55 protein-coding genes and 2 riboswitches (1 of these 57 cut by a window edge) are annotated in these 55,909 nt (G+C 71.7%); of the genes, 35 read left to right on the top strand and 20 right to left on the bottom strand.

All coding sequences use genetic code 11. The annotated features are described in order from the left end of the window. Window positions 1-422, bottom strand: the beginning of a protein-coding gene (gene nadA, locus ABZY44_RS15990; protein WP_356654042.1) for a quinolinate synthase NadA. It extends 763 nt beyond the left edge of the window; 422 of the gene's 1,185 nt are visible here — the first part of the coding sequence; it begins with the start codon at window positions 420-422; its stop codon lies beyond the left edge, outside the window. A gap of 294 nt (window positions 423-716) precedes the next feature. Between nadA and erpA the strand changes: the two genes are divergently transcribed. Continuing rightward, window positions 717-1,073 carry an iron-sulfur cluster insertion protein ErpA gene (gene erpA / locus ABZY44_RS15985; protein WP_214949940.1) on the top strand — a complete coding sequence of 119 codons (357 nt, stop codon included), beginning with the start codon at window positions 717-719 and terminating at the stop codon, window positions 1,071-1,073. Window positions 1,074-1,189: 116 nt separating this feature from the next. Here the strand turns inward: erpA and ABZY44_RS15980 are convergent, their stop codons facing one another. Both ABZY44_RS15980 and ABZY44_RS15975 read right to left on the bottom strand, forming a co-directional pair. Continuing rightward, entirely contained in the window at window positions 1,190-2,656 is a 1,467-nt protein-coding gene (locus tag ABZY44_RS15980; protein ID WP_356654040.1) for a hypothetical protein, read from the bottom strand. 78 nt (window positions 2,657-2,734) lie between these two features. Continuing rightward, entirely contained in the window at window positions 2,735-2,950 is a 216-nt protein-coding gene (locus ABZY44_RS15975) for a hypothetical protein (protein ID WP_356654038.1), read from the bottom strand. A 133-nt stretch (window positions 2,951-3,083) separates the two neighbouring features. On the opposite strand from ABZY44_RS15975, the gene ABZY44_RS15970 reads away from it, so the two are divergent. Beyond that, entirely contained in the window at window positions 3,084-4,061 is a 978-nt protein-coding gene (locus ABZY44_RS15970) for a carbohydrate kinase family protein (RefSeq protein WP_356654036.1), read from the top strand. Window positions 4,062-4,190: 129 nt separating this feature from the next. On the opposite strand, the gene ABZY44_RS15965 is transcribed toward ABZY44_RS15970, so the two are convergent. Then, window positions 4,191-5,570, bottom strand: coding sequence for an aminotransferase class V-fold PLP-dependent enzyme (locus tag ABZY44_RS15965; RefSeq protein WP_356654034.1), 1,380 nt, complete (start codon window positions 5,568-5,570; stop codon window positions 4,191-4,193). Between the two features lie 294 nt (window positions 5,571-5,864). Here ABZY44_RS15965 and coxB point away from each other — a divergent pair, with 294 nt between their 5' ends. From coxB to ABZY44_RS15945, 4 genes are all read left to right on the top strand, one after another. After that, window positions 5,865-6,839, top strand: a complete 975-nt coding sequence (gene coxB / locus ABZY44_RS15960; RefSeq protein WP_356654032.1) for a cytochrome c oxidase subunit II — start codon at window positions 5,865-5,867, stop codon at window positions 6,837-6,839. Then, the gene (ctaD, locus tag ABZY44_RS15955) at window positions 6,836-8,566 is read left to right on the top strand and encodes a cytochrome c oxidase subunit I (RefSeq protein WP_356654030.1); all 1,731 of its coding nucleotides are present in this window, start codon (window positions 6,836-6,838) and stop codon (window positions 8,564-8,566) included. The genes coxB and ctaD overlap by 4 nt, the downstream gene beginning before the upstream one ends. After that, window positions 8,563-8,961: a cytochrome c oxidase subunit 4 gene (locus ABZY44_RS15950; protein ID WP_030863499.1), complete on the top strand. Its 399-nt coding sequence runs from the start codon at window positions 8,563-8,565 to the stop codon at window positions 8,959-8,961. The genes ctaD and ABZY44_RS15950 overlap by 4 nt, the downstream gene beginning before the upstream one ends. A gap of 144 nt (window positions 8,962-9,105) precedes the next feature. Next, the gene (locus tag ABZY44_RS15945; protein ID WP_356654028.1) at window positions 9,106-10,353 is read left to right on the top strand and encodes an Ig-like domain-containing protein; all 1,248 of its coding nucleotides are present in this window, start codon (window positions 9,106-9,108) and stop codon (window positions 10,351-10,353) included. A 91-nt stretch (window positions 10,354-10,444) separates the two neighbouring features. Here ABZY44_RS15945 and ABZY44_RS15940 read toward each other — a convergent pair whose 3' ends face one another. Continuing rightward, a complete protein-coding gene (locus ABZY44_RS15940) occupies window positions 10,445-10,846 on the bottom strand; it encodes a hypothetical protein (RefSeq protein ID WP_356654026.1) in 402 nt (133 codons plus the stop codon). 211 nt (window positions 10,847-11,057) lie between these two features. On the opposite strand from ABZY44_RS15940, the gene ABZY44_RS15935 reads away from it, so the two are divergent. The 6 genes from ABZY44_RS15935 (at window position 11,058) to ABZY44_RS15910 (ending at window position 18,391) form a co-directional block, all read left to right on the top strand. After that, window positions 11,058-11,678: a heme-copper oxidase subunit III gene (locus ABZY44_RS15935; RefSeq protein ID WP_215027809.1), complete on the top strand. Its 621-nt coding sequence runs from the start codon at window positions 11,058-11,060 to the stop codon at window positions 11,676-11,678. Window positions 11,679-11,754: 76 nt separating this feature from the next. After that, the gene (locus ABZY44_RS15930) at window positions 11,755-12,564 is read left to right on the top strand and encodes a c-type cytochrome (RefSeq protein WP_356654024.1); all 810 of its coding nucleotides are present in this window, start codon (window positions 11,755-11,757) and stop codon (window positions 12,562-12,564) included. Then, window positions 12,561-13,619: a Rieske 2Fe-2S domain-containing protein gene (locus ABZY44_RS15925; RefSeq protein ID WP_356654022.1), complete on the top strand. Its 1,059-nt coding sequence runs from the start codon at window positions 12,561-12,563 to the stop codon at window positions 13,617-13,619. Before ABZY44_RS15930 ends, ABZY44_RS15925 begins: the two co-directional genes overlap by 4 nt. Further along, window positions 13,616-15,241 (top strand): cytochrome bc complex cytochrome b subunit, encoded by a 1,626-nt coding sequence (locus ABZY44_RS15920; protein WP_356654021.1) that lies wholly within the window; start codon window positions 13,616-13,618, stop codon window positions 15,239-15,241. Before ABZY44_RS15925 ends, ABZY44_RS15920 begins: the two co-directional genes overlap by 4 nt. A gap of 193 nt (window positions 15,242-15,434) precedes the next feature. After that, window positions 15,435-16,499 carry an anthranilate phosphoribosyltransferase gene (gene trpD, locus ABZY44_RS15915; protein WP_356654019.1) on the top strand — a complete coding sequence of 355 codons (1,065 nt, stop codon included), beginning with the start codon at window positions 15,435-15,437 and terminating at the stop codon, window positions 16,497-16,499. A gap of 127 nt (window positions 16,500-16,626) precedes the next feature. Beyond that, a riboswitch (SAM riboswitch) is annotated at window positions 16,627-16,743 on the top strand. A gap of 223 nt (window positions 16,744-16,966) precedes the next feature. After that, window positions 16,967-18,391: an aminotransferase class V-fold PLP-dependent enzyme gene (locus ABZY44_RS15910; RefSeq protein ID WP_356654017.1), complete on the top strand. Its 1,425-nt coding sequence runs from the start codon at window positions 16,967-16,969 to the stop codon at window positions 18,389-18,391. A 247-nt stretch (window positions 18,392-18,638) separates the two neighbouring features. On the opposite strand, the gene ABZY44_RS15905 is transcribed toward ABZY44_RS15910, so the two are convergent. Further along, window positions 18,639-18,920 carry an Lrp/AsnC ligand binding domain-containing protein gene (locus ABZY44_RS15905; protein ID WP_356654015.1) on the bottom strand — a complete coding sequence of 94 codons (282 nt, stop codon included), beginning with the start codon at window positions 18,918-18,920 and terminating at the stop codon, window positions 18,639-18,641. Continuing rightward, a complete protein-coding gene (locus tag ABZY44_RS15900) occupies window positions 18,917-19,639 on the bottom strand; it encodes a rhomboid family intramembrane serine protease (RefSeq protein ID WP_356654013.1) in 723 nt (240 codons plus the stop codon). Before ABZY44_RS15900 ends, ABZY44_RS15905 begins: the two co-directional genes overlap by 4 nt. Window positions 19,640-19,779: 140 nt before the next feature. Between ABZY44_RS15900 and ABZY44_RS15895 the strand changes: the two genes are divergently transcribed. The 7 genes from ABZY44_RS15895 (at window position 19,780) to ABZY44_RS15865 (ending at window position 28,302) form a co-directional block, all read left to right on the top strand. Further along, complete coding sequence (locus ABZY44_RS15895) at window positions 19,780-20,019, top strand: hypothetical protein (RefSeq protein ID WP_215027827.1); 240 nt, start codon at window positions 19,780-19,782, stop codon at window positions 20,017-20,019. A 40-nt stretch (window positions 20,020-20,059) separates the two neighbouring features. Further along, window positions 20,060-21,424: an NYN domain-containing protein gene (locus tag ABZY44_RS15890; RefSeq protein WP_356654094.1), complete on the top strand. Its 1,365-nt coding sequence runs from the start codon at window positions 20,060-20,062 to the stop codon at window positions 21,422-21,424. 252 nt (window positions 21,425-21,676) lie between these two features. Further along, window positions 21,677-22,699, top strand: a complete 1,023-nt coding sequence (locus ABZY44_RS15885) for an NlpC/P60 family protein (RefSeq protein ID WP_356654011.1) — start codon at window positions 21,677-21,679, stop codon at window positions 22,697-22,699. A 242-nt stretch (window positions 22,700-22,941) separates the two neighbouring features. Next, the gene (locus tag ABZY44_RS15880) at window positions 22,942-23,994 is read left to right on the top strand and encodes an NlpC/P60 family protein (protein WP_356654009.1); all 1,053 of its coding nucleotides are present in this window, start codon (window positions 22,942-22,944) and stop codon (window positions 23,992-23,994) included. Between the two features lie 25 nt (window positions 23,995-24,019). Continuing rightward, window positions 24,020-25,273, top strand: coding sequence for a hypothetical protein (locus ABZY44_RS15875; RefSeq protein ID WP_356654007.1), 1,254 nt, complete (start codon window positions 24,020-24,022; stop codon window positions 25,271-25,273). Window positions 25,274-25,294: 21 nt separating this feature from the next. Continuing rightward, window positions 25,295-26,437: a glycosyltransferase family 4 protein gene (locus ABZY44_RS15870; RefSeq protein ID WP_356654005.1), complete on the top strand. Its 1,143-nt coding sequence runs from the start codon at window positions 25,295-25,297 to the stop codon at window positions 26,435-26,437. A 239-nt stretch (window positions 26,438-26,676) separates the two neighbouring features. After that, window positions 26,677-28,302 (top strand): GMC oxidoreductase, encoded by a 1,626-nt coding sequence (locus tag ABZY44_RS15865; RefSeq protein ID WP_356654003.1) that lies wholly within the window; start codon window positions 26,677-26,679, stop codon window positions 28,300-28,302. On the opposite strand, the gene ABZY44_RS15860 is transcribed toward ABZY44_RS15865, so the two are convergent. Then, on the bottom strand, window positions 28,299-30,095 hold the full coding sequence (locus ABZY44_RS15860; protein ID WP_356654001.1) for an AMP-dependent synthetase/ligase: 1,797 nt from the start codon (window positions 30,093-30,095) through the stop codon (window positions 28,299-28,301). The genes ABZY44_RS15865 and ABZY44_RS15860 overlap by 4 nt on opposite strands. A gap of 228 nt (window positions 30,096-30,323) precedes the next feature. Between ABZY44_RS15860 and ABZY44_RS15855 the strand changes: the two genes are divergently transcribed. The 6 genes from ABZY44_RS15855 to ABZY44_RS15830 all read left to right on the top strand — a co-directional run bounded on the left by ABZY44_RS15855 (window position 30,324) and on the right by ABZY44_RS15830 (window position 35,332). Then, complete coding sequence (locus ABZY44_RS15855) at window positions 30,324-31,106, top strand: metallophosphoesterase (protein ID WP_356653999.1); 783 nt, start codon at window positions 30,324-30,326, stop codon at window positions 31,104-31,106. A gap of 109 nt (window positions 31,107-31,215) precedes the next feature. Then, complete coding sequence (locus ABZY44_RS15850) at window positions 31,216-31,659, top strand: SRPBCC family protein (RefSeq protein ID WP_356653997.1); 444 nt, start codon at window positions 31,216-31,218, stop codon at window positions 31,657-31,659. Window positions 31,660-31,737: 78 nt separating this feature from the next. Then, window positions 31,738-32,877 (top strand): ArsA-related P-loop ATPase, encoded by a 1,140-nt coding sequence (locus tag ABZY44_RS15845; protein ID WP_356653995.1) that lies wholly within the window; start codon window positions 31,738-31,740, stop codon window positions 32,875-32,877. 76 nt (window positions 32,878-32,953) lie between these two features. Beyond that, on the top strand, window positions 32,954-33,463 hold the full coding sequence (locus tag ABZY44_RS15840) for a DUF5304 domain-containing protein (protein WP_356653993.1): 510 nt from the start codon (window positions 32,954-32,956) through the stop codon (window positions 33,461-33,463). Window positions 33,464-33,524: 61 nt separating this feature from the next. After that, window positions 33,525-34,466: an ROK family glucokinase gene (locus ABZY44_RS15835; RefSeq protein WP_356653991.1), complete on the top strand. Its 942-nt coding sequence runs from the start codon at window positions 33,525-33,527 to the stop codon at window positions 34,464-34,466. Window positions 34,467-34,576: 110 nt separating this feature from the next. Continuing rightward, a complete protein-coding gene (locus ABZY44_RS15830; protein ID WP_356653989.1) occupies window positions 34,577-35,332 on the top strand; it encodes an endonuclease/exonuclease/phosphatase family protein in 756 nt (251 codons plus the stop codon). 54 nt (window positions 35,333-35,386) lie between these two features. Here the strand turns inward: ABZY44_RS15830 and ABZY44_RS15825 are convergent, their stop codons facing one another. From ABZY44_RS15825 to ABZY44_RS15815, 3 genes are all read right to left on the bottom strand, one after another. Continuing rightward, window positions 35,387-35,737: a hypothetical protein gene (locus ABZY44_RS15825; RefSeq protein WP_356654092.1), complete on the bottom strand. Its 351-nt coding sequence runs from the start codon at window positions 35,735-35,737 to the stop codon at window positions 35,387-35,389. A 319-nt stretch (window positions 35,738-36,056) separates the two neighbouring features. After that, window positions 36,057-36,644 (bottom strand): hypothetical protein, encoded by a 588-nt coding sequence (locus ABZY44_RS15820; protein ID WP_356653987.1) that lies wholly within the window; start codon window positions 36,642-36,644, stop codon window positions 36,057-36,059. After that, window positions 36,637-37,416 (bottom strand): alpha/beta fold hydrolase, encoded by a 780-nt coding sequence (locus ABZY44_RS15815; RefSeq protein ID WP_356653985.1) that lies wholly within the window; start codon window positions 37,414-37,416, stop codon window positions 36,637-36,639. Before ABZY44_RS15815 ends, ABZY44_RS15820 begins: the two co-directional genes overlap by 8 nt. A gap of 164 nt (window positions 37,417-37,580) precedes the next feature. Here ABZY44_RS15815 and ABZY44_RS15810 point away from each other — a divergent pair, with 164 nt between their 5' ends. The 5 genes from ABZY44_RS15810 (at window position 37,581) to ABZY44_RS15790 (ending at window position 42,551) form a co-directional block, all read left to right on the top strand. Then, window positions 37,581-38,330, top strand: a complete 750-nt coding sequence (locus ABZY44_RS15810) for a lysophospholipid acyltransferase family protein (RefSeq protein ID WP_356654090.1) — start codon at window positions 37,581-37,583, stop codon at window positions 38,328-38,330. Window positions 38,331-38,368: 38 nt separating this feature from the next. Further along, window positions 38,369-39,577 (top strand): DUF5931 domain-containing protein, encoded by a 1,209-nt coding sequence (locus ABZY44_RS15805; RefSeq protein ID WP_356653983.1) that lies wholly within the window; start codon window positions 38,369-38,371, stop codon window positions 39,575-39,577. Between the two features lie 53 nt (window positions 39,578-39,630). Beyond that, the gene (locus tag ABZY44_RS15800) at window positions 39,631-40,275 is read left to right on the top strand and encodes a response regulator transcription factor (protein WP_356654088.1); all 645 of its coding nucleotides are present in this window, start codon (window positions 39,631-39,633) and stop codon (window positions 40,273-40,275) included. 172 nt (window positions 40,276-40,447) lie between these two features. Next, window positions 40,448-41,476, top strand: coding sequence for a 6-phosphofructokinase (locus ABZY44_RS15795; RefSeq protein ID WP_356653981.1), 1,029 nt, complete (start codon window positions 40,448-40,450; stop codon window positions 41,474-41,476). A gap of 82 nt (window positions 41,477-41,558) precedes the next feature. Further along, window positions 41,559-42,551: a 2-hydroxyacid dehydrogenase gene (locus ABZY44_RS15790; protein WP_356654086.1), complete on the top strand. Its 993-nt coding sequence runs from the start codon at window positions 41,559-41,561 to the stop codon at window positions 42,549-42,551. 119 nt (window positions 42,552-42,670) lie between these two features. Here ABZY44_RS15790 and ABZY44_RS15785 read toward each other — a convergent pair whose 3' ends face one another. Next, the gene (locus ABZY44_RS15785; protein ID WP_356654084.1) at window positions 42,671-44,569 is read right to left on the bottom strand and encodes an anthranilate synthase family protein; all 1,899 of its coding nucleotides are present in this window, start codon (window positions 44,567-44,569) and stop codon (window positions 42,671-42,673) included. Between the two features lie 108 nt (window positions 44,570-44,677). Continuing rightward, window positions 44,678-44,746 carry a trp operon leader peptide gene (locus ABZY44_RS15780; protein WP_356654082.1) on the bottom strand — a complete coding sequence of 23 codons (69 nt, stop codon included), beginning with the start codon at window positions 44,744-44,746 and terminating at the stop codon, window positions 44,678-44,680. A gap of 117 nt (window positions 44,747-44,863) precedes the next feature. Between ABZY44_RS15780 and ABZY44_RS15775 the strand changes: the two genes are divergently transcribed. Next, window positions 44,864-46,219 carry a class II 3-deoxy-7-phosphoheptulonate synthase gene (locus ABZY44_RS15775; protein ID WP_356653979.1) on the top strand — a complete coding sequence of 452 codons (1,356 nt, stop codon included), beginning with the start codon at window positions 44,864-44,866 and terminating at the stop codon, window positions 46,217-46,219. A gap of 172 nt (window positions 46,220-46,391) precedes the next feature. Beyond that, the gene (locus ABZY44_RS15770; RefSeq protein WP_356653977.1) at window positions 46,392-46,649 is read left to right on the top strand and encodes a (2Fe-2S)-binding protein; all 258 of its coding nucleotides are present in this window, start codon (window positions 46,392-46,394) and stop codon (window positions 46,647-46,649) included. A 64-nt stretch (window positions 46,650-46,713) separates the two neighbouring features. Here ABZY44_RS15770 and bfr read toward each other — a convergent pair whose 3' ends face one another. After that, the gene (bfr, locus tag ABZY44_RS15765) at window positions 46,714-47,190 is read right to left on the bottom strand and encodes a bacterioferritin (protein WP_112446344.1); all 477 of its coding nucleotides are present in this window, start codon (window positions 47,188-47,190) and stop codon (window positions 46,714-46,716) included. A gap of 173 nt (window positions 47,191-47,363) precedes the next feature. Between bfr and ABZY44_RS15760 the strand changes: the two genes are divergently transcribed. Further along, entirely contained in the window at window positions 47,364-47,996 is a 633-nt protein-coding gene (locus ABZY44_RS15760) for a sulfite oxidase-like oxidoreductase (RefSeq protein WP_356653975.1), read from the top strand. Between the two features lie 23 nt (window positions 47,997-48,019). Here ABZY44_RS15760 and ABZY44_RS15755 read toward each other — a convergent pair whose 3' ends face one another. The 6 genes from ABZY44_RS15755 to thiO form a co-directional block, all read right to left on the bottom strand. Beyond that, on the bottom strand, window positions 48,020-48,565 hold the full coding sequence (locus ABZY44_RS15755) for a DUF4396 domain-containing protein (protein WP_356653973.1): 546 nt from the start codon (window positions 48,563-48,565) through the stop codon (window positions 48,020-48,022). A gap of 93 nt (window positions 48,566-48,658) precedes the next feature. Beyond that, window positions 48,659-49,531, bottom strand: a complete 873-nt coding sequence (locus tag ABZY44_RS15750) for a deoxyribonuclease IV (RefSeq protein WP_356653971.1) — start codon at window positions 49,529-49,531, stop codon at window positions 48,659-48,661. A gap of 7 nt (window positions 49,532-49,538) precedes the next feature. Then, the gene (pknB, locus tag ABZY44_RS15745) at window positions 49,539-51,434 is read right to left on the bottom strand and encodes a Stk1 family PASTA domain-containing Ser/Thr kinase (protein ID WP_356653969.1); all 1,896 of its coding nucleotides are present in this window, start codon (window positions 51,432-51,434) and stop codon (window positions 49,539-49,541) included. A gap of 108 nt (window positions 51,435-51,542) precedes the next feature. Next, the gene (locus ABZY44_RS15740; RefSeq protein ID WP_356653967.1) at window positions 51,543-52,337 is read right to left on the bottom strand and encodes a thiazole synthase; all 795 of its coding nucleotides are present in this window, start codon (window positions 52,335-52,337) and stop codon (window positions 51,543-51,545) included. A 14-nt stretch (window positions 52,338-52,351) separates the two neighbouring features. Next, window positions 52,352-52,552, bottom strand: coding sequence for a sulfur carrier protein ThiS (thiS, locus tag ABZY44_RS15735; protein ID WP_356653965.1), 201 nt, complete (start codon window positions 52,550-52,552; stop codon window positions 52,352-52,354). Further along, a complete protein-coding gene (thiO, locus tag ABZY44_RS15730) occupies window positions 52,549-53,772 on the bottom strand; it encodes a glycine oxidase ThiO (RefSeq protein ID WP_356653963.1) in 1,224 nt (407 codons plus the stop codon). Before thiO ends, thiS begins: the two co-directional genes overlap by 4 nt. Further along, window positions 53,770-53,882: riboswitch (TPP riboswitch) on the bottom strand. (Overlaps the previous gene by 3 nt.) Window positions 53,883-53,990: 108 nt before the next feature. Between thiO and ABZY44_RS15725 the strand changes: the two genes are divergently transcribed. Together ABZY44_RS15725 and ABZY44_RS15720 are read left to right on the top strand one after the other, a co-directional pair. Further along, window positions 53,991-55,301: an FAD-dependent oxidoreductase gene (locus ABZY44_RS15725; protein ID WP_356653961.1), complete on the top strand. Its 1,311-nt coding sequence runs from the start codon at window positions 53,991-53,993 to the stop codon at window positions 55,299-55,301. 21 nt (window positions 55,302-55,322) lie between these two features. Then, a complete protein-coding gene (locus ABZY44_RS15720) occupies window positions 55,323-55,688 on the top strand; it encodes an Rv2175c family DNA-binding protein (protein WP_356653959.1) in 366 nt (121 codons plus the stop codon). Window positions 55,689-55,909 lie beyond the last annotated feature (221 nt).

Below are 55,909 nucleotides of genomic sequence, written 5' to 3'. Positions count from 1 at the left end.
TCGGCGGTGGCCATGTCGGCCATCGAGCAGCCGGCGGCCAGGTCCGGCAGGACGACCTTCTGGTCGTCCGAGGTCAGGATGTCCGCGGACTCGGCCATGAAGTGGACGCCGCAGAAGACGATGTACTCGGCCTCCGGCCTGGCGGCCGCGTCCTTGGCGAGCTTGAAGGAGTCGCCGGTGACGTCGGCGAACTCGATGACCTCGTCGCGCTGGTAGTGGTGGCCCAGGATGAAGACCTTGTCCCCGAGCTTCTCCTTGGCCGCGCGGGCCCGCGCCACCAGGTTCGGGTCCGAGGGCGACGGCAGGTCGCCGGGACACTCCACGCCGCGCTCGCTCTTGGGATCGGCTTCGCGGCCGAGCAGCAGCAGGGCAAGAGGCGTCGGCTGGACGTCCAAAGGCTGGGCGGTGGTCACGACACGCACCCTTTCTGTTCTGCGACTAGGGACTTCGGAAGCCATCGCTTCGACTTCTCGTCTATTTGACGTTATATATGATAGCCGCTTCATGTCAGTTTGACGATGCCCATAGTGTCGATGTGACGAATTCGCCCCGCCGTGGTACCGGCTCACCGCCCGGTGAGGTGTGCGAGCATGGAATTTCTGAAACAAGCGTCGGGTCCGGAATGAAACCGCGGTCCCGCTCGTTGCCACCGACGGCAAGAGTCCGACGTTTCCCCGCCTCGAGCGGGGAGCCGCCCACTTCGGGAGTGAATGCAGATGTCCGTACAGGACGAAAAGACCACCGTGAGCGACGGCATCCTCCTGTCCGACGCCGCCGCCGAAAAGGTCAGGACCCTGCTCGAGCAGGAGGGCCGTGAAGACCTGGCGCTGCGCGTCGCCGTCCAGCCCGGCGGTTGCTCGGGCCTGCGCTACCAGCTCTTCTTCGACGAGCGCTCCCTCGACGGCGACGTCGTGAAGGACTTCGACGGCGTCAAGGTCGTCACCGACCGGATGAGCTCCCCGTACCTGCACGGCGCGTCCATCGACTTCGTCGACACCATCGAGAAGCAGGGCTTCACGATCGACAACCCGAACGCCACGGGCTCCTGCGCCTGCGGCGACTCCTTCAGCTAAGCCCCCGCTGAGCTCGTAGGACCACGAGAGGGGCCCGCCCGCGGACATCCGCGGGCGGGCCCCTCTCGCATGCCGCCCCCGCACACCGGCCGGTGCCGGTCACGGGCCGGTGCCGGTCACTGCCGGGGGAGCGGCTTGCCCGTCGTGGCGTCGATCACCTTCCGGTCGCCCAGCGGCTGCTGGAGCCGGGCCGTCACCGTCATCTCCTGCGCGAGCATCACGCAGGACTGCCCCGGCTTGGTCGGGGTGTCCGTGATCTTCACCATCACCGACTCCGGCTGCTCCCGGGCCTCCAGGGCGTACGTGCTGCACACGCCGCCCCAGAAGTTCACGGTCAGCGTCCGGTCGGCCTCGGCGTACGCGTACCCGGGCACCGTGAGTGCCTTCGCGGGCGGGGTGGCCGGGCCGGTCTCCTCGGCCACGGCCGCGGGCTGGGTCACCGTGTGACCCGCCCCGCCGTCCTTGCCCGCCACCTCGAAGAGCCAGGCCGGGACCAGGCCCCGGCCCCCGTCGACCGTTCCCGGGACGAGCCCGAGCGCCGCGCCCCGTACCGACTCCGTCCGCGGCGGCTTCATCGGCCGCGGGTCGGGGTTGCAGGGCAGCGTGTCCGTGGCGCCCACCGGGGTGTCCGGAGTCAGCGGGACGCTCGTCGCGCAGCCGCTCGGGTCCGGGCGGGGGCCGCCGGACGGCCCCTTGGCCTTGCCGTTCAGCCGGGCCAGCGCCTCGACGGCGCCGATCACCGGCTGCTCGGAGGCCCGTACGGGGGCCGTCAGCTCGCCGCTGCCCGAGACCACCGCCGAGTCCGCCCCGACGCCGATCTTCGTGGACCAGCCCTGGGTGGGCAGTCCGCCGACCACCGGGTCGGCGCTCACCACGCGCACCGAGCCCTGGTCGAGCCGGGCGTCCAGCGCGGCGCCGCTCTGGCCGACGGCCGCGAGCACGGGCGCGGCGGCGGCCTTGGCCGCCTCCTCGGAGACGGGAGCGCCCCGCGTCGGCGTCGTGCCGGCGGCCGCGCCGGGGCGCGCACCGGAGTCGTCCTGGGGGAGGGTGGCCGGGCCGCAGGTGTCCTTGCCGCGGACGCAGTCGTCCCCGGTCCCGCCCACCTGGTGCCGGGAGAAGGTCCAGGTCCCGGGGGCCTTGTCGTTCACCGTGAGCAGCGGACCGGAGCCGTCGGCGGCCTCGCCGACCAGCCAGGTCTCCCCGCTCTGCCGCGGTGCGCCGGAGAGGCCGAGCGCCGCGGCGAGCCGGGCCACGTCGGCGGAGGTCACCTCGCCGCGCGCCGAGAAGGAGGGCGCGGTCGCCGGGCCGTCGGGAAGCTTGACGTCGGCCGTGTACGTGACCCCGCCGCCGGAGGGATCGGGCTCGCCGGGAGCGATGCCGGGTCCGGGCGGGGACGCGGCGGCCCGGGGCGCGGAGGCCGCGCTGTCACCCGCGCGGCCGTCGCCGTGGGCGGTGGACGCCCAGTACGCGGTGCCGCCGCCGGCGAGCAGGACGGCGGCCGCGATCGAGCCGACGGCCCAGGCCGGGCGCCGTCGTGTGGCGCGTGATGTGTCCGGTGTGCTGCCCGGTTGTTCGCTGGTCACCGCATCGCTCCTTTGTCCGTCCCGCCGTGGTTGACGCGGGTGTGACGGAACAGGCGCGGATCCGGTTCCCCGGGGCCCTCAGTCCCCGTAGGCGGCCGTGGAGGCGATCAGGCGTACCGAGTCCACCGGGACGCGGATCCCGTGGATCTGCGAGGGTCCCACCCGGTCCTGGCGGGGACCCTCGGGCACCTGCCAGTGGGGGGCCATCCTGGCGCAGTCGCCCAGCAGCCGTGCGAAGCCGGGCCGCGCGTCCGCGGCGCCCTCTGCGTAACCGTAGCCATCGGTGTAGGTCATGGGGCACGGTATGCACGCCGCGACGGGCGAAGAAAGACCTACTACGGGGTAGTTTCATCCGGTCGGCCACGTGCCCGGCGACCGGGTAGCTTGGAACGTCCCCCTTGCCGTCCTCCGCAGGAGCATCCACGCCGTGCGCATCGCAGTCACCGGCTCCATCGCCACCGACCACCTCATGACCTTCCCCGGCCGCTTCGCCGACCAGTTGGTCGCGGACCAGCTGCACACGGTCTCCCTCTCCTTCCTCGTCGACAACCTCGACGTACGGCGCGGCGGCGTCGGCCCCAACATCTGCTTCGGCATGGGGCAGCTCGGCAGCCGTCCGGTCCTGGTCGGCGCCGCCGGCTCGGACTTCGACGAGTACCGCGCCTGGCTGGAACGGCACGGCGTCGACACCGACTCCGTCCGGATCTCCGAGGTGCTGCACACCGCGCGCTTCGTCTGCACCACGGACTCCGACCACAACCAGATCGGCTCCTTCTACACGGGCGCGATGAGCGAGGCCCGCCTGATCGAGCTGAAGGCCGTGGCCGACCGCGTGGGCGGCCTGGACCTCGTCCTGATCGGCGCGGACGACCCCGAGGCGATGCTGCGCCACACGGAGGAGTGCCGGACGCGGGGGATCCCCTTCGCGGCGGACTTCTCGCAGCAGATCGCCCGGATGGACGGCGAGAACATCCGCACCCTGATGGAGGGCGCGACGTACCTCTTCTCGAACGAGTACGAGAAGGGCCTCATCGAGTCGAAGTCGGGCTGGACCGACGCGGAGATCCTGGCGAAGGTCGGCACGCGCGTCACCACGCTGGGCTCGAACGGCGTCCGGATCGAGCGGGCCGGCCAGGACCCGGTCGTGGTCGGCTGCCCGGAGGAGACGGCGAAGGTCGACCCCACGGGCGTCGGCGACGCGTTCCGCGCGGGATTCCTGACGGGGCTCGGCTGGGGCGTCGGCCTCGAGCGGGCGGCGCAGGTCGGCTGCATGCTGGCCACCCTGGTCATCGAGACCCTCGGCACCCAGGAGTACACGCTGGCCCGCGCGCACTTCATGGAGCGCTTCACGAAGGCCTACGGCGACGAGGCGGCCGCCGAGGTCCGCACGCACCTCGCGGCGTAGGCAGCAGTCCGGCCGCCGGGAGAACCGGCTCGCCGGCGGGTGAGGCCCGGACCCCCGCGAGGGGGCCCGGGCGCAAGCCCGGGGGAGCGGTGGAAGAGCGGCGGCCGGGGGACGGGCCCCGCCGCGCGGCTACGCCGTGCGGCGGACCGTGTACGCCACGCCCTCGGGGCGGGGGGACTCGCCCACGTACTGCTGGCCCCGCATCGCGCACCACGCCGGGATGTCCAGCCGCGCCACCTCGTCGTCGGACAGGACCGTCACCGTCCCCCCGACCGGCACCCGCCCGATCGCCCGCGCCAGCTCGATCACCGGCTGCGGGCACCGGAGCCCCAGCGCGTCCAGCTCCAGGGAGTCCGCCTCGGGCAGCGACACCGGCGGCGGCGTCGCGCCCAGCCGTTCGCGGACGCCCGCCACCAGTCCCGGCAGGACCTCCAGGAAGCCGTTGACCTCGGCCGCGGTGGTGCCCGGCGGCAGGGACACCCGTACGTTTCCCTCCGACAGCACCCCCATGGCCCGAAGGACATGGGACGGGGTCAGCGTCGAGCTGGTGCACGAGGAGCCCGAGGACACGGAGTAGTCCGCCCGGTCGAGCTCGTGGAGCAGCGTCTCGCCGTCCACGTACAGGCAGGAGAAGGTGACCAGGTGCGGCAGCCGGAGGTCGGGGTGGCCCACCACCTCCACGTCCGGGACCAGCCGGGCCACCCGCCGCCGCAGCCGGTCGACCAGGGTCCTCAGCCGCGCGGCCTCCGCGTCCGCCTCGGCCCGCACCGCCCGCAGGGAGGCCGCCGCCGCAACGACCGCCGGCAGGTTGACGAAGCCGGGCGAGCGGCCCGACTCCCTCTCGTCGGAGGGCCCTTGGGGGGAGAAGCGGACCCCCTTGCGGACCGCCAGCAGGCCGACCCCGGCCGGGCCGCCCCATTTGTGCGCGCTCGCGCACAGCACGGACCAGGCTCCCCCGACGGGCCCCCAGCCCAGCGACTGTGCGGCGTCCACCAACAGCGGCACCCCGGCCGCCCCGCAGATCTCGGCCACCTCGGCCACCGGCTGCAGCGTGCCCACTTCGTGATTGGCCGACTGGAGGCAGGCCAGCGCGGTGTCCGGGCGCACCAAGTCCCCGTAGGAGGAGGGCGCGACCCGGCCGAGCCGGTCCACGGGGACCTCGCTCACCGAGCCGCCGCCCGCCGCGTGCAGCTCCGCCGCGTGCAGTACGGAACTGTGTTCCACCGCCGAGTGAACCAGGTGCCCGCCGACGCGTCGGCGCCCCGCGAGCACCCCCGCCATGCCCGAGTGAACCGCGTGCGTCCCCGAAGGAGTGAAAGCGAGCTCGTCGGGACGGCAGCCCACGGACTCCGCCGCCGCCTCCCTGGCCGCGTCCAGCAGCAGCCGGGCGCGCCGCCCTTCGCGGTACAGCCGGGCGGGGTCGGCCCAGCCCTCGTCGAGGGAGGCCTGGAGCGCCTGCCGGGCCACGGGGTGCAGCGGGGCGGCGGACGCGGTGTCGAAGTACGGCATCCGGTCACGCTAACCGGCGACCCCGCCGGCCCGGTCTCCGGCCGAGGTCAGGGGCCGTCAGATGTCGCCCGGATGCTGCCATTCGGGGCGGGTTGGGCCGTCCCCCGTACGGCGGATCCATCCCTTCGGGGTCAGTAACGGCGCGTTGGGCACCCTCCCCGCGCGACCCCAAATAGCGTCCAGTAGGGTTTGGTCCGCATAAACATCCAAACCCCTGCCTGCGTCAGGGCCGGCGACCGACCCGAATACGGCCGCGGCCGGCCGCGCGGGCCGAGACTCTCGGGAAGGCGCTACGTGAGTCCCTACGGCTCCGACCGCTCGCCGCGGCGCCCGATGCGGCGGAAGCTGCTGCAGGCGCTGACTGCGGGCGCGGTCCTGGCGACCGCCACTGGTTGCTCGTATACATGGCAAGACTTCCCCCGCCTCGGAATGCCGACTCCGGTCACCGAGGAGGCGCCGCGCATCCTTTCCCTGTGGCAGGGATCCTGGGCGGCCGCGCTCATCACGGGCATCCTGGTGTGGGGCCTGATCCTGTGGAGCGTCATCTTCCACCGGCGCAGCCGGACGAAGATCGAGGTCCCCGCGCAGACCCGGTACAACATGCCCATCGAGGCGCTGTACACCGTGGTCCCGCTCATCATCGTCTCGGTGCTGTTCTACTTCACCGCGCGCGACGAATCGAAGCTTCTCGCCCTCACCCCCAAGCCGGCCCACACGATCAACGTGGTCGGCTACCAGTGGAGCTGGGGCTTCAACTACATCGAGAACGTCGACGGCGACGCGGCCACACCGAAGGCGGGCGAGGTTCCGAAGGAACTCGCCTCCGTCCCGGACCGCTTCACCAAGGACTTCCCCGCGGGCGCCGAAGGCGTCTACACCAAGGGCGTCCCCGGTGACCGGAACCCGCAGACCGGCAACCCGGGTCCGACCCTCTGGCTCCCCAAGGGCGAGAAGGTCCGGTTCATCCTGTCGTCGAACGACGTCATCCACTCCTTCTGGGTGGTCCCCTTCCTGTTCAAGCAGGACGTGATCCCGGGGCACACCAACGTCTTCGAGGTCGTCCCGTCCCAAGAAGGCACCTTCATGGGCAAGTGCGCCGAACTCTGCGGAGTCGACCACTCCCGGATGCTCTTCAACGTCAAGGTGGTCTCGCCCGAGGCGTACCGGGCGCACCTGAAGGAGCTGGCGGAGAAGGGTCAGACCGGCTACCTCCCGGCCGGCATCCAGCAGACCGACCCGGCCCGGAATGCGGAAGTGAACAAACTGTGAGCATCCTCAACGAATCTCAGGGTGCCGCCGCCGACTCGTATGAGAACGAGCTGCCGGTGCGGCGCAAGCAGCCGGGCAACGTGGTCGTGAAGTGGATGACCACGACCGACCACAAGACCATCGGCACGATGTACCTGGTCACCTCGTTCGTGTTCTTCATCATCGGCGGGATCATGGCGCTCTTCATGCGCGCCGAGCTGGCCCGTCCGGGCACGCAGATCATGTCGAACGAGCAGTTCAACCAAGCGTTCACCATGCATGGCACGATCATGCTGCTGATGTTCGCGACCCCGCTGTTCGCCGGTTTCGCCAACTGGATCATGCCGCTGCAGATCGGCGCGCCCGACGTGGCGTTCCCGCGGCTGAACATGTTCGCGTACTGGCTGTACCTCTTCGGCTCGACCATCGCGGTGGCCGGCTTCGTCACCCCCTCGGGTGCCGCCGACTTCGGCTGGTTCGCCTACTCCCCGCTGTCGGACGCCGTCCGCTCGCCGGGTATCGGCGCCGACATGTGGATCATGGGTCTGGCCTTCTCGGGCTTCGGCACGATCCTCGGCTCGGTCAACTTCATCACCACGATCATCTGCATGCGCGCCCCCGGCATGACGATGTTCCGCATGCCGATCTTCACCTGGAACGTGCTGCTGACCGGTGTCCTGGTCCTGCTCGCCTTCCCGGTGCTGGCCGCCGCGCTCTTCGCGCTGGAGGCCGACCGGAAGTTCGGTGCGCACGTCTTCGACGCGGCCAACGGCGGCGCCTTGCTGTGGCAACACCTCTTCTGGTTCTTCGGACATCCAGAGGTGTACATCATCGCGCTACCGTTCTTCGGCATCGTCTCCGAGGTCATCCCGGTCTTCTCGCGCAAGCCGATGTTCGGTTACATCGGCCTGATCGCCGCGACGATCTCGATCGCCGGCCTCTCGGTGACGGTGTGGGCCCACCACATGTACGTCACCGGCGGTGTGCTGCTGCCGTTCTTCTCCTTCATGACCTTCCTGATCGCGGTACCGACCGGTGTGAAGTTCTTCAACTGGATCGGCACCATGTGGAAGGGCTCGCTGTCCTTCGAGACCCCGATGCTCTGGACGATCGGCTTCCTGGTCACCTTCACCTTCGGTGGTCTGACCGGCGTCATCCTGGCCTCGCCCCCGATGGACTTCCACGTCTCCGACTCGTACTTCGTCGTCGCGCACTTCCACTACGTCGTCTTCGGCACCGTGGTCTTCGCGATGTTCGCCGGCTTCCACTTCTGGTGGCCGAAGATGACGGGCAAGATGCTGGACGAGCGCCTCGGCAAGATCACCTTCTGGACGCTGTTCACCGGCTTCCACGGGACCTTCCTGGTGCAGCACTGGCTGGGTGTCGAGGGCATGCCGCGCCGTTACGCGGACTACCTCGCGGCCGACGGCTTCACCACGCTGAACACGATCTCCACGATCAGCTCGTTCCTGCTCGGCCTGTCGATGCTTCCGTTCATGTACAACGTCTGGAAGACGGCCAAGTACGGCAAGAAGGTCGAGGTCGACGACCCGTGGGGTTACGGCCGTTCGCTCGAGTGGGCGACGTCCTGCCCGCCGCCGCGGCACAACTTCCTCACCCTGCCGCGGATCCGTTCCGAGTCCCCGGCGTTCGACCTGCACCACCCGGAGATCGCGGCCCTCGACCACCTCGCGGACCACGGCGCCGGCACCGCGGCAGTCACCGGCGGCAAGGAGGCCGGCAAGTGAAGATCCAGGGCAAGATGTTCCTCTGGCTCTCCTTCTTCATCCTGATCATGGCCGTCGTGTACGGCGTGTGGTCGAAGGAGCCCGTCGGTACCACCGCGCTCTTCCTGGCCTTCGGCCTGAGCGTCATGATCGGCTACTACCTGGCCTTCACGGCCAAGCGCGTGGACGAGATGGCCCAGGACAACCTCGAGGCCGACGTGGCCGACGAGGCGGGCGAGCTCGGTTTCTTCTCCCCGCACAGCTGGCAGCCGCTCTCGCTGGCCATCGGCGGCGCGTTCGCCTTCATGGGCGTCATCTTCGGATGGTGGCTCATGTACTTCTCGGCCCCCCTCATCCTGATCGGCCTGTGGGGCTGGGTGTACGAGTACTACCGCGGCGAGAACCAGAACCAGTAGCCGCAACCGCACCCGCGGCCGCCGCCCAGGCGGCGGCCGGGGAGTGGGACCAGGGGCCCGGACACCTCCGATGGAGGAGTCCGGGCCCCTCGTTTGCAGTCATCCCGCGCGCCGTATTTGTCATATCTTCATAGCGTTGACTCCATGAACCAGTCACCGCGTCTTTGGACGGTCATCGGCTGCTCCCTGCTGGTCGCGTCCCTCGGGGCCGGCGCCACCGCATGCGGGTCCGGCGACAAGAACCCGCTGTCTGCCCGCCCCTACGACGCGGGCGATCAGGTCGCCTTCAACCAGTCCGCCGGGAGTCGCCCCGTCGATCCGGACCGGCCCCTGGAGGTCACCGCCAAGAGCGGTGAGGGCCGCATCACCGACGTGAACGCCGTGGACACCCACGGCCGCCGGCTCGCCGGTGAGCTGTCCGCCGCCGGCGACCGCTGGCACAGCACCGCGCCGATGGCCGCCGGCGTCCGCTACGAGGTCACCGTCAGCACCGAGGACGAACGCGGGGCGCCGGGGCAGCGCAGGCTCGCCTTCGACACCACCCCGGCCAAGAAGGTCCTCAAGGTCGAATTCGGCCCGGAGGAGGGCAAGTACGGCGTCGGCCAGCCCCTCACGGCCGAACTCAACGAACCCGTGAAGGACAAGGCCGCCCGCGCCGTCATCGAACGGGGCCTGATCGTCGACGCCCCGTCCGAGGCCGTCGGCGCCTGGTACTGGGTGGACGACAAGACGCTCCACTACCGGCCCAAGGACTACTGGCCCGCCAACACCACCGTGTCCGTCCGGAGCAACCTGGAGGGCGTCAAGATCTCCGACGAGTTCCACGGAGCCGCCTCGAAGCCGCTGAAGCTGGAGATCGGCGACCGCGTCGAGGTCACCACCGACGCCGCCTCGCACTCCCTCACGTTCAAGCGCAACGGAGAAGTGATCAACACCATTCCGGTGACCACCGGAAAGCCGGGCTTCTCCACCCGCAACGGCATCAAGGTGGTCCTCGGCAAGCAGTACTACGTGCAGATGCGCGGCGACACGGTCGGCATCGGGGGCAGCGAGTACTACAACCTGCCCGTCTACTACGCGACCCGCGTCACCTGGAGTGGTGAATACGTCCACGCCGCGCCGTGGTCCGTCGGCTCCCAGGGCTACGAGAACGTCAGCCACGGCTGCACCGGCATGAGCACGGGCAACGCCGCCTGGTTCTACGAGAACATCACCGAGGGCGACATCGTCAAGGTGATCAACAGCATCGGCGACGACATGGACAACTTCGGCAACGGCTACGGCGACTGGAACCTCGACTGGAAGGACTGGCGCCAGGGCAGCGCCCTCCTCAAGGACACCCAGGACGGCCGCAGCCCCGTCGACCGGGCGCGCCTGCGCCCCCAGGTGTAACCACCGGGGCAGGAGAGCCCGTACGGCCCCTGCCGGGGCGCAGGGGACCCCACGAGGTCCCTCGCGCCCCGGCAGGGGCCGTACGGGGCTCCTACGCCGCCGGGGAGAGCCGTGCGCGCAGGAGGCCCGCCAGGGACTGCGCGAAGTCCACCGGATCCACCGGAAGGGTGACGGCCGCGTCCGCGCGGCTCCACGTGGCGAGCCAGGCGTCCTGCGGACGGCCCATCAGGAGCAGGACCGGCGGACACCGGAAGATCTCGTCCTTGATCTGCCGGCACACGCCCATTCCGCCGGCCGGGACCGCCTCGCCGTCCAGCACGCACACGTCGATGCCACCCGCGTCCAGTTGGCTCAACACGGCGTCCAGCGTGGCGCACTCCAGGAACTCCACCGGCGGCAGGTCCGCGGCCGGCCTGCGCCCGGCCGCCAGCCGCACCTGCTCCCGGGTGCCCGCGTCGTCGCTGTAGACCAGAACCCGCGCAGTCGCCCGCATTTCGTTCCTCCACGTGTCCCGTGAAAAACGCTGATGTTGCGCGGGATGCTACTCCGTCCGGCCCGGTGTCAACATCGGTTCGCGCAGCCTCGCCCGCAGATCCCGCGAAGACTTCCCGGAGCCGATCTGATGGGCCGTTCGGGCCTTGCACACGGCCCTGACACTCCGAACGGCACCCCCCGGGGTGAGGGCGGGATAAGGGACCGACATAATGTCGGTCGTGGCGACAGCAACGACAGTAGATACCGGGCACGCGCACCCGACGGTCAACCGGCCGAACCTCGTCAGCGTCGGAACCATCATCTGGTTGAGTTCCGAGCTGATGTTCTTCGCGGCCCTCTTCGCGATGTACTTCACCCTGCGATCCGTGACAGGACCCGAGTACTGGAAGGAACAGGCTGACTTCCTGAACCTTCCGTTCTCGGCGACGAACACGACGATCCTGGTGCTGTCTTCGCTCACCTGCCAGCTCGGCGTATTCGCCGCCGAGCGCGGTGACGTGAAGAAGCTCAGGACGTGGTTCATCATCACGTTCGTCATGGGTGCGATCTTCATTGGCGGCCAGGTGTTCGAGTACACCGAGCTGGTCAAGCACGAGGGCATCTCCCTCTCGTCCGGACCGTACGGATCGGTGTTCTACCTGACCACCGGTTTCCACGGGCTGCACGTGACGGGCGGTCTCATCGCCTTCCTGCTGGTCCTCGGCCGGACGTACGCGGCCAAGAGGTTCACCCACGAACAGGCCACGTCGGCCATCGTCGTGTCCTACTACTGGCACTTCGTCGACGTCGTCTGGATCGGCCTCTTCGCGACGATCTACCTGATCAAGTAGCGAACACGTCGCCGGGCCCGGCCCGGCACTCCATCCAGGCACACCGACGCAGAAGATCCTGACACCGGGGTAATCCGTGAAAAAGCTCTCCGCACGACGACGCCATCCGCTGGCGGCGGTCGTCGTTCTACTCTTCGCGCTCGCGGTCACCGGGGGGCTGTACGCCGCCTTCGCGCCCGCGGGCAATGCGCAGGCGGACGAAACCGCCCAGTCCCTCGCCATCGAGGAGGGCCAGAAGCTCTACGCCGTCGGCTGCGCAAGCTGCCACGGAACCGGCGGTCAGGGTTCCTCTGACGGCCCGAGCCTGGTCGGCGTCGGCTCCGCAGCCGTCGACTTCCAGGTGAGCACGGGCCGTATGCCCGCCCAGCAGCCCGGCGCCCAGGTGCCGAAGAAGCCCGTCATCTACACCCAGGCGCAGACCGACCAGCTGGCTGCGTACGTCGCGTCCCTCGGAGCCGGCCCCAGCGTGCCGACCGAGAAGCAGTACGACCCGGCGGGTGCAGACATCGCCAAGGGTGGTGAGCTGTTCCGCAACAACTGCGCGCAGTGTCACAACTTCACCGGCGAGGGCGGCGCTCTGACGACCGGCAAGTACGCCCCGAACCTCGAGGGCGTCGAACCGAAGCACATCTACGAGGCCATGATCACCGGCCCGCAGAACATGCCCTCCTTCCCCGACACGACCATGCCGGAGAAGCAGAAGAAGGACATCATCGCGTACATCCAGAACGTGAACGGCGAGAAGTCGACCAGCCCCGGTGGCCTCAAGCTCGGTGGCCTCGGCCCCGTCTCCGAGGGTCTGTTCGGCTGGATCTTCGGTCTGGGTGCGCTGATCGCTGTCGCCGTCTGGGTCGCGGCCCACACCGCTAAGGCCAAGAAGTCATGAGTAGCCAAGACATTCCCGAAGAGAAGCACCTGCCGAGCGAGCAGGGCGACGCGCACCACGGTGGCGTGGCACTGGCGGACGACCCGTTCGCCGACCCGGGCCTCCCGGTTCACAGGCCGCGCATCCAGGACATCGACGAGCGGGCCGCGAAGCGGTCCGAGCGCACGGTGGCCCTCCTGTTCACCCTGTCGATGCTGGCCACGATCGGGTTCATCACCGCGTTCGTGACCATCCCCGTCGACAAGATCGTTTTCATCTTCCCCGTCGGGAAGGTGAGCGGACTCAACTTCGCCCTGGGCATGACCCTCGGTACGGCCCTCTTCTGCATCGGCGCGGGCGCGGTCCACTGGGCCCGCACCCTGATGTCCGACGTGGAGGTCGCCGCCGAGCGTCACGAGATCGCGGCCCCGGCCGAGGTCAAGGCGCAGGTCATGCAGGACTTCGCGGACGGCGCGCGCGAGTCGGCCATCGGCCGCCGCCCGCTGATCCGCAACACGATGTTCGGTGCGCTGGCCCTGCTGCCGCTCTCCGCCGTCGTGATCCTGCGCGACCTGGGCCCGCTGCCCGAGGACAAGCTCCGCAAGACGATCTGGGCCAAGGGCAAGCTGCTCATCAACCAGAACACGAACGAGCCGCTGCGTCCCGAGGACGTGCCCGTCGGTTCGCTGACCTTCGCCATGCCGGAAGGCCTGGAAGAGGACCAGCACGACTTCCAGAAGCAGATCGCCAAGGCTGCCCTGATGATCGTCCGCATCAAGCCGGAGGACATCAAGGACAAGCAGGAGCTGGAGTGGTCCCACGACGGCATCGTGGCCTACTCGAAGATCTGCACCCACGTCGGCTGCCCGATCAGCCTGTACGAGCAGCAGACGCACCACGTGCTCTGCCCGTGCCACCAGTCCACCTTCGACCTCTCCGACGGCGCCCGAGTCATCTTCGGCCCGGCTGGTCACGCGCTCCCGCAGCTGCGGATCGGCGTCAATGACGAAGGTTTCCTCGAGGCGCTCGGCGACTTCGAAGAGCCCGTCGGTCCTGCATTCTGGGAGCGCGGATGAGCACTGCCACCAAAACCGAGCGCAAAGCTCCGGCCGGCGAGCGCGTAGCCGACTGGGCGGACGGCCGGCTGGGCATCTACAGCCTGGCCAAGGCCAACATGCGCAAGATCTTCCCGGACCACTGGTCCTTCATGCTCGGTGAGATCTGCCTCTACAGCTTCATCATCCTCATCCTCACGGGTGTGTACCTGACGCTGTTCTTCCACCCGAGCATGAACGAGGTCGTCTACGACGGCTCGTACGTGCCCATGCAGGGCGTCCTGATGTCGGAGGCGTTCAAGTCGACGCTCGACATCAGCTTCGACATCCGCGGCGGTCTGCTCATCCGGCAGATCCACCACTGGTCGGCGCTGATCTTCGTCGCCGCGATGCTCGTGCACATGATGCGCGTCTTCTTCACGGGCGCCTTCCGCAAGCCGCGCGAGGTCAACTGGATCTTCGGCTTCCTGCTGCTGGTCCTCGGCATGTTCACCGGTTTCACCGGTTACTCCCTGCCGGACGACCTGCTCTCGGGCACGGGTGTCCGCTTCATGGAGGGCGCGCTCCTGTCCGTGCCGGTCGTCGGCACGTACCTGTCGTTCTTCCTCTTCGGCGGCGAGTTCCCCGGCGGCGACTTCGTGTCCCGGTTCTACTCGGTCCACATCCTGCTGCTGCCCGGCATCATGATGGGCCTGCTGGTGGCCCACCTGATCCTGGTCTTCTACCACAAGCACACCCAGTTCGCGGGCCCCGGCAAGACCGAGAAGAACGTCGTCGGCATGCCGCTGCTCCCGGTCTACATGGCCAAGGCCGGAGGCTTCTTCTTCCTGGTCTTCGGCGTCATCGCGGCCATCGCGGCGATCGCCTCGATCAACCCGATCTGGGCGCTCGGCCCGTACCGTCCGGACAACGTGTCCACCGGTGCGCAGCCCGACTGGTACATGGGCTTCTCCGAGGGCCTGATCCGTGCCATGCCCGGCTGGGAGATCAACCTGTGGGGCCACACGCTCGTCCTGGGCGTGTTCATCCCGCTGGTGATCTTCCCGATGGTCCTGGCCGCGATCGCGGTGTACCCGTTCATCGAGTCCTGGGTCACCGGCGACAAGCGCGAGCACCACATCCTGGACCGCCCGCGCAACGCCCCGACCCGCACGGGCTTCGGTGTGGCATGGCTGACGTGGTACGTCGTCCTGCTGATCGCCGGTGGAAACGACATGTTCGCGCAGTACTTCCACCTGTCGATCAACTCGATCACCTGGTTCGCCCGCATCGCGTTCTTCGTCGGTCCGGTCATCGCGTTCGTCATCACCAAGCGGATCTGCCTCGGCCTCCAGCGCCGGGACCGGGACAAGGTGCTGCACGGTCGCGAGACCGGCATCATCAAGCGCCTGCCGCACGGTGAGTTCGTCGAGGTCCACGAGCCGCTCTCGCAGGGCCAGCTGCACACGCTGACCTCGTACGAGCAGTACGAGCCGGCCGAGATCGGCCCGCTGGTCGACGAGAACGGTGTCGAGCGCAAGGTCGGCCGCATCGAGAAGCTCCGCGTGAAGCTCAACAAGGGCTACTACGGGGAGAACCACCAGATTCCGAAGCCCACGGTGGAGGAGTACAAGGAGATCCAGAGCGGCCACGGCCACCACTGATCCCCTGCGTCACTGTCTGATCGTCTGATCGTTCGAGGGACTGATTCCGGTCAGTCCTGGTGTCGCCACAGCGGGAGCCCCGTCCAGCGTCTGGACGGGGCTCTTTGCCGTCTCCTGGGCTGGATAGGCTGAAGCCCTTCCCATTCGACGTGGGCCCCGGCATCGGACGGCCGACCAGCAGCAGGAGCGGACCATGAACGTTGTGACCCCGGCAGGCGGCGACAGCGTGGCGGCCCGCGGCTGGCCGGGCCTCCTCGACGCCCTGCTGACCGGCCGGGACCTCAGCGCCGACGACACGGCCTGGGCGATGGACCGGATCATGCGCGGAGAGGCCACCGACGCCCAGATCGCCGGTTTCGCGGTCGCGCTGCGGGCCAAGGGCGAGACGGTCGCGGAGATCAACGGCCTGGTGCGGGCCATGTACGGCCACGCCAACCTGATCGAGGTGCCGGGCCGGACGGTGGACATCGTCGGCACGGGCGGCGACGGGGCCAAGACGGTGAATATCTCCACGATGTCGGCGCTCGTGGTGGCCGGCACGGGGGCGAAGGTGGTCAAGCACGGCAACCGGGCCGCGTCCTCCGCGAGCGGGTCCTCGGACGTCCTCGAGCAGCTCGGCGTCAACCTCAACCTCACCCCCGAGCGGGTCGTGCGGGTCGCGGAGGAGGCCGGGATCACCTTCTGCTTCGCCGTGAAGTTCCACCCCGCGCTGCGGCACGTGGCGGCCGCGCGCAAGGAACTGGGCATCCGCACCACCTTCAACTTCCTCGGCCCGCTGACCAATCCGGCCCGGGTGCGGGCCCAGGCCACCGGTGTCGCCGATGCCCGGGTGGCCCCGATCGTGGCGGGCGTGCTCGCCGAGCGGGGCTCGTCCGCGCTGGTGTTCCGCGGTGACGACGGTCTGGACGAGCTGACCACGACCGCCACCTCACGGGTGTGGTGGGTGCGCGACGGGAAGGTCTCCGAGCAGTCCTTCGACCCGCGCGACGTGGGCATCTCCCTGGTGGACGTGTCCGCGCTGGGCGGCGGGGACCCCGCGTTCAACGCGGACGTGGCCCGCCGCCTGCTGGCCGGGGAGACCGGACCGGTCCGCGACGCGGTCCTGCTGAACTCGGCGGCGGCCCTGGTGGCACTGGACCCGGGTACGGGCACCTTGGAGGAGCAGCTCGCGGCCGGAGTCGCCCGTGCGGCCCAGTCGGTCGACTCGGGTGCGGCGCTGGCGGCGCTGGAGCGCTGGGTGGCGGCGAGCAACGCGTAGGAGCGGTCCGGTGGCTCCGGGCCCCCCGGAGCGCCTGATTCCGACTGATCGTTTCGCGCCACGGCCCCGGTCCGCCATTCGGACCGGGGTCCCGCGCCGGGGGGATCGTGTGGCAGGATGCTGAACAGGTCACGAGTGACAGCGTTTAGGCCCCGGCTTGCTGTCCGGCAACCCTCCTTCCGTGGCGGGGTGCCCCGGGTGATGACCAGGTCGTAGGCAGCAAGGCCTACGGCAAGCGCGGATCCCTCGACACCAGGGGTCCTGGTCTCTCGAGGAGCGTTTCCGTGAGCAAGCGAATGCGATAGGGCGACTCAGCCCCCTCTTCCACCCTCGGACCAAGGGTCACTTCCGTGCACCCGGAGCCGTCCGAGGACTTCCCGTACCCCGGTCCCCGGCCGCCGAGCCGAGTCGTACCCGCGTACGGGCACACCGAAGCCATTCAGACCTGCCTGCCGGGAGATTCCGCCATGTCCGCTGCCCTGAACTCCGCTGCTCTGAAGTCCGCCACCGCCACCGCCACCGCCACGGCCGACGTCGCCGTCTCCGTCTCCGTCGACCCCGCCTGTGCCGAGCCGCTGGCGGTCCTCGGCCGTGAGGTGACCGTCCCCCTCGTCACCGGCGGCGAGGTCACCTACGCCGCCCTCGACTACGCGGCGAGTACCCCCGCCCTGCAGCGCGTCTGGGACGACGTGGCCGCGTACGCCCCGTACTACGGCAGCGTGCACCGCGGCGCCGGCTACCTCTCGCAGCTCTCCACCGACCTGTTCGAGCAGAGCCGGGTCACGGTCGCCGAGTTCCTCGACTGCCGCCCCGGCGACCAGGTGGTCTTCACCCGGTCCACCACCGACTCCCTCAACCTGCTCGCCGCCGTGATCCCGGCAGGCTGCCAGGTCTTCGTCTTCGAGACCGAGCACCACGCCTCGCTGCTGCCCTGGACGAACGCGCGGGTCACCTACCTCAACGCCCCGCGCACCCCGGACGAGGCCGTCGCCACCCTGGAGCGGGCGCTCGCCGACCGCGACCCCTACGGCCCCGCCCTCGTGTGCGTCACCGGCGCGTCCAACGTCACCGGTGAGCTGTGGCCGGTGAAGGAACTCGCCGCCGCCGCCCACGCGCACGGCGCGCGCATCGTCCTGGACGCCGCCCAGCTGGCCCCGCACCACCCCGTCTCCGTGCGGGAGCTCGACGTGGACTGGGTGGCCTTCTCCGGTCACAAGCTCTACGCGCCCTTCGGCTCGGGCGTGCTCGCCGGCCGCGCGGACTGGCTCCAGGAGGCCGAGCCGTACCTCGCCGGCGGCGGAGCCTCCCGCAAGGTCGCCCGCCGCGAGGACGGCGGCGTGGACGTCGAGTGGCACACCACGGCCGCGCGCCACGAGGCCGGCTCCCCGAACGTCATCGGCGTGTATTCCATCGCCTCCGCCTGCAAGGCGCTGAACGAGGCCGGCTTCGAGAACCTGGTGGCCCGCGAACGGCAGCTCATCGCCAGGGTCCGCGCGGGTCTCGCCGAGGTCCCCGCGGTCCGCGTCCTGTCCCTCTTCGGCGACGGCGCCCCCCGCGTGGGCGTCATCTCCTTCGTGGTGGACGGCTGGAACAGCTCCCACTTCGCGGCCGCGCTCTCCGCCGAGTACGGCATCGGCGTCCGCGACGGCCTGTTCTGCGCCCACCCGCTGGTGCGCACCCTGCTCGGCAGCGAGCCGCAGGCCCAGGGCGAGTGCGGAGCCCCGGAGACGGCGCCGGGGGAGCGCTCGCTGAACGCGATCCGCGTCAGCTTCGGCGCCGGCACCCCCGACGAACACGTCGAGCGGTTCGTCCGCGCCGTCAAGGAGCTCGTGGCGGACGGCGCGAAGTGGCAGTACCGCACCGAAGAGGGCCGCTGCGTCCCGGCCGTCTGACAGGCTGCGGATCATGACGTACGGGGACCCGGTACCGACGCTCCGCGCCATGCTCGGCGAGCCGCTGCCCTTGTGGCAGGGCGTCCTCGTCGGCCGGGACTGGTCCCTGCCGGCCCCCGACGGGTGGGAGCAGCGGGACTGGCGCGGCGTCCCCGGGCCGCTGTACACGGCGAACACGGACACCTGCCGCCGGCCAGGACGGGGCCGGGGGCCTGGCCGGCCCGTCCCCGTCCCGGCCGGCCAGGCCCTACGCGTCCAGGCCGATCGCGAACGCCGCTTCCAGGTCGTGCTGGGAGTAGGTACGGAACGCCACGTGCGTGTCCGTGCCCTCCACGCCCGGGATCTTGCTGATGCGGCCCGGGATGACATCGGCCAGCGCCTCGTGACGGGCCACGCGCACCAGCGCGATCAGGTCGTACGTACCGGTGACGGAGTAGACCTCGCTGACGTTCTCCAGCGCCGCGATGGCCTCGGCGATCTCGGGGATCCGGTCCACGCTGGTCTTGATGAGCACGATCGCGGTGATCACGGTTGGCTGTCTCCCTCGCCGGCAGTCACAGGTCGCCTCACTCTAGTCCCACGCCGGTACCGCACCCACGCGTAGAGGAAGCCCACGGAGAAGCCCACCACGTGCGCCAGATAGGCGACTCCCGGGCCGCTTTCCGCCCGCTGCGCCGCGAACCACTGCAGGGCGAACCAGAACAGCAGGACGATCCACGCCGGGAAGCGCAGCGGGAGGAAGAACAGGAACGGGAACAGACTCGTCACCCGGGCCCCGGGAAAGAGGCACAGGAAGGCGCCCAGGACCGCCGAGATCGCCCCGGACGCGCCGACCAGGGTCTGGTCCGAGGAGGCGTTGGCCGCCGCGTACGCCGCCAGGGCCAGGTAGCCCGTACAGACGTAGAAGCAGAGGAAATTCGCCCGGCCCATGCGCCGCTCCGTCATCGCGCCGAAGACGTGGAGGAAGAGCAGGTTGCCCATCAGGTGCAGCCAGCTGCCGTGGACGAACAGGGCCGTCAGCGGGGTCAGCAGGGCCCGGCCGGAGCCGGCGAACAGCTCGTCGGGCACCACGCCCCAGCGCCGGAAGTACGCGGTGCCCGTCTCCAGCAGCCGCTCGCCCGTCCCGTAGACCGGGTTCAGCCCCGACGCGGGGCTCAGCAGGAACACCAGGCAGCAGCCGGCGATCAGCGTGTGGGTGATCACCGGGCCCCGCGCGGCCTCGCGTACGGCCTGCCACTTCACGATCATGTGATCGAGCATGACCCAGCCGGGCCCACCCGCGGGCGCGGCAGGCCGTAGGGTTACGAGCTACGCACGTCCGCGTGTGCGCGCCCGCACCCGCCTCCGTACGTACGTTCGCGTAAAAGACAGAAGGAGAGAACGGCCCGATGACGGTTCCCCAGCCGACCGACACCACCCGGTGGCGCTGCACCCTGTGCGGCAACCTCACGCGCTTCGACGTCACCCGCTCGTCGAAGGTCGTGGAGTACGTCCACCTGGACCTCGCCGGGGAGCCCAAGGTCGAGGAGCGCGAGGTGGTCAATGAGACCATCGAGTCGGTGCGCTGCCGCTGGTGCAACGCGGTGGACCAGATCGAGCTCGTGGACAGGCCGGGCGCGGACTCCTGAGGGAGCCCCGCCCGCAGGTGAATGACGGTAGGGGTGACGGATTGTGGAGCCAGCAAGCGGTGCTGAGCCGGCCGACGCGGCCGACGACGCCGCCGAGGTGCTCGACCGCCCGCTGCCGGAAGGCGTGCGGCGCCGGGTCGTCGCGCTCGTGTCGGACGCCTTCGGCGGTCTGACGGTCGCGGACCTGCCGGCGCAGCTGCGCCAGTACGCCCGTTTCACCCCGACCCGGCGCGCCAAGTTCGCCGGCACCGCCATGGCCGCGGCCGTGGAGGGCGACCCCGTCTTCCGGGGCCGGGTCGCCGAGAAGTTCCGCGAGGCGCACACCGACCTGGCCGGGGCGCTGGAGTCGGGCGCCCCGCCCGCCGCCGCCGATCCGCTGGACGTGGCGGCCGCCGCGTACGTCCTGCGACCGGCCGGCTGGGTCAAGCTGGTGGCCGCCGCGGGCGAGGAGGCGCAGCGCGCCGACGCCGAGCGGATCGGCGAGGAGAGCCGTCGCGAGAGGGACCGGCTCCGCGAGGAGCTGGCCCACGTACGGGAACTGCAGCGGGCCGGCGGCGACCAGGTGCGGGCGGAGCTGGAGACGGCCCGCAAGGAAGCGGAATCGCTTCAGCGCAAACTGCGCAGCGCCCTCAGCGACGTGAAGCGGGGCGACGCCGCCCTGCGCAAGATCAACGCCGAGATCGACGGGATCCGCGGCGACGCGGCCGCGCGGGTCGCCGCCGCCGAGAGCGAGACCCGGCGGCTCAGGTCCCGCCTCGCGGAGGTGGAGACGGCGCTCGAGACCTCGCGCCGGGCCACCCGCGAGGGCCGCAGCATCGAGGACATGCGGCTGCGGCTGCTGCTGGACACCGTGCTGGACGCCGCGGCGGGGCTGCGCCGCGAGCTGGCGCTGCCGCCGGTCTCCACCCGGCCCGCGGACACGGTGGAGGCGGTGGAACCGGGCCGGATGACCCCCAAGGACATCGCGGCGCGCGCCCTGTCGGAGACCGACCCGGCGCTGCTGGACCAGCTGCTGGCGCTGCCTCAGGCCCATCTGGTGGTCGACGGCTACAACGTGACCAAGACCGGGTATCCGACGATGCCGCTGGAGAAGCAGCGGCTGCGGCTGCTGGGCGGGCTGTCGATGCTCGCCGCGCAGACGGGCGCCGAGATGACCTGCGTCTTCGACGGGGCCGAGCTGGCGGCCCCGGTGCTGCTCGCGCCGCCGCGCGGGGTGCGGGTGCTGTTCTCGAAGGCGGGCGTGACGGCGGACGAGCTGATCCGCCAGCTGGTGCGCGCGGAGCCGCCGGGCCGGCCGGTGGTCGTGGTCTCCACGGACCGCGAGGTCGCCGACGGGGTGGCGAAGGCCGGGGCGCGGCCGGTGACGTCCGCCTTGCTTCTGAAGCGGCTTTCGCGCGTTTCGTAACTGCTGGCCCGAATGCCGGAATTGGCATGTGTTCGGGGGGACGGACCGTCAAGTCGTCTGCACGCAGCGTGCACTGTAGGTAAAGAAGCTGGTCGGGGGCCAACTTTTTTCCCGGCAGGATTTGAACTGATCACAGCTGGGTCACTAGGGTCAGGTCAAACCTTCGTGCGGTAGTTCACTCATTCGGGGTGATAGCGGAGGTGTCGCCGAGCTGCGTTCTTCGGCGGCTCTAGGAAGAAGGAGCTCGCCTTCGTGGCGTCCCACCGTCGACCCAAGCAGCCGACCCGCACTCGCGTGACCGTGCTCACCGTCACCGCGGCCGCCGCCGTGGTCCTCTCGGGCCAGGCCGCCAACGCGGCGCCGGCCAAGCCGAGCAAGGACGAGGTCAAGAGCAAGGTCGACGCCCTCTACGAAGAGGCGGAGCAGGCCACCGAGAAGCTCAACGGCGCCCAGACGCGCCAGGACAGCCTCGAGAAGGAGATCGGCCAGCTCCAGGACCAGGTGGCCCGCGGCCAGGGCGAGCTCAACACCCTGCGCGGCACCCTCGGTTCGATGGCCAACGCCCAGTACCGCACCGGCGGCATGGACCAGTCCCTCGCGCTGTTCCTCTCCGCCGACCCCGACAACTACCTCGACAAGGCCTCCACGCTGGAGCAGTTGAGCGGCAAGCAGGTCGAGGCGGTCCAGAAGATCCAGGCCAAGCAGCGCAGCCTCGCGCAGCAGCGCCAGGAGGCCGCCGGCAAGCTCACCGACCTCGACGCCACCCGCAAGGAACTGGCCGAGAAGAAGAAGATCTCGACGGACAAGCTCGCCGAGGCCCAGGCCCTCCTCAACACGCTGACCGCGCAGGAGCGCGCGCAGCTCAAGGAGGAGGCCAAGAAGGCGGGCGGCAGCGCGTCCGAGCAGGCCGAGCTCAGCAACGTCAAGGGCTCCGGCCGGGCCGCGGACGCACTGCGGGCCGCCGTGACCAAGAACGGCGGGACCTACGTCCGCGGCGGCACCGGCCCGAACGCGTTCGACTGCTCCGGCCTCACGCAGTGGGCCTACCGGCAGGCCGGGATCACCATCGGGCGCACCACCTTCGACCAGGTCAAGGAAGGCCCGAAGGTCAGCCTGAGCGAGCTCCAGCCCGGTGACCTCGTCTTCTACTCCAACCTCCAGCACGTCGGGCTCTACGCGGGCAACGGCAAGGTCTTCCACGCCGCCAACCCGAGCGCCGGCATCCTGTACGGCTCCCTCAGCGGATTCGCCTACGGGGTCCGCGTCGGCAGCTGACGCCCCCGCACCCCACAGGGCACGCCGCACACCGCCCATCCGGGCGAATTCCGAGGCCCCGCTCTGACCACACGCCCCGCCGGTGACCTGCGTCTCCGGTGGGGCGTCACTGTGTGTGCCCGCCGGAGGCCGTTGGCCGGTGCGTCGCGGCGCGGTTACTGTCTGCCAGCGCGGAACCCCGGCACACGGCCGTCCACGGAGGGCGGACCCGGGGCCCGCGCAGCGGAAGGGAGCGGTTTCACGTGGCGTCCCATCGCCGGTCCGGGCCCAGCGTCCTCGACCGGAACACGAAGGTCACCGTCCTCACCGCCGCGGCGGCGAGCGCCGCGGTCGCCCTGACGGGCGCACCGGCGAGCGCGGCACCCGGTCTGCCGCAGGAGCCCTCCGCGGGCGCCCGCGCCCAGGTCGACCAGCTCTTCGAGGAGGCCGAACAGGCCACCGAGCGCTACAACCGGGCGGGCGAGAAGGCCGACCGGCTCCGGACCGAAGTCGGCCGCGTCCAGGACGCCGTGGCCCGCGGCCAGGACCGCATCAACACCATGCGCGGGATCCTCGGGACCTACGCCGGAGCCCAGTACCGGGCCGGCGGAATCGACCCCGCGGTCGAGCTGATGCTCTCCGACGACCCCGACGAGTACCTCGCCAGGGCGTCCGCCCTCGACCGGCTGACCGGCCGTCAGGCCCGGCAGCTCGACGAACTGCGTTCCGAGCAGCGCCGGCTCGGCCAGGAGCGCGAGGAGGCCTCCCGCAAGCTCGCCGAACTCGACGTGCTGCGCGCCGACGTGGCGCGGGAGAAGCGGGCCGTCACCGCGAAGCTCGCCGCCGCCCGCAGGCTGCTGAACGCCATGCCCACCGGGGAGCGCGCCGACTTCGAGCGCGCCTCGCGTTCCGGCGGCCGCCCCGACGCCCTGCCGGACCTGTCCGTCCCGGATTCGCTCGGCCCCTCCTCGGGCCGCGCCGCGACCGCCGTCATGGCGGCCCGCTCGGCGGTCGGACGGCCGTACGTGTGGGGTTCCACCGGCCCCTCCGGGTTCGACTGCTCCGGGCTGATGGTGTGGTCCTACCGCCAGGCCGGCGTCTCGCTGCCACGGACCTCGCAGGCGCAGCGCCACGCGGGGCGGCAGGTGCCGCTCTCGCAGGCGCGGCCCGGGGACCTCGTGACGTACCGCTCCGACGCCAGCCACGTGGGCATGTACGTGGGCAACGGCCAGGTGGTGCACGCCCCGTACCCGGGGGCGCGGGTGCGCTACGACCCGGTCGGGATGATGCCGGTGTCCTCGGTGACCCGGCCCTGAAGGGCGTTCTGCGTACGATCGGCTGATGTTCCCGGGTCAGGACCGTCCCCGCCTCCACCGCCCGCGCCCCCTTCCCGGGCGCCGCCGTCCGTGCGCACGCGCGCTGGCCCCGGCGCTGGCGCTGCTGCTGTCCGTACCGCTCGCGGGCTGCGCCCCGGGCTCCGGCGCCGGTTCCGCTTCGGGTTCCGTTTCCGCGCCGGCCGTCTCCGCCACGGAGCGGGCGGTCCGCCGGGCCGTCGCCGCCTGGTCGGCGGCCCCGCCCGCCCCTCTCGCGGCGATCCCGCTGGAGGACTGGTCGTACGAGGTCTCCTCGGTCCGCGAGGACGGCGTACGGGCCTTCGCGCGCGCCGAGCTGCGCTACCGCCTCACCGGCTACGACGCGGCCCCCGCCGGTTCGGCCCGCGAGGTCGAGCTCACCCGGCGCGCCGCCGACGGCCCGGGCGCTCCCGCCGCCTCCGGCGACGGGGGCGGAGCCTGGACGGTGACCGCCGACCGGCCCGCGCCCGGCGCCCCGCCGCAGCTGTGGGACCAGGGCCCGGTGACCGTGGAGCGCGGGGCGCACGCCCTGGTGCTCGGCGGCCCGGGCCAGAGCCCCGAGGCGCTGTCCGCCGTCGCCGCCGAGGCGGACGCGGCGGTGCCCGCGGTGAGCGCCGCCTGGCCGCGCCCGTGGGCGGGTCGGGTGGTGGTGCTGGTCCCCGGGTCGCTGGACGCGATGGCGGCGCTGCTGGGCCGCCCGGCCGACGAGTACCGGGGCCTGGGCGCCGTCACCACCGGACGGACCGGGGGCGGCCCGGCCCCCGCCGACCGCGTGGTGGTCAACCCGGAGGGGTACCGCGGGCTCACGGCGGAGGGCCGCCAGGTCATCCTGACCCACGAGACCACCCACGTCGCCACCCGCGCGGCGACCACCGCGAAGACCCCGCTGTGGCTCTCCGAGGGCTTCGCGGACTGGGCGGCGTACCGGGGCGGCGTCCGCACGGCGGCCGAGGCCGCGCCGGCGCTCGCCCGGGCGGTGCGCCGGGGCGACCTGCCGGGCTCCCTGCCCGACGACGCGGCCTTCACCTTCGGCGGGGACGCGGAGGCGCTGGCGCGGGCCTACGAGGGCTCCTGGCTGGTCTGCGGGCTCATCGCGCGCAGGTGGGGGGACGCCGCGCTCGTGACGCTCTACGAGGAGGCCGGCCGCACCTCGCTGCCCGCGGCGCTGGGGGAGGGGCTCGGGACGGACACGGACGGACTGACCCGGGCCTGGCAGCAGGAGCTGCGCCAGGAGTTCCGGTAGCTCCGGTAGGGTCGCGAAGCGATGCACAAGACGCTGATCGTGACCAACGACTTCCCGCCGCGGCCGGGGGGCATCCAGGCCTTCCTCCACAACATGGCCCTGCGGCTGGACCCCGACCGGGTCGTCGTCTACGCCTCCACCTGGAAGCGCTCCGCCGAAGGCAGGGAAGCCACCGCGGCCTTCGACGCGGAACAGCCGTTCCAGGTCGTGCGCGACCGCGCGACCATGCTGCTGCCCACCCCGCGCGTGACCCGGCGGGCGGTGGACCTGCTGCGCGAACACGGCTGCGAGTCGGTGTGGTTCGGCGCGGCCGCCCCCCTGGGCCTGATGGGACCCGCGCTGCGCCGGGCCGGTGCGCGGCGGATCGTGGCGACCACGCACGGGCACGAGGCGGGCTGGGCGCAGCTGCCGGCGGCGCGCCGGCTGCTGCGGCGGATCGGCGAGGGCACGGACACGCTGACCTACCTCGGGGAGTACACGCGTTCACGGATCGCCCCGGCCCTGACGGACCGGGCCGCCGCGCGGATGGAGCAGCTCCCGCCGGGGGTGGACGAGAAGACCTTCCACCCGGGATCGGGCGGCGCCGCCGTCCGGGCCCGGCTGGGCCTGTCGGACCGGCCGGTGATCGTGTGCGTCTCGCGCCTCGTCCCCCGCAAGGGACAGGACACGCTGATCGAGGCGATGCCGCGGATCCTGGCGGAGGTGGCGGACGCGGTGCTCCTCGTGGTGGGCGGCGGCCCCTACGAGGGGGAGCTGCGGAAGCTGGCCGCCTCGACGGGGGTCGCCGGCTCGGTGGTCTTCACGGGCGCGGTGCCGTGGGCGGAACTGCCCGCCCACTACGGCGCGGGTGACGTGTTCGCGATGCCCTGCCGGACCCGGCGGGGCGGTCTGGACGTCGAGGGCCTGGGCATCGTCTACCTCGAGGCCTCCGCCACCGGTCTGCCCGTCGTCGCGGGCGACTCGGGCGGAGCCCCGGACGCGGTGCTGGACGGCGAGACGGGCTGGGTGGTCCCCGGCGGCTCCCCCGACGACGCGGCGGAGCGCGTCGTCGCCCTGCTCCGGGATCCGCACCTGCGCGAGCGCATGGGTGCCCGGGGCCGCGCCTGGGTCGAGGAGAAGTGGCGCTGGGACCTGCTGGCGGAGCGCCTGCGCGAGCTGCTGTAGCGCGCTCGCGCAGGGCCCGCGGGACGCGCGCGCAGCGCGTGCTCACGTCGCGCGTGGCCGGGATCCCCTTCGGCGAGGAGGGGGATTATCGCTCCTGAGGGCCTGATCGCGGGCGGAGTCGATCAATTCGCACGGCCCGGGACGGGCCCCGCCTACCGTCGAGCCATGTCTGACTGTTACTCAGAAGCGTGTCAGTGCGGGTTATGGCTGGTTGGGCGGGACCCGCTCATGATGCGGCCATGACACCAAAACTGACGCGCCGTCACCTACTCGGTCTCGGCGCCCTCCAGACCGCGGCCGCCCTCGGTTTCACCCGCATCGGTCCGCAGTCCGCGGCGGCCGCCGAACCCGCGGCCGCGACGTACGCCCCCGCCATCGTCGTGGGCTCGGGCTACGGATCGGCCGTCGCCGCGCTGCGCCTCGGGCAGGCCGGCGTCCGCACCGTCGTCCTGGAGATGGGCCGGCTCTGGGACACCCCCGGGTCCGACGGGAAGATCTTCCCGTCCACCTCCGCGCCCGACCAGCGCTCCATGTGGTACCGCAACCGCACCGAGGCCCCGCTCGCGCAGTTCCTCTGGCTGGACGTGGTCAACCGCGACATCAGCCCGTACCCCGGGGTCCTGGACCGGGTGAACTACGGGGACATGTCCGTGTACGTGGGACGCGGGGTCGGCGGCGGCTCCCTGGTCAACGGCGGCATGGCCCCCACGCCGAAGCGCTCGTACTTCGCCGAGGTCATGCCCCGCGTGGACGCCGACGAGATGTACGGCACCTACTACCCCCGGGCCCGCGCCATGCTCGGCGTCAACGACATCGACCCGGCCTGGTTCGAGTCCACCGAGTGGTACCGCTTCGCCCGGATCTCCCGCAAGCACGCCCAGAACGCCGGGCTGAAGACGACGTTCGTCCCCAACGTCTACGACTTCGCGTACATGAAGCGCGAGGCCGCGGGCACCGCCACCAGGTCCGCGCTCGCGGGCGAGGTCATCTACGGCAACAACCACGGCAAGAAGAGCGTGGACAAGACCTACCTCGCCGCGGCCCTCGGCACCGGCAACGTCACCATCGAGACCATGCAGCGGGTGGTCGGCGTACGCCAGGACCCGGCGGGCGGCTACGTCCTGACCGTCCGGACCAGCGACACCACCGGCCGCGTCACCCAGGTCCGCGAACTGGGCTGCGCGCAGCTCTTCCTCGGCGCCGGAAGCCTCGGCACCACCGAGATCCTGCTGCGCGCCCGCGAGACCGGCACGCTGCCCGCCCTGAACGACAAGGTCGGTCTCGGCTGGGGTCCCAACGGGAACGTCATGACGGCCCGCGCCAACCACCTGTGGGACACCGTCGGCGCCAACCAGGCCACCATGCCCGCCCTGGGCATCGACGACTGGGACAACGCCTCGAACCCGGTCTTCGCCGAGATCGCCCCGCTGCCGATGGGCATCGAGCACTGGATCTCGATGTACCTGGCCATCACCAGGAACCCGGAGCGCGGGCGCTTCACCTACGACGCCGCCAGCGACTCGGCGAAGCTCCAGTGGACCCGGGACCAGAACACCCCGGCGGTCCAGTCGGCCAAGAAGCTCTTCGACCGCCTGAACCGGGCGAACTTCACGATCTACCGGTACGACCTCTTCGGCGACAACAGGAACTTCGCCGACAACTTCACCTACCACCCGCTGGGCGGCTGCGTCCTCGGCGACGCGACCGACGACTTCGGCCGCGTCAAGGGCTACCGGGGCCTGTACGTCACCGACGGTTCGCTGATCCCCGGTTCGCTCGGCGTGAACCCGTTCGTGACCATCACCGCGCTTGCGGAACGGAACATGACCCGCGTCCTCGCCGAGGATCCCCGGCCGGCCTTCTAGCCCCGGTAGAGGGCGTCGATCTCGTCCGCGAAGTCCTTCGCCACCACATTCCGCTTCAGCTTCAGCGAAGGCGTGATGTGGCCCGACTCCTCCGTGAACTGGGAGGGCAGAATGCGGAATTTCCGCACCGATTCCGCCTTGGAAACCGCCGCGTTGCCGTCGTCCACGGCCTTCTGGACGGCGGCGACGAGGTCCGCGTCCTCGCGCAGCTCCGCGGCCGTGACCCCGGCCGGCTTGCCGTGCTCCGCGGCCCAGCGGCCCAGGAACTCCTCGTCGATCGTGACCAGCGCGGCCACGAACGGCCGCGCGTCGCCGACGACCATGCACTCCGCGACCAGCGCGTGCGCCCGGATGCGGTCCTCGATCACCGCGGGGGCCACGTTCTTGCCGCCCGCCGTGACGATGAGCTCCTTCTTGCGGCCGGTGATCGTGAGGTAGCCGTCCTCGTCGAGGGTGCCGACGTCGCCGGTGTGGAACCAGCCGTCGGTCAGCGCGTCGGCGGTGGCCGTCTCGTTCCTCCAGTACCCCTGGAAGATCTGCTCGCCGTGCAGCAGCACCTCGCCGTCGTCCGCGATGCGCACCACGGAGCCGGGCATGGGCTGACCGACCGAACCGATCTTCTGCTTGTCCCACGGGTTGAAGGTGGTCGCCGCGCAGGACTCGGTCAGGCCGTAGCCCTCCAGCACCGTGAAGCCGATGCCGCGGAAGAAGTGCCCGAGCCGCTCGCCGAGCGGGGCGCCGCCGGAGATCGCGTACTCGCCGCGACCGCCGAGGACCGCGTGCAGCTTGCTGTAGACCAGCCTGGTGAAGACCTTGTGCTTGAGCTTCAGGCCGAAGGACGGCCCGCGCGGGGTGTCCAGCGCGCGGCTGTACGCGATCGCCGTCTCGGCCGCCGCGTCGAAGATCTTGCCCTTGCCGTCGGCCTGCGCCTTGGCGCGCGCCGAGTTGTAGACCTTCTCGAAGACGCGCGGGACGCCGAGGATCAGCGTCGGTTTGAAGGACTGCAGCTCGTCGGTGAGGTTCTTGATGTCCGGGACGCAGCCCAGCCGGATCGGCGCCAGCACCGCTGCCACCTCGACCAGGCGCCCGAAGACGTGCGCGGCCGGGAGGAAGAGGAGCACCGAGCACTCGCCGGTCTTGAACAGCGGCTTCAGGCGCTCGACGGCGTTGCCGCACTCGGCGAAGAAGTTGCGGTGGGTCAGCACGCAGCCCTTGGGGCGGCCGGTGGTGCCCGAGGTGTAGACGATGGTGGCCGGGTCGTCGGCATGGGCCAGGCCGCTGCGCGCGTCGGCCTCGGCGTCGGTGATCCCGACGCCCGCGTTCTCCAGCGTCGCGAGGGCGCCCTGCTCGATCTCCCAGACCTCGCGCAGTTCCGGCAGCCGGTCGCGCAGCGCGGCCACGGCCGCGCTGTGCCCGGGGGACTCGACGATCGCGGCGACGGCGCCGGAGTCGCCGAGGATCCACTGGATCTGCTCGGGGGAGCTGGTCTCGTACACGGGGACGGTGACGGCGCCCGCGCTCCAGATCGCGAAGTCGATCAGCACCCACTCGTAGCGGGTGCGGGAGATCAGGGCGACCCGGTCGCCCGGCTGGATGCCGGCGGCCATCAGGCCCTTGGCGGCGGCCCGAACCTCGGCGAGGAACTGCTTCGCGCTGACGTCCTGCCACTGGCCGTCGACCTTGCGGCCCATCACGGCGGTGTCTGGATGCTGAGCGGCGTTGCGGCGGATGAGATCCGTGAGGTTCCCGTCCGACGGGACCTCGTACAGAGCCGGAAGGCTGAACTCGCGCAAGACTGCTGCTCCTCTGGGCGCCATCGCCACCATGTGGACCGACCGGACGTTACCCACCGGTAGTGGGTTCCGGATAGAGGGAACCGGCCGATTGTTCCGTGCGTCACATGCCACGGCCGTGCGCTGTCGACAGTAGTCGACCCCGTTTGCGACTCGGAAGTAACCGCAGGTCCGGCCGCCTGGCCGGATCCCCTACCCGTGGTGGGCAAGCGCCCCTAGGGTGGCGGCATGGGTGGCACGAAGAGCGGTACGCGGGTCCATGTCGTCAGCGACGTCCACGGGAACACCGAGGCCCTCGCGCGGGCCGGGGAGGGCGCCGACGCGCTGATCTGCCTCGGTGACCTCGTCCTCTTCCTCGACTACGCCGACCACTCGCGCGGTATCTTCCCCGACCTCTTCGGCGTCGAGAACGCCGACCGCATCGTCGAACTGCGCACCGCGCGCCGTTTCGAGGAGGCCCGCGACTTCGCCCGGGCGCTGTGGACCGGGCGGGACCGGGACCTGCTGGTCGAGGGCGCGGTGCGCCGCCAGTACGCGGAGATGTTCGCCGCCTTCCCCCGGCCGACGTACGCCACGTACGGCAACGTCGACATCCCGGGTCTGTGGCCCGAGTACGCCGGCCCCGGCCTGACCGTGCTCGACGGGCAGCGGACGGAGATCGGGGGACGGGTCTTCGGCTTCGTCGGCGGCGGGCTGCCGACGCCGATGCGGACGCCGTACGAGGTGTCCGAGGAGGAGTACGCCGCCAAGGTCGAGGCGCTGGGAGAGGTGGACGTGCTGTGCTCGCACATCCCGCCGGAGGTCCCGGAGCTCTGCTACGACACGGTGGCGCGGCGTTTCGAGCGCGGGAGCGGGGCGCTGCTCGCCGCGATCCGGCGGACCCGGCCCCGGTACGCCCTCTTCGGACACGTCCACCAGCCGCTGGCCCGGCGGATGCGGATCGGCGCCACGGAGTGCGTGAACGTGGGCCACTTCGCGGCGACCGGAAGGCCGTGGGCCCTGGAGTGGTGAGGTCCGTGCGCGCGATAGCCTTCACGCGGCGGCCCAGGCCGTCCGCACACTTCCCCGAACACCCCCAGCCACCGCTGGGACGTACCCCCTGCCCGGAGGAGCGACCGCGATGGCGGAACACACCAGCTCGAACATCACGATCGAGGCGTCCCCGGCCGACGTCATGGCCGTGATCGCCGACTTCGCCCGCTACCCGGAGTGGACCGGCGAGGTGAAGGAGGCCGAGGTGCTCGCCACCGACGCCGAAGGCCGGGCCTCGCTCGTCCGCCTGCTGCTGGACGCGGGCGCGATCAAGGACGACCACACGCTGGCGTACTCCTGGCCGCGGGAGAACGTGGTCAGCTGGAGCCTGAGCAAGTCCCAGATGCTCAGGCAGCTGGACGGCTCGTACCTGCTGGCGCCGCTGGGCGACGGGACCCGTACCGAGGTCACCTACCAGCTGACCGTGGACGTCAAGATCCCGATGCTCGGCATGATCAAGCGCAAGGCGGAGAAGGTCATCATCGACCGCGCGCTGACGGGCCTGAAGAAGCGCGTGGAAGCGGCCGCCTGACCGAGGGGCGGGGCAGGGAGCCGGCCCCCGGGGCCGGCCACCCGCACTTCGGAACAGGCACGCGCGGCGAGGAGCACCATGCACACCCCCACCCTGCTCGTCACCGGCCCCGGAGGGGCGGGGAGAACCACCGTCGCCACGGCGACCGCGCTCGCCGCAGCCCGCCAGGGCCGGCGCGTACTGCTGCTCACCGCCGAGCCCGCGGTCCCGGCCGACGGCCTGCGCGTCGCCCGCATCGACTCCGGCGAGGAGTTCCGCCAGGAACTCGTCGCGCTCCAGGAGCGCGGGTCCGCGCTCCTCGGGATGCTCGGAGCCCGCCCCCTGGCCGCCGACGAGCTCACCGAGCTCCCCGGCGCCGAACAGTTCGCGCTGCTCCGCGCCCTGCGGCGGGCCGCCGCCGAACCCGCCACCGACCTCGTGGTCGTCGACATGCCACCGCTGCACCAGGCCGTCGCCGCCCTCGCGCTCCCCGCCCAGCTGCGCCGCTACCTCGCCCGGCTGCTCCCCGCGGAACGCCAGGCCGCCCGCGCGCTGCGCCCCGTACTGGCCCAGCTCGCCGGGGTGCCGATGCCCGCGCAGTGGCTCTACGAGGCCGCCGCCCGGTGGGACGAGGAGCTGGCGGCCGTCCAGGCCGTCGTGGAGGCCCCGGGAACCAGGGTCCGCCTGGTCGCCGAACCGGGACCGGCCGCCGACTCCGCCCTGCGGTCCGGGGTGCTCGGCCTGGCCCTGCACCGGATCGGCATCGGCGACCTGGTCCTGAACCGCACGGTGCCCCAGACCTCCGCCGACCCCTGGGTCGCCGGGATCGCCGACCAGCAGCGCGCCTTCGCGCAGCGGTGGGGGACGTCAGGGATCCCCACGGTCACCCTGCCCCACCTGGGCCGGGACCCGCAGGGCCCGCAGGACCTGGCCGGGCTCGCCGCCACGGACGGCTTCGCCGCGGGCCCGCCCCGCCCGTGCCCCGAGTGGGCCGTCGAGGACCGGCTCGCCGAGGACGGGGTGCTTCTCTGGTGCGTCCCGCTGCCCCGCGCCGAGAAGCGGGAGCTCGACCTCGTGCGGAGGGGCGACGAGCTCCTGCTCACCGTGGGCCCCTACCGCAGGATCGTTCCGCTGCCCGCGGCGCTGCGCCGCTGCGCGGTCTCCGGCGCCGCCCTGGCCGAGGACGTGCTCCGCATCCGCTTCACCCCGGACCCGGGTCTGTGGCCCCGGACGCACTGAACGCCGTACCACCGTTCGGGTACCGTCGAAGGTAGTCCGTACCGCACGCCCCGCATCCGCCGCAGGAGAGTCCGCCATGAGCGAGGCCACCGACCGCCCCCACGACGCTCCCGTCGACGACGAGGCCTGGGCCGAGGCCTGCGCCGAGGACCTCGCCGCGGAGAAGGAGCGGCGCAGAGCGCGGGACGCGGGCGCAGGCGCGGGTACCGGAACCGCCGCCGAGGAGCTCTTCAAGCTGTTCGAGGCCGTCGCCGACAAGGTCTCCGGGCTGAACAACCCGCTGATCACCGGGGCCGCCCAGGGCGCCGTCCGGCAGTTCGTCAACCAGGCGAAGACCGCCGCCCAGCCCGTCATCGAGCGCAATCCGGAGGTCTTCGACCACCTCGCGGCCGCCGGGTCCGAGCTGCTCGCCGCCTACCGCTCCGCCGTCGAGGGCCACGAGCGCCGCTGGACGCGCGACGAGCGCGCGGGCGGGGCCCGGGGCCGGGACGCCTCCGCGGGTACGGAGGGGGGCGCGGCACCGGGCACGGACCGGCGCGAGGACGGCGGCGCGGACGGCCCCGCCGAGCGGATCGATCTCGACTGATCCTCTCCACCTCTCGGGTACGGTTGACAGCGGCGGGGTTTGACCGGAAACCGAGGGACTAATGGGACTCACCATCGGCGTCGACATCGGCGGCACGAAGATCGCGGCCGGCGTGGTCGACGAAGACGGCACCATCCTGGAGACGTACAAGGTGCCCACTCCGCCGACGGCGGACGGAGTGACGGACGCGATCTGCGCCGCGGTGTCCGAGGTGGGCAGCAGCCACGCCATCGACGCCGTGGGCATCGGCGCCGCCGGATACGTGGACGACAAGCGCGCGACCGTGCTCTTCGCGCCGAACATCAACTGGCGCCACGAGCCGCTCAAGGACAAGGTCGAGCAGCGCATCGGCCTGCCCGTCGTCGTCGAGAACGACGCGAACTGCGCGGCCTGGGGCGAATACCGCTTCGGCGCCGGCCAGGGCCACGACGACGTCATCTGCATCACGCTCGGCACGGGCCTGGGCGGAGGCATCATCATCGGCAACAAGCTCCGGCGCGGACGCTTCGGCGTCGCCGCCGAGTTCGGCCACATCCGGGTCGTCCCGGACGGTCTGCTGTGCGGATGCGGCAGCCAGGGCTGCTGGGAGCAGTACGCCTCCGGGCGCGCACTCGTCCGCTACGCCAAGCAGCGTGCCAACGCGACCCCCGAGAACGCGGCGATCCTGCTCGCGCTCGGCGACGGAACCCCCGAGGGCATCGAGGGCAAGCACATCAGCGAGGCCGCACGGGCCGGCGACCTGGTGGCCATCGACTCCTTCCGCGAGCTGGCCCGTTGGGCCGGCGCCGGCCTCGCGGACCTGGCCTCGCTCTTCGACCCGTCGGCGTTCATCGTCGGCGGCGGCGTCTCGGACGAGGGCGACCTGGTCCTCGACCCGATCCGCAAGTCCTTCAAGCGCTGGCTGATCGGCGGCGCGTGGCGGCCCCACGCGCAGGTCCTCGCGGCGCAGCTGGGCGGCAAGGCCGGCCTGGTCGGCGCGGCGGACCTGGCCCGCCAGGGCTGAGCCGCCCGCCGGGGCCGTCCCGCCCCACCCGGGCCGACCGCCCGTTTCTCGTCGGACTGCCCGCCGCGCCCCTGTGGGGTACGGCGGGCAGTCCGGTTATGTTGCCCGGTATGGAACTCGCCGAGCTGCCGAACTCCCGCACCGAAGCCGATGGTTCCGCCGTGATCCGGGTGCTCTCCTACAACGTCCGCTCGCTGCGCGACGACGAGGAGGCGCTGGCGCGGGTGATCCGCGCGTGCGCGCCGGACCTGGTGTTCGTCCAGGAGGCACCACGGTTCTTCCGGTGGCGCAAGCACGCGGGCCGGCTGGCGGCGAAGAGCGACCTGGTCGTGCTGTCGGGCGGTGCCACGGCGGCCGGTCCGCTGCTCCTGTGCTCCCTACGGGCCTTCGTGGAGCGGACCGAGGACGTGCTGCTGCCGCTCACGCCGGGACTGCACCGGCGCGGTTTCGCGACGGCGGTGGTGCGGTTCGGGAAGGCGCGGGTGTCCGTGGTCAGCGCGCACCTGTCCCTGAACCGGGAGGAGCGCGAGGCCCAGGCGGGGCTGCTGCTGGACCGGGTCGCGTCGTCGGACGCGCCGCACTCCATCGTCGCGGGCGACATCAACGAGGGGCCGCGGGGAGCCGCCTTCAGGCGGCTCGGGACCGAGCTCCAGGACTGCTGGACGGTGTCTTCCTGGGGTGGGGAACACACCTTCGTCCGGTCCGGGCCGCCCCGCCGCATCGACGCGGTCTTCGCGTCGCGGGGCGTCGAGGTCCTCGCGTGCGGTGTCCCCACCGCCCTGCCGGGCATCACGCCCGCGGACCTGGAGGCGGCCACGGACCACCTCCCGGTCCTGGCCGCCCTGCGCCTCCCGGCGTCCTGCTAGTGCCGCGTCAGGCAACGTTCGCCCCGTCGCGCCAGGTGCCGCTCGCCGCTCGATTCAAGCGGCCCGGCCGTCGGGGACCTCTCGGTGCATGCCCGTGCACAGCGCCCAGACGATGAAGATGTTGACCGCGACCAGGATCGTGGCCCAGACGGGGTAGTACGGGATCCAGAGGAAGTTGGCGATCGCGCCCAGCCCTGCGACGACCACTCCGAAGAAGCGCCCCCACAGGGCTCCGGTGAGTACGGCGCAGCCCGCGAGGATGATGACGATGCCCAGGATGAGGTGGACCCAGCCCCATCCCGTCAGGCTGAACTCGAACACGTAGTGACGCGTCGAGAGGAACAGGTCGTCCTTGGCGAGGGCGGCGATGCCCTCGAAGAGCGCCATCGCTCCACCGAAGATCATCAGTGCCGCCGCGAAGACGGTGGTCCCGGATGTGGGCCCGTGCCACGGGCGCGGGTGGGTGTCGTCTGCCGTGGGTCGGGCGGAGTCACTGGCCATGTCGGGCTCCCTTGCTCAGCAGCACCGTCCGGCCGTCGGGCGCCGGACCGGTGATCCCCCGTCTCAGCCTGGCATGACGGCACTGCGTCGGCATGCGGAAACCCTGCCACCGCCCTGACCAGCGCAGACGCGGATCCCGCAGCTGCCCCCGCGACCCGCGGGCAGCTGCGGCCGAGCGACCGGACGCCGCTGCGCGCGGCACGTCGGGAAGGGCGGACTCGGACTACACCACCGCTCCGCGGCCCGGGTCGTCATCGTCCTCGTCGCCCGCCGACATCCGGGCGACCAGCGTCGCGAAGCCCCCCAGGAAGCCGCCGACGCCCAGCGTCGTCAGCCACCACGTCATCTCCCACTGGAGCAGCACCGCCAGCAGCAGCAGGACCGGCCCGCCCACCACCGCCAGCCACGCGAACTTCGACGTCGCGTCCGCCTCCGGCAGCTCCGGCTCCGGGGGCACGAAGTGGCCCTCGTCCTTCGCCGCGGCGGGGGAGTCCTCCGGATCCGCCAGGGAGTGGTCCCGGGGGCCCGCCGTGCCCACGCCCGGTGCGAACACCACCGAACTGCCCAGGGCCGTCGCGGACGGAGCCTCGGGCGCGGAGTCCGGCGCCGGGTCCGCGGGGGAGTCCGTACCGAGCTCCGGCGGGGACGGCTTCACGTCCTCCTCCGGCAGGAGCAGGTTCTCGATCGGTCTGAAGGGCCGCGCGCCCGGCGGGTCCGCCGGTTCCTGGCCGTAGCCGGCGACGATCGCCGCCCACGCCGCTTCCTCGTCCAGCGGAGGGACACCCCCCGCGGACTCCTCGTGCTCAGCCACCGCTGGCCGCCCCCTCCCTGCCCACGCTCTCCGCCAGTCGTCCGACGAACGCATAACTGTCCGCGAAGATCCGCTCCGCGTCATGGTCCAACGTCGCGACGTGGTAGCTCTGTTCCAGCAGGGTCTCGGTGACGTCCGTGGAGGACACCCGCGCCAGGATCCGCGCGGAGTCGGCCGGCCGTACGACGTGGTCCTGAGGGCTGTGCAGGAGCAGCAGCGGCTGCGTCACCTGCGGCAGTTCGGTGTCCAGCATCAGCAGGAACCGCCGCAGGGAGTGCGCGGCGCGGGTCGGGACCCGGTCGTAGCCGACCTCCTCCGAACCCGGCTTGGCGATGTCGCTCGCGATGCCCGGCCGCGACCGGACGAAGTGCTTGACCACGGGAAGGGTCACGGCCAGCGGGTCGTGGATCTTGTTGACCGGGTTGACGAGGACGATCCCGCTGATCGACTCCCCGTGCTTGGCCGCCAGCCGCAGCGTCAGCGCACCGCCCATGGACAGCCCGAAGACGAACACCCGGTCGCAGGTGTCGAGCAGTTCCCGCAGTGCGCGGTCCACCTCGGCGTACCAGTCCTGCCAGCCCGTGAGCTGCATGTCCTGCCAGCGGGTCCCGTGCCCGGGGAGCAGGGGGAGCGACACCGTCAGTCCCCGCGCCGCCAGATACTCGGCCCAGGGGCGCAGCGACTGCGGGGAACCGGTGAAGCCGTGGCACAGGAGGACGCCTACCTTTCCGCCCTCGTGGCGGAACGGCTCAGCTCCAGGGAGGACGGGCACCAGGATCTCCTTCGAGGGGGCACGGGGGGTGCGTAGCGCTGTGTGACTTCACCGTACGCGACGGGGGTGGCACCGACCAGGGTCGTCGGGCCGCCGCGGGGGCGGCCACGGGTTAAGGTCTGTCCGACAGACACAGGAAGGCTTTCGAGTTGATCTACGGCGCAATGAAGTTCTCCATCGGCGGTTCCCTGAAGCTCGCCTTCAGGCCGTGGGTGGAGGGCCTCGAGAACATTCCCGCGGAGGGGCCGGCGATCCTCGCGAGCAACCACCTGTCCTTCTCCGACTCCTTCTTCCTCCCGGCCGTACTGGACCGGAAGGTGACCTTCATCGCGAAGGCGGAGTACTTCACCTCCCCGGGCATCAAGGGCAGACTGACCGCCGCCTTCTTCAAGGGCGTCGGACAGCTCCCGGTGGACCGTTCCGGTGCGCGCGGGGCGGGCGAGGCCGCGATCAAGAGCGGCATCGAGGTCATCGAGCGCGGAGAGCTGTTCGGTATCTACCCCGAGGGCACGCGTTCACCCGACGGCCGCCTGTACCGCGGCAAGCCGGGCGGCCTGGCGCGCGTGGCGCTGGCCACCGGCGCGCCCGTGATCCCCGTGGCGATGATCGACACCGAGAAGATCCAGCCGCCCGGCAAGGTGGTTCCGAAGCTGATGCGTCCGGGTATCAGGATCGGCAAGCCGCTGGACTTCAGCCGGTACCAGGGCATGGACGGGGACCGGTTCATCCTCCGGGCGGTGACCGACGAGGTCATGTACGAGATCATGAAGCTGTCCGGCCAGGAGTACGCGGACATCTACGCGACGGCCGCCAAGCGCCAGATCGCCGACGGCGAGAAGGCCGCGGCCAAGAGCGAGAAGGCCGAGAAGGCCGAGGCGGACAAGGCCGCGAAGGCCGCGGAGAGCGACAAGTAGCAGGACGCGGGCGGCACCGCCCGTACGGGGTGGGGGAGATGGCGAAGCGCGAGCGTGTCGTCCGCATGTCGGTCGAGCAGCCGCTGTGGCGGGCCCTGACGGCCTATCGGCTGCTCACCACGGTCTACGCCGTGCTGCTGTTCGCCTCCGCGTACAGGGAGTTCGACCGCCCGTGGATCGCCGTCTGCTACCTGGCCGTCCTCGGCGCCTGGACCCTGCTCACCCTGCCCAAGGTGGCGAACGCCGCCAGCTGCACCAAGCGGTTCCTCGGCGCCGACCTCACCGTCGCCTGCGTCGGGATCCTGCTCACCCCGCTCGCCGACACCCACGCGCGGATAGCGGCCGGCGGCCCCACCGTCCCCAGCATCTGGACCGCGGGCGCCGTCCTCGCCTTCGCCCTCAAGGGCGGCTGGCGCTGGGCCTGTTTCGCCTCCACCTTCGTGGGCGCCGCCAACCTGGTCCAGCGCGGCGAGCCCACCCGCGACACCCTGCACAACGTGCTGCTGGTCTGGGTCGCCTCCATCGCGATCGGCTACGTCGTCGAGGTCGCCCGGGCCAGTGAGGCCACGCTCGCCCGCGCCCTGGAGATCGAGGCGGCCACCCGCGAGCGCGAACGCCTGGCCCGCGACATCCACGACGGGGTCCTCCAGGTCCTCGCCATGGTCCAGCGGCGCGGCACCGAACTGGGCGGGGAGGCCGCTGAGCTCGGCCGCATGGCGGGGGAGCAGGAGGTGGCGCTGCGCACCCTGGTCTCCAGCGGGCTGGCGCGCCCCTCCCGGATCTCCCGCGACGAGTCGCTCGGCGCGTTCGCGGCCGCCTACGAGGTCGAGGAGCCGGGGGCCGACGAGGGTGAGCTGGACCTGCGGACCCTGCTCGCCCCGCACGCCGGCTCCCGGGTGAGCTTCGCCGAGCCGGGCACCCCGGTACCGCTGCCGGTGCCCGCGGCGCGGGAGCTGGCCGCGGCGGTCGGGGCGGCCCTGGACAACGTGCGCAAGCACGCGGGCGAGGGGGCCCGCGCCTGGATCCTGGTCGAGGACTGGGGCGACGAGGTGATCGTGACCGTCCGCGACGACGGTCCCGGCATCCCGGCGGGCCGGCTCGACCAGGCGGAGGGCGAGGGACGGATGGGCGTGGCCCTGTCCATCCGGGGCCGGCTGCGCGAACTCGGCGGCAGCGCCGAGCTGGTGTCCGTCCCCGGACAGGGCACAGAAGTGGAACTGAAAGTACCGAGGGGGAGCACCCAGTGAACGAGCAGAACGCGACCGGTCGCACCGGCGGCGGCGCCGGCGACATCAAGGTCATGGTCGTCGACGACCACCCGATGTGGCGGGACGCGGTGGCCCGGGACCTGGCCGCGGCCGGCTTCGACCTGGTGGCCACCGCCGGGGACGGCCCGGAGGCGGTCCGACGGGCCCGTGCGACCGGCCCCCACGTGCTGGTCCTCGACCTCAACCTGCCCGGCATGCCGGGGGTCCAGGTCTGCAAGGAGCTGGTCGGCGCCGACCCGGCCCTGCGGGTCCTGGTCCTGTCCGCGAGCGGCGAGCACGCCGACGTCCTGGAGGCGGTCAAGTCCGGCGCGACCGGATACCTGCTGAAGTCCGCCGGAGCCCAGGAACTCATCGACGCCGTCCGCCGCACCGCCGCCGGCGACCCCGTCTTCACCCCGGGTCTGGCCGGCCTGGTCCTCGGCGAGTACCGGCGCCTGGCCACCCACCCCGCGCCGGCCGCCGCCGACGAGCCGAAGGCCCCGCAGCTGACCGACCGGGAGACCGAGGTACTGCGCCTGGTGGCCAAGGGGCTGTCGTACAAGCAGATCGCGGAGCGCCTCGTCATCTCCCACCGCACGGTGCAGAACCACGTGCAGAACACCCTGGGCAAGCTCCAGCTGCACAACCGGGTCGAGCTCGTCCGGTACGCGATCGAGCGCGGCCTCGACGAGGTGTGAGGGCGCGTCCGCGGTGACCGGATCCCCGTACGAGTGAACTGACGTACGCAACGCCCCGCAATTCCGCCGGAATTGACCCTTCCCGGCATCTTGCTGTGACCTGAGTCACCACTAGCGTGACGGTCATGCGGGCCCCGCGGCCTCAGCGGGCCCTGTGGCGAAGGGAAATTCCATGAAGGTCGGAGTGCTGACCGGCGGCGGCGACTGCCCGGGTCTCAACGCGGTCATCCGCAGCGTCGTGCGCAAGGGCGTGCAGGAGTACGCGTACGAGTTCATCGGATTCAAGGACGGCTGGCGCGGAGCCGTGGAAGGGGACACCGTCCCGCTCGGGATCCCCGCCGTGCGCGGCATCCTGCCGCGCGGCGGGACCATCCTCGGCTCCTCGCGCACCAACCCGTTCAAGCTGGAGAACGGCGTGCGCCGGATCAAGGAGAACCTCGCCAAGTACGAGGTCGACGCCCTGGTCGCGATCGGCGGCGAGGACACCCTGGGCGTCGCCGCCAAGCTGTACGACGAGTACGGCATCCCCTGCGTCGGCGTCCCGAAGACCATCGACAACGACCTGTCGGCCACCGACTACACCTTCGGCTTCGACACGGCCGTCGGCATCGCCACCGAGGCCATCGACCGGCTGCACACCACGGCCGAGTCCCACATGCGCGTCCTGGTCGTCGAGGTGATGGGCCGCCACGCGGGCTGGATCGCCCTGCACTCGGGCCTCGCCGGCGGCGCCAACGTCATCCTCATCCCGGAACAGCGCTTCGACGTGGACCAGGTGTGCGCCTGGGTCGCCTCGCGGTTCAAGGCCAGCTACGCGCCGATCGTGTGCGTCGCCGAGGGCGCGATGCCGAAGGACGGGGAGTTGGTGCTGAAGGACGCGACCACGGACTCGTTCGGGCACGTGCGGCTCTCCGGTGTGGGCGAGTGGCTGGCCAAGGAGATCGAGGCGCGGACCGGGAAGGAGGCCCGCACGACGGTGCTGGGGCACATCCAGCGCGGCGGCACGCCGAGCGCGTTCGACCGATGGCTGGCGACCCGGTTCGGTCTGCACGCCATCGACGCGGTGCGCGACGGGGACTTCGGCAAGATGGTCGCGCTGCAGGGGACGGACATCGTGCGGGTGCCGATCGCGGAGGCGACGGCGAAGCTCAAGACGGTGGACCCGGCGCTGTACGAGGAGGCCGGGGTGTTCTTCGGCTGAGCCGGGGGCGACGGCGGAGCATGGGTCGTAAGGTGACGAACGGCCCATGATCCCAATCTTTCGCGCACAGACGGGAGCGAACGTGGAAATCCTGGCATTCGGGGTGCAGGGAGACGAGAAGCCGCTCATCGAGAAGGCCTTCGCGGGACAGCACGAGGTGCGCTGCCTCGACGTCTTCCTGAACGAGGACACCGCCCCCATCGCGGCCGGGTACGAGATCGTGTCGTCGAGCGTGAACGCCGACCTGAACGGACGGGTGCTGCGGACGCTCGCGGCGGGCGGAACGCGGATGATCGCCCAGCGCTCCACCGGCTTCAACAACATCGATCTGGCGGCCGCGCGCGAGCTCGGCCTGACGGTCAGCCGGGTGTCGTACTACTCCCCCTACTCGGTGGCCGAGTTCGCGTGGACCCTGGCCATGGCGGTGAACCGGCGGATCGTCCGCGCCTCGAACCGGACGCGGGACTTCGACTTCCGGCTGAACGGCCTGATGGGCCGCGACCTGCGCGGCCGCACGGTGGGCGTCCTCGGCACCGGCAAGATCGGCGAGGCGTTCACCCGGATCGCACACGGCTTCGGCATGAACCTGCTGGGCTGGGACGTGGCGCGGAACCCGGCGTGCGTGGAACTGGGCATGGAGTACGTGGACAAGGACGTCCTGTTCGCGTCGGCGGACCTGATCAGCCTGCACGTCCCGCTGCTGGAGGCCACGCACCACATCGTCGACGCCCGGGCGCTGAAGACGATGAAGGACGACGTGATCCTGGTGAACTCCAGCCGCGGCGGCCTGATCGACACGGACGCGCTGGTCACGGAACTGAGGTCCGGACGCTTCGTCGGCGTGGGCCTGGACGTGTACGAGGCGGAGGCCGGCCTCTTCTTCCTGGACAAGTCGCTGGAGGCCGTCGAGGACGACACCCTCGCCCGCCTCGTCACCTTCCCGAACGTGGTCGTCACCTCCCACCAGGCGTACTACACCCACGAAGCGGTCGGCCAGATCATCGACACCACGGTCGCCAACGTCGCGGACTACGTGGCGGGCCGCCGCTCGGAGAACACCCTCTCGCCTCTTTGACGGCGGTCGGATCCTCCAGCCCGTCCGGCGTTCGAGGACCGGGTCCGGGCGGAGCCCGGGGAACGGTGGAAGGGTGGGTCGGGGACAGCTCCGCGCAGCGCCCCCCACCCACCCGGCGGCTACGCCGGGGCGGCGGCCCGGACCCCGGCCAGGAGGTCTCGGACGAGCTCGGCTCCCCGCAGGGTCAGCACCGACTCCGGGTGGAACTGGACCCCCGCGAACCCGCCGGCGGCGGAGCGCAGCGCGTGGACCTCACCCGTCGCGGGATCACGGGAGACCTCGACGCCACGGAGCGCCAAGGACTCCGCCTCCTGCGCGGAGCACGAGGCCGCGTACGTGTTGTAGAAGCCCACCACCTCCTGCGCCCCGAAGAACGGGATCCGCGTCTGCGCCCCCTGGGCGGGCTCGGCCTTGCGGACCAGGGCGAGTCCCAGCTCCGCCGCCAGCAGCTGGTGGCTGAGGCAGACCGCGAGCAGCCCGCCCCGGTGCGAGGCGAGGAGCTCCGCCGTCAGCCCGCGCATCATCCGGATCTTCGGGTCGTGGCCGTCCGCCGGATCCCCCGGCCCCGGGCCCAGCACGACCGGCCCGTCCCAGGCCAGGGCCGCCGCCCGCAGGCCCGGATCGTCGTAGCGGCGGACGGTCACCTCCAGTCCGGCCACCCGCAGCACGTGCCCCAGCATCGAGGTGAAGGTGTCCTCGCCGTCCACCACCAGCGCGTGCCCCGTCACCGCCGCCGGCCGCTCCTGCATCCGGAGCCAGAACGGCGCCAGGTCCCGCCGCCGCTCGGCCAGGGCCGCCTGGACCCGGGGATCGCGGGCGAGGCCGGGCGCCGCCGGGGCCGGCCGCCGGGCCGCCGGCCGGACGCCCAGCGCCGCCAGGACGCCCGCCGCCTTCGCGTGCGTCTCCGCCACCTCCGCGGCCGGGTCGGAGTGCCGTACGAGCGTGGCCCCGACGGGCACCCGCAGCGAGCCGTCCGCGGCGATGTCCGCCGTACGGATGAGGATCGGAGAGTCCAGGGTCTGCGCCCCCGAGGCGTCGACGCCCAGCAGCGCCAGCGCGCCCGCGTAGTAGCCGCGCCCGCCCGTCTCGTACCGCTCGATGACCCGGCAGGCGTTCTGCACCGGCGACCCCGTCACCGTCGCCGCGAACATGGTCTCCTTCAGGACGTCCCGCACGTCCAGCGAGGAGCGGCCGCGCAGCTCGTACTCGGTGTGCGCGAGGTGGGCCATCTCCTTCAGCCGCGGCCCGACGACGACCCCGCCCATGTCGCCCACGGCGCACATCATCTTGAGCTCCTCGTCCACGACCATGGACAGCTCCTCGGTCTCCTTGCGGTCCCCGAGGAAGCCGAGCAGGGAGTCCACCGTCGGGCCCGCGGGCGGATACCGGTAGGTCCCGCTGATCGGATTCATCACGACCGTGCCGCCGGACATCCGCACGTGCACCTCGGGGCTGGCACCCACGAGCGTGCGCTCCCCGGTGTGGACCACGTACGTCCAGTACGCGCCCCGCTCGCCCTCCAGCAGCCGCCGGAACAGCGCGAGCGCGTCGGCGCGGCCGAAGCCGTCGATCCGGCCCCCGAAGGTGCGCCGGATGACGAAGTTCGCGCCCTCGCCGCGGCCGATCTCGTCCTCGATGACGCGCCGCACGGTCTGCGCGTACTCCTCGTCGGGGACGTCGAAGTCGCCTCCGTCGACGCGCACCTCGTGGTCCGGCAGCACGGACAGCGCCTGCGCGAGCGGGACCTCGTACGCCTCGTCGGCGACCAGCACGCTCAGCGGCGTGCCGTCGTCGCGCACGTCGAACCCGCGCTCCCGCATCTGCCGGAACGGGACGAGCGCGAGGGCGGGGCGCACGCCGACCGGCAGGTCGGCGAGGCGCCCGGCCTCGTGGACCCGGCCGGTCAGGACCTCGACGGTGTCGTGGTCGCGGCCGGGGGTGCGGCGGCGCAGCAGCGCGAACGGCGGGCCGGCGCCGTCGAGCAGGCCGGGCAGGTCGAGCGGTCGGCTGGGGTCCATGGACAGCGGCATGGAGGGGGCGTCCTTCCGGATGGTGGAGGGACGGCCGGCGCTCCGCGAAAACACGGAAGGCCGCCCCTCGGGGCGGCCTTCGCGTCACTCGTGTCTTCAGGTACGCACGAGGGGCGGGCCGCCGGGAGCGGTCCACCACCAGTTCTTGTCGGAGTGCGCGTACATGCGGTGAACCCTAGCCCACCGGGGGAGGTGAACGGGCGGGTAACACATCCAGAGACATCCGTCTCACGTAGTGGGCGTCGGGCTGGACGCGCCGTGGGACGCCGTAATGTGTGTGGGGTGACCGTGAACGCTGAATCCCATGCCCCCGCCGCCAAGGCGACCTGGCGAGACCTCCCCGCGGCGCAGCAGCCTTCGTACCCCGATGCCGAGGCCCTGCGCGCTGTCGTCGCGGACCTCGAGTCGTATCCTCCCCTCGTCTTCGCGGGTGAGTGCGACCAGCTGCGCACCCGTCTGGGAGCCGTCGCCAAGGGCGAGGCGTTCCTGCTGCAGGGCGGCGACTGCGCCGAGGCCTTCGACGCCGTCTCCGCGGACCACATCCGCGCCAAGCTGAAGACGCTGCTCCAGATGAGCGCCGTCCTGACGTACGCGGCCTCCGTGCCGGTCGTCAAGGTCGGCCGCATCGCGGGCCAGTACTCCAAGCCGCGCTCCAAGGACACCGAGACCCGCGACGGCGTCACCCTGCCGACCTACCGCGGCGACTCGGTCAACGGCTTCCCCTTCACCGAAGAGGCCCGGATCCCGGACCCCGAGCGGCTGAAGCGCATGTACCACGCGTCCGCCTCCACGCTGAACCTGGTGCGCGCCTTCACCACCGGCGGTTACGCCGACCTGCGCCAGGTGCACGCCTGGAACCAGGACTTCGTGAAGTCCTCCCCCTCCGGGCAGCGCTACGAGCAGCTCGCGCGGGAGATCGACAACGCGCTGAACTTCATGAAGGCGTGCGGCACCGACCCGGCCGAGTTCAAGGCGGTCGAGTTCTACTCCTCGCACGAGGCGCTGCTGCTCGACTACGAAGGCGCTCTCACCCGTACGGACTCGCGCACCGGCAAGCTGTACGACACCTCCGGCCACATGGTCTGGATCGGTGAGCGCACCCGCCAGCTGGACCACGCCCACATCGAGTTCTGCTCGCAGATCGCCAACCCGATCGGCGTGAAGCTCGGCCCCACCACCACGGTGGACGAGGCGCTGACGTACATCGACCGCCTGGACCCCGACCGCCAGCCGGGCCGGCTGACCTTCGTCGTCCGCATGGGCGCCGACAAGGTCCGCGACAAGCTCCCCGAACTGGTCGAGAAGGTCACCGCCTCCGGCGCGAACGTCGTGTGGGTCACCGACCCCATGCACGGCAACACCTTCGAGGCGGCCTCCGGCCACAAGACGCGCCGTTTCGACGACGTGCTCGACGAGGTCAAGGGCTTCTTCGAGGTCCACAAGGGCCTCGGCACCCACCCGGGCGGCATCCACGTCGAGCTCACCGGTGACGACGTCACCGAGTGCGTGGGCGGCGGCGACGAGATCTTCGTCGACGACCTGCACCAGCGCTACGAGACGGCTTGCGACCCCCGCCTGAACCGCAGCCAGTCCCTGGACCTGGCGTTCCTGGTGGCCGAGATGTACCGCGACCAGTAGGCGCGATCTTCACGCTGTAGCTTTCGACGACGATGGGGCGCGGATCGATGTGATCCGCGCCCCATCGTCGTCGCCAGGGGTTTTAGGGTTGCCTAACTTTCGGTACGGTTAGGTAAGCCTCACCGAATACGGGATGGCTCGCCGAACCGTTCCTGTCAGGGAGGTGAACCGCGTGTACGTCTGCTCTTGCTTCGGGATCACCGACAAGCAGGTCAAGGACCACGCGGCCGCCGGGGCCTGCACCCCGCGCCAGATCGCATCGGCCACCAAGGCCGGCACCGACTGCGGTTCCTGCGTGCGCACCATCCAGGGCCTCCTCGGGCGCGGGGCCTGCCCGCGCCGTGAGCTGCTGGAGAAGGGGAACGCGGCGGCCGTGCTCGCCGCCGACTCGGAGCTGGTGGCCCCGCCCGTACTCGCGGAAGCGGCCTGACACCTCCACCGCCCCGCGGCCCGGCAGGGCGCAGGCCCCCGGCGTCAACCGCCCGGCGGACCGGTCAGCTGGGCTGCTCGATGAGCTGCGCGATGTAGAGCGCCTCACCGATGGACTCGATGAGCTCGAGCTGGGTGTCGAGGTAGTCGATGTGGTGCTCCTCGTCCTCGAGGATCTCCTCGAAGAGCCGCGCCGAGGTGACGTCGCCCTTGCCGCGCATGACCTCGATACCGCGCTTGAGGCGGTCGATCGCCTCGACCTCGACCTGCCGGTCGGCCTGGAACATCTCCGTCAGCGTCTGGCCGACGCGCACGTGGAAGAGGCGCTGGTAGTTCGGCAGACCGTCGAGCATCAGGATGCGCTCGGTGATCTTGTCCGCGTGCTTCATCTCGTCGATGGATTCTTCACGCGTGTACTTGGCGAGCTTGGTCCATCCCTTGTTGTCCTGGATGCGGTAGTGCAGCCAGTACTGGTTGATGGCCGTCAGCTCGCCGGTCAGCTGCTCGTTCAAGAACTCGAGGACCTCGGGGTCGCCCTGCATCGCAGAGGCTCCTTCCAAGCAATGTCAGCAATGTGACTGGGCAGGTGCGCGCATCCTCGCACCGCCGCCCGAGGCAGTCCAGTAAGTGCCTCCTTAGTGGGAGTTGCCGTGACTTGCCCGAATCGGCCCGTACCTGGTCGTGACCACCCCGCCACGTCTGTCACCATGGAGTCATGGGTCAGCCGGAAAGCCGGGAATCTCCGGGATCAGAGCAGCTGGAGCTTCCCCCGGGGCAGCGTTTGCAGCGAGGCTGGCCGGTCACCCACTACGGGCCGGTGCCCAAGTTCAAGCCGGACCGCTGGGAGTTCCGCGTCTTCGGCGCGACCGCCGACGGCGAGAAGCACTGCTGGAACCACGAGGAGTTCGCGGCCCTGCCGTTCGATTCCGTCGTCGCGGACCTGCACTGCGTGACGAAGTTCAGCATGACCGGCGCCGAGTGGGGCGGGGTGCTCACCCGCGCGATCCTCGGTCTCGCTCCGCCGTCCCCCCAGGTCACGCACGTGATGGTCTGGGCCGAGTACGGCTTCAGTTCCAACATGCGCCTCGCGGACTTCTCTTCCGAGCGGGCCCTCTTCGCCACCCACCAGGGCGGTGAACTGCTCACCGCCGAACACGGTTTCCCGCTGCGGCTCGTCGTGCCGCACCTGTACGCGTGGAAGGGCCCCAAGTGGGTCCGCGGCATCGAGTACATGACGGCGGACCGCCGCGGCTTCTGGGAGGAGCGCGGCTACCACAACATCGGGGACCCCTGGCGGGAACAGCGCTACTCCTACCAGGAGGAGCCGGGGGACGGCCCCGAGCTGTAGCTCCGCCGCCCGCGCCCCCTCGCTCAGTGGTGGTACCGGTGGACGACGGCGTGCCCCTGGCCGCGGCCGATCATCCACCGGTTGACGGGGGTCGTGACGACGAAGGCCAGGGCCAGCGAGATCGCGAGGGCGAACCAGAACAGCGCGTCCGAGAGCCCGGCGTCCATGGCGCCCGGCCACAGGACGATCACCCCGTTGTCGATCAGCTCCATGACGGCGATCGAAAGGGTGTCCGCCGCCAGAGCCACCCGGACGGCCGTACGGAGGTCCACGCCGGCCGCGCGGACCGCGCGGACGGTGAGCGCGTAGCCGAAGAAGAACGCCAGGGCGATGGCAAGGACCGTGGTGGGGAGGTTCTCCCAGCCGAGCGCGGTGCCGATGACCATGCCGAGCACCTCGCCGATGGCGCACCCGGTCAGGCAGTGCAGGGTGGCCCTCGCCGCCGTCGCCCAGCTGACCTTCGCGGTGCGGTGCCCGTCCGGGTGTCCGTCGGGCCCCTGGTGCCGGTGGTGCTCGTCGTGTCCGTGGTGGTGGTGGTGGTCGTGCTCGTGCTCGTGCGCCTGCTCCATGACGACCCCCTGATGGGAAGACCCGGGAAGACCCGAGCGGCGGCTCTGTCGGCGTAGGACACAACCGTATACCCCCCTGGGGTATTCCTCGGGCTATCCGAGACCGCGGAGCTCCTTCAGCAGTGCCACGTCCGCCGCGTGCCCTTCCTTGCCGCCGGGAGTCTCCGTGATCAGGGGGACGCCCTCCATCGCCGGATGCGTGAACAGTTCCGCGAAGGCGTCCCGGCCGATGTGGCCCCGCCCGATGTTCTCGTGCCGGTCCTTGTGGGCGCCCACGCCCTCCTTGGAGTCGTTCGCGTGGACCAGCTTCAGCCGGCCCTCGCCCACGGTGTCCACCAGCAGGTCCAGCGTCTGCTTCGTCCCGCCCGGCTCGGCCAGGTCGTGCCCGGCGGCGAAGACGTGGCAGGTGTCCAGGCAGATCCCGAGCTTCGGATGGTGGTCGAGCGCGTCGAAGTACGGGCCGAAGTCCCAGGTCCGCGAGCACAGCGAGGAGCCCTGCCCGGCCGTCGACTCGAGCAGCAGGAACGGGTCGTCGTCGTGCGTCAGCTCGTCCAGCAGCGGCAGCATGTGCTCCCTGACCTGCGCGTACGCCGCCTCGCGCGGGCGGCCCCCGGTCGCCGAGCCGGTGTGGACGACCACCCCGAGCGCCCCGATCGCCCGGGCCCGGCGCAGCGAGTGCCGCAGGGACTCCACCGACTTCTCCACGGTCGCCTCGGTGTGCGAGCCGAAGTTGATCAGGTAGGGGGCGTGCACGTACGCCGGGACCGACTCGGCCGCGCAGCTCGCACGGAACAGCTCGTCCTGCGCCGGGTTGCCGGCCGGGGTGGCCCAGCCGCGCGGGTTCGCGACGAAGACCTGGACGGCCTCGGCGCCCATCTCGCGGGCGTAGGCCAGGCCGACCGAGGCCAGCCCGCCCGCCACGGGGACGTGCCCGCCCACGGGGTTGCGGCGTGTCGAATGGCTCATGGCGGTGCTACAGCCCCTTGGTCCTGATGGTGATCGTGCTGCCCTCGGCGGCGCTCTGGCCGCCGGGTACCGACTGGGATTCGATGGTGTTGCTGAAGAAGGGGAAGGGCTTGTCGACCTTCACCTTGAAGCCCAGCCCCTCCAGGGCCTTGCGGGCCGCGTCCGCCTCCTGGCCGGTGACGTCCGGCACCGGGATCTGGCGGGGGCCCTTGGACACGGTGAGCATCACCGCGTCGCCGGCCGCGGCCTGGGAGCCGGCCGCCACCGACTGGTTGGCGACCGTACCGGCGGGGGAGGGGGAATTGACCTGCTCGGGAGAGGTCTCCACCTTCAGGCCGAGCCCCTCCAGAGCGGCCTTGGCCTGGTCGAGGGGCTTGCCGGCGACGCTCGGGACCGGCACCGGCCGGCCCTTGCTGACCACCATCGAGACCGCGGTGTCGAGGGCGCGCTTCGGGCCGTCCGCCGCCGGGTCCGTACTGATCACCGAGCCCTGGGCGACGTCCTGGCTGAAGGCCTGCGTGACGATCCCGAGGGCGAGACCGGCCGAGGTCAGCTCCGCCTTCGCCGCCTCCAGCGGCTTGCCCTTCAGGTTGGGCACCGCGACGACCTCGGGGCCGCGCGAGATGGTGACGACGACCGCGGCGTTGCCGCGGATGCGCTTGCCGCCGGCGGGATCGGTGTTCATCACCGTCCCCTTGGCGAAGCCGTTGCTGAACTTCCGGTCGACCCGCTTCACTCCGAGGCCGGCCGCCGACAGCTGGGACTTGGCCTCCGCCTCGCTCTTGCCGAGCAGGTTGGGGACCTTGGTGAACTGACCCGAGCTGATGTACCAGACGCCGGTGCCGAAGCCGAGGGCGAGCAGGACGCCGACCACGACGAGCAGCATGCCGCGGCGGCGTATCCGCGGTCCCGACGAGGCAGGCGGCAGCGGCGGGGACGCGAGCCGGGAGGTGTGGGAGACGGCCGGCTCCACCGGCCGGGCGATCACGCTGGTGCGGTCCTCGGCGGCGGTCCGCTCGGCGGCCCGCGCCTGCGGCGGCGCGGCGTCCAGCTCGGCCTCGACGAGCTGCGCGCGGGCGTCGATGGCCAGCCCGAGGAGCGCGGCCGCGTCGTACGGGCGCAGCTCGGGATCGCGCGCGGTGGCGTACGCGACGAGCTCGTCCAGCGCGGCGGACAGTCCGGGGACGGCGGCCGACGGCGGCGGGACGTCCTCGTTGAGGTGCTGGTAGAGGACCTGCGCGGGGTTGGTGCCGGTGTGGGGCTTGCTGCCGGTGAGCATCTCGTAGAGCACGACCCCGCAGGCGTAGACGTCCACGCGGGTGTCGGTGACCCCGTTCTGGATCTGCTCGGGTGCGAGGTAGGAGACGGTGCCGAGGATGGAGCCGGTGGTGTTCGTGACGGCGTCGACCGACCGGACCAGCCCGAAGTCGGCCACCTTCACGCGGCCGTCGTCGCCGATCAGTACGTTCTCGGGCTTCATGTCGCGGTGGACGAAGCCGGCCCGGTGCGCGGCGCCGAGGGCGGCGAGGACCGGTTCGAGGATGTCGAAGGCCGCGCGGGGCTGGAGCGCGCCGCGCTCGCGCAGCAGGTCGCGCAGGGTGCAGCCGGAGACGTACTCCATGGCGAGGTAGGTGTACGGCCCGTCCGTGCCCTGGTCGAAGACGGCCACGACGTTGGGGTGGGCGAGGCGGGCGACGGACTTGGCCTCGCGGATGAACCGGTCGACGAAGGCGCCGTCGGCCGCGAGGGCCGGGTGCATCACCTTCAGCGCGAGGATCCGGTCGAGGCGGGTGTCGACGGCCCGGTAGACCGTGGCCATGCCGCCGGCCGCGATGCGGGCGTCCACGCGGTAGCGGCCGTCGAGCGTCCGCCCGACGAGGGGGTCATCCAGGGTCGTGTCCACCCGGAGATTCTACGAGGGCCGCGCTCGGGTCCGAGCCGGGTACCGGACGGTTGCAGCGCAGCTGTGACGTGACCGCCCGCGGGGCCGCGGCCCGCGGCCCCGCGGGCCTCAGAACGCCGGGCGTTCCGGGTCGAGGGCGGCGCGGCCCTCCACCGGCGAGGAGGCCTCCGCGAAGCGGCGCTGCGGGATGCGGCCCGCGCGGAAGGCCAGGCGCCCCGCCGAAACGGCGTCCCGCATCGCGGCGGCCATCAGCACCGGGGACTGCGCGCGGGTCACCGCCGAGGCCAGCATGACCGCGGCGCACCCCAGTTCCATGGCCAGCGCGGCGTCCGAGGCGGTCCCGGCCCCCGCGTCGAGGATGACCGGCACGCCCGCCCGTTCGATCATCAGCTCGAAGTTGTGCGGGTTGCGGATGCCCATCCCGGAGCCGATCGGAGACCCGAGCGGCATGATCGCCGCGCACCCCACGTCCTCGAGCTTCCGCGCGAGCACCGGGTCGTCGTTCGTGTAGGGCAGGACCGTGAAGCCCTCGTCGACCAGGATCTCCGCCGCGTCCAGCAGCTCGACCCCGTCGGGCAGCAGCGTCCGCTCGTCCGCGACGACCTCCAGCTTGATCCAGTCGGTACCGAGGGCCTCGCGCGCCAGCCGGGCCGTCAGCACGGCCTCGCCCGCCGTGAAGCAGCCCGCCGTGTTGGGCAGGACCGCGATCCCGAGCCGGGTCAGGACGGAGAGCACCGAGCCCTGGACCGTCGGGTCGAGGCGCCGCATCGCGACCGTGGTGAGTTCCGTGCCCGACGCGGCCAGGGCCCGCTCCAGGAGGTCCAGGCTCGGGGCCCCGCCCGTGCCCATGACCAGGCGCGAGGAGAAGGTCCGGCCGCCCAGGGTGAATACGTCGTCCGACATGTCCGCCATCCGGATCAGCCTCCCTGGACCGCGGTGAGGACCTCGACGCGGTCGCCCTCCGACACGGAGGTGTAGGGCCACTGGCCGCGCGGCACCACGGTTTCGTTGAGGGCCGCGGCGACGCCCCTGGTGGCCTGGGTGAGGGTGGCGACCACGGCCGCGAGCATCGTGCCGGCCTCGACCTCGAGCGGCTCGCCGTTGACGGAGATGGTCATGCGTACGACTCCTGTCGCGTGAGGGCGAAACGGCGCGGGGTGAAGGGGCGGGCGATCTCCGGCAGTTCGCCGGTGGTCAGCAGCTGCGCCATGACGTCGCCGGTCAGCGGGGTCAGCAGGACCCCGTTGCGGTAGTGCCCGGTGGCCAGGTGCAGGCCCGGCAGGTCGGTGGGGCCGAGCAGCGGGGCGTTGTCCGGCGAACCGGGCCGCAGCCCGGCCCGGGTCTCCACCAGCGGGAGCTCGGTGATGCCGGGCACCAGCTCGTGGGCGTCGCGCAGGAGCTCGTAGACCCCGCCCGCGGTGACGGTGGTGTCCCAGCCGAGTTCCTCGCTGGTGGCGCCGATGACGAGTTCGCCGTTCTCGCGCGGCACCAGGTAGACGTGGCTGCCGCGCACGACGGCCCGTACGGTCCGGGACAGGAACGGCGCGTACGCGGGCGGCACCGCGAGCCGCAGCACCTGGCCCTTCACCGGCCGTACGGGGGCCACGACCTGCGGCGGCACGCCGTCCAGCCGGCCGCTGAGCGAGCCCGCCGCCAGGACCACCTGGTCGGCACGCAGCTCCGTGGCGTCCCCGTCGTCGAGGACCGCGCCGACCGCCCGGTCGGCACCGGTCAGCAGCCGGGACGCGGTCGCCCGGTGGAAGGACACCCCGGCACGCTCGCAGGCGGCGAGCAGTGCGGCCGCGAGCCGGCGGGGGTCGACCTGGTGGTCGCCGTCCACGCGCAGGCCGCCGCGTACGCCCGGGGCCAGCATCGGCTCCAGGCGGCGGCACTCGCGGCCGGTCAGCCACTGCGACTCCAGGCCGCAGCGGCGCTGGAGCGCGTGCAGTTCGCGCAGGTGGAGGCGGTCGTCGGCGTCGAGGGCCACGGCGAGGGTGCCGCAGGCGCGGTAGCCGATGTCCATGCCGCCGCTGGCGTCGGCCAGTTCGGCGGCGAACTGCGGGTAGCGGGCGGCGGAGGCGAGGTTGAGGCCGAGCAGGGTCTCCTCGCCGTAGTGCAGCTCGGTGACGGCGGCGAGCATGCCCGCCGCGACCTGCGCGGCGCCGCCGCCGGGCGCCGGATCGGCGAGGGCGGTGCGCAGCCCGGCGCGGGCCGCCCGCCAGGCGGTGACCAGGCCGATGATGCCGCCCCCGACGACGAGGACGTCGTAGCCGGAACTGCGGCTCTTCCTCGGTGGGTGCGCGGATGGATGCACGGTCGTGTGCACGGATGGATGCATGGGCGTCCAGCCCCTCCCTTCGCCGGCATGACCCGGATCAGGTTCGTACGGTCGGAGGCCGGCCAGCCTCCCTCTCAGCCCGGTGCGCCCGGACTCCCGCGATAGGTTCGGTGGCCAGAGTAACGCCGGGGCCGGGGGCGGGTAAGGCTGCCTCCCCGGTCCCGGAGCCCGCCCGGGCGGCGCGCGCTGCCCGACCGCTATTCCTGACGGGCCGTCAGATGGTTAGGGTGGGCCGGGTGAGCGAGCAGACGGAACAGACCGAACACACCCAGCGCGCCGTCGTCGTGGTCGGCGCCGGCATGGCCGGGGTGCAGACCGCGGTCGCCCTGCGGGAACAGGGCTGGACCGGCCCCGTCACCCTCCTGGGCGCCGAACCCCACCAGCCCTACGACCGCCCCCCGCTGTCCAAGGCGGTCCTCCTCGGCAAAGCCGAGGACTCGGCCTTCGACGTCGACTTCGAGGGGCTCGACATCGAACTGAGGCTCGGGGTCGAGGTCACCGGCCTGCGGGCCGCCGAGCGCGAGCTGGACACCGAGGCGGGCCCGGTCCCGTACGGGGTCCTCGTGCTGGCGACCGGCGCGCGGCCGCTCACCCTGCCCGGCGCCGAGGGGATCCCGGGCGTGCACCTGCTGCGCACCCTGGACGACGCGGCCCGGCTGCGGCCCGTGCTGGCGGCCGGATCCGCGGTGGTGGTCGTCGGCGCGGGCTGGATCGGCGCGGAGTTCGCCACGGCGGCGCGCGAGGCGGGCTGCGAGGTGACCGTGGTCGAGGCGGCCGACCGGGTGCTCGCCGGAGCCCTGCCCGCGGAGGTCGCCGAGCCGATGGAGCGCTGGTACGCGCAGGCGGGCGCCTCCCTGCTGACCGGCGTGCGGGTGGCCTCGGTCGAGGCGGGCCGGGTCCTGCTGGCGGACGGGCGCGCGCTGGCGGCCGGAGCCGTCGTGGTGGGCATCGGGGCCCGCCCCGCGACGGACTGGCTGACCGGGTCGGAGGTCGAGCTGGGCCCGGACGGGGCGGTCGTCGCGGACGGCCACCTGCGCACCTCGGTGCCCGGGGTCTACGCGGTGGGCGACTGCGCCTCCTTCCCGTCGGCGCGGTACGGGGCGCGGCTGCTCGTGCACCACTGGGACAACGCACTGCAGGGCCCGAGGGCGGTCGCCGCCGACATCGTGGCCCGCGCATCGCAGGCGCGGGACTCGGCTGCCCCGGATGCGGCTGCCCCGGACTCCGCGGCCCCCGGCCCGGCGGGCCCGGTCTACGACCCGGTCCCGTACTTCTGGTCGGAGCAGTTCGGCCGTTTCGTGCAGTACGCCGGCCACCACGGCGGCGCGGACGCACCGCTGTGGCGCGGGGATCCCGCGGCCGACACCTGGTCGGTGTGCTGGCTGCGGGACGGCGCCCTGGCCGCGGTCCTCGCGGTGGGCCGACCGCGCGACCTGGCCCAGGGCAGGCGCCTCATCGAGTCGGGTGTGGCCGTGGACCCGGCCAAGGTCGCCGATCCGGCGATCGCGCTGAAGTCGACGGTGCTCTAGCGAGATGGCAGGCTTGTGCCCGTGACCGAGATTGACGCAAAGATCGATGCCCTTGTTCCCGCCTGGCTGTACCTCCCCGACATCGCGGAGATGCTCGACATCGAAGTGACGAAGGTTCGCCAGCTGGTCAAGGAAGGTCAGCTGCTCGCGGTGCGCCGCGGCGAGAACCGCTCCCTCCAGGTGCCCGCGGCCTTCATCGACGGGGACAAGATCGTCAAGGGCCTGGTCGGACTGCTGACCGTGCTCCGCGACGACCGGTTCTCCGACACGGAGATCCTGGAATGGCTGTTCACCCCCGACGACTCCCTGCCGGGCACCCCGGTGCAGGCGCTGAGCGAGAATCGCGGCACGGAGGTGAAGCGCCGCGCTCAGGCGCTCGCCATCTGACCCGACCCCGCGGCCGGGCAGTACGCGGCCGGAGCGGTACGCAGCCGGCGCGGTAGGCGGCGAGAGCAGCAGGCCGTAAGAAGAAGCAGTACGCATCAGCAGTACACGGCGCAATGCCACACGCGGTGTGCGGGGCCCCGGCGCGGGCCCCCCCCCCCCGACGAAAGAAAGTGCAACCCCAACCCGGGGGTGGCCAGTCCGCGCACGCCCCCCCCCGGGTC

Origin of the sequence: Streptomyces sp. NPDC006544 (assembly GCF_040611715.1) — a bacterium.
GTDB lineage: Bacteria > Actinomycetota > Actinomycetes > Streptomycetales > Streptomycetaceae > Streptomyces.
Note: the sequence above shows the minus strand (reverse complement) of the source record. Positions and strands in the feature narration are given on the sequence as shown.

Bases quoted from the DNA above. Each gene is read 5' to 3' on its own strand.
- erpA (WP_214949940.1), top strand. From the start codon at position 717: ATGTCCGTACAGGACGAAAAGACCACCGTGAGCGACGGCATCCTCCTG.
- ABZY44_RS15975 (WP_356654038.1), bottom strand. From the start codon at position 2,950: ATGACCTACACCGATGGCTACGGTTACGCAGAGGGCGCCGCGGACGCG.
- ABZY44_RS15965 (WP_356654034.1), bottom strand. From the start codon at position 5,570: ATGCCGTACTTCGACACCGCGTCCGCCGCCCCGCTGCACCCCGTGGCC.
- ABZY44_RS15945 (WP_356654028.1), top strand. From the start codon at position 9,106: ATGAACCAGTCACCGCGTCTTTGGACGGTCATCGGCTGCTCCCTGCTG.
- ABZY44_RS15940 (WP_356654026.1), bottom strand. From the start codon at position 10,846: ATGCGGGCGACTGCGCGGGTTCTGGTCTACAGCGACGACGCGGGCACC.
- ABZY44_RS15935 (WP_215027809.1), top strand. From the start codon at position 11,058: ATGTCGGTCGTGGCGACAGCAACGACAGTAGATACCGGGCACGCGCAC.
- ABZY44_RS15925 (WP_356654022.1), top strand. From the start codon at position 12,561: ATGAGTAGCCAAGACATTCCCGAAGAGAAGCACCTGCCGAGCGAGCAG.
- ABZY44_RS15920 (WP_356654021.1), top strand. From the start codon at position 13,616: ATGAGCACTGCCACCAAAACCGAGCGCAAAGCTCCGGCCGGCGAGCGC.
- trpD (WP_356654019.1), top strand. From the start codon at position 15,435: ATGAACGTTGTGACCCCGGCAGGCGGCGACAGCGTGGCGGCCCGCGGC.
- ABZY44_RS15910 (WP_356654017.1), top strand. From the start codon at position 16,967: ATGTCCGCTGCCCTGAACTCCGCTGCTCTGAAGTCCGCCACCGCCACC.
- ABZY44_RS15900 (WP_356654013.1), bottom strand. From the start codon at position 19,639: ATGATCGTGAAGTGGCAGGCCGTACGCGAGGCCGCGCGGGGCCCGGTG.
- ABZY44_RS15895 (WP_215027827.1), top strand. From the start codon at position 19,780: ATGACGGTTCCCCAGCCGACCGACACCACCCGGTGGCGCTGCACCCTG.
- ABZY44_RS15875 (WP_356654007.1), top strand. From the start codon at position 24,020: ATGTTCCCGGGTCAGGACCGTCCCCGCCTCCACCGCCCGCGCCCCCTT.
- ABZY44_RS15870 (WP_356654005.1), top strand. From the start codon at position 25,295: ATGCACAAGACGCTGATCGTGACCAACGACTTCCCGCCGCGGCCGGGG.
- ABZY44_RS15865 (WP_356654003.1), top strand. From the start codon at position 26,677: ATGACACCAAAACTGACGCGCCGTCACCTACTCGGTCTCGGCGCCCTC.
- ABZY44_RS15855 (WP_356653999.1), top strand. From the start codon at position 30,324: ATGGGTGGCACGAAGAGCGGTACGCGGGTCCATGTCGTCAGCGACGTC.
- ABZY44_RS15850 (WP_356653997.1), top strand. From the start codon at position 31,216: ATGGCGGAACACACCAGCTCGAACATCACGATCGAGGCGTCCCCGGCC.
- ABZY44_RS15845 (WP_356653995.1), top strand. From the start codon at position 31,738: ATGCACACCCCCACCCTGCTCGTCACCGGCCCCGGAGGGGCGGGGAGA.
- ABZY44_RS15840 (WP_356653993.1), top strand. From the start codon at position 32,954: ATGAGCGAGGCCACCGACCGCCCCCACGACGCTCCCGTCGACGACGAG.
- ABZY44_RS15835 (WP_356653991.1), top strand. From the start codon at position 33,525: ATGGGACTCACCATCGGCGTCGACATCGGCGGCACGAAGATCGCGGCC.
- ABZY44_RS15830 (WP_356653989.1), top strand. From the start codon at position 34,577: ATGGAACTCGCCGAGCTGCCGAACTCCCGCACCGAAGCCGATGGTTCC.
- ABZY44_RS15825 (WP_356654092.1), bottom strand. From the start codon at position 35,737: ATGATCTTCGGTGGAGCGATGGCGCTCTTCGAGGGCATCGCCGCCCTC.
- ABZY44_RS15810 (WP_356654090.1), top strand. From the start codon at position 37,581: ATGAAGTTCTCCATCGGCGGTTCCCTGAAGCTCGCCTTCAGGCCGTGG.
- ABZY44_RS15805 (WP_356653983.1), top strand. From the start codon at position 38,369: ATGGCGAAGCGCGAGCGTGTCGTCCGCATGTCGGTCGAGCAGCCGCTG.
- ABZY44_RS15800 (WP_356654088.1), top strand. From the start codon at position 39,631: ATGGTCGTCGACGACCACCCGATGTGGCGGGACGCGGTGGCCCGGGAC.
- ABZY44_RS15795 (WP_356653981.1), top strand. From the start codon at position 40,448: ATGAAGGTCGGAGTGCTGACCGGCGGCGGCGACTGCCCGGGTCTCAAC.
- ABZY44_RS15785 (WP_356654084.1), bottom strand. From the start codon at position 44,569: ATGGACCCCAGCCGACCGCTCGACCTGCCCGGCCTGCTCGACGGCGCC.
- bfr (WP_112446344.1), bottom strand. From the start codon at position 47,190: ATGCAGGGCGACCCCGAGGTCCTCGAGTTCTTGAACGAGCAGCTGACC.
- ABZY44_RS15760 (WP_356653975.1), top strand. From the start codon at position 47,364: ATGGGTCAGCCGGAAAGCCGGGAATCTCCGGGATCAGAGCAGCTGGAG.
- ABZY44_RS15755 (WP_356653973.1), bottom strand. From the start codon at position 48,565: ATGGAGCAGGCGCACGAGCACGAGCACGACCACCACCACCACCACGGA.
- ABZY44_RS15750 (WP_356653971.1), bottom strand. From the start codon at position 49,531: ATGAGCCATTCGACACGCCGCAACCCCGTGGGCGGGCACGTCCCCGTG.
- ABZY44_RS15740 (WP_356653967.1), bottom strand. From the start codon at position 52,337: ATGTCGGACGACGTATTCACCCTGGGCGGCCGGACCTTCTCCTCGCGC.
- thiS (WP_356653965.1), bottom strand. From the start codon at position 52,552: ATGACCATCTCCGTCAACGGCGAGCCGCTCGAGGTCGAGGCCGGCACG.
- thiO (WP_356653963.1), bottom strand. From the start codon at position 53,772: ATGCATCCATCCGTGCACACGACCGTGCATCCATCCGCGCACCCACCG.
- ABZY44_RS15725 (WP_356653961.1), top strand. From the start codon at position 53,991: ATGGTTAGGGTGGGCCGGGTGAGCGAGCAGACGGAACAGACCGAACAC.